This is a genomic window from Moritella sp. JT01 (genome assembly GCF_001574435.1).
In the GTDB taxonomy this organism is placed as follows: Bacteria; Pseudomonadota; Gammaproteobacteria; order Enterobacterales; family Moritellaceae; genus Moritella.
Map to the genome: position 1 here is coordinate 1 of NZ_LOCN01000022.1, position 57,671 is coordinate 57,671.

Annotated in this window: 47 protein-coding genes, 4 tRNA genes and 1 riboswitch (1 of these 52 running past the window's edge); of the genes, 17 read left to right on the plus strand and 34 right to left on the minus strand. The window is 41.0% G+C overall.

The window, feature by feature from the left end; translation table 11 throughout:
- Window positions 1–199: hypothetical protein (locus AKG98_RS22735; protein ID WP_228140338.1), on the plus strand; the 199-nt coding region annotated here is incomplete at its 5' end.
- Between the two features lie 217 nt (window positions 200–416).
- Here AKG98_RS22735 and AKG98_RS16310 read toward each other — a convergent pair.
- The 4 genes from AKG98_RS16310 to prlC all read right to left on the minus strand — a co-directional run bounded on the left by AKG98_RS16310 (window position 417) and on the right by prlC (window position 7,387).
- Window positions 417–1,127: a transcriptional regulator gene (locus tag AKG98_RS16310; protein WP_067048273.1), complete on the minus strand. Its 711-nt coding sequence runs from the start codon at window positions 1,125–1,127 to the stop codon at window positions 417–419.
- 144 nt (window positions 1,128–1,271) lie between these two features.
- Window positions 1,272–2,036 carry a class I SAM-dependent methyltransferase gene (locus tag AKG98_RS16315; RefSeq protein ID WP_067048274.1) on the minus strand — a complete coding sequence of 255 codons (765 nt, stop codon included), beginning with the start codon at window positions 2,034–2,036 and terminating at the stop codon, window positions 1,272–1,274.
- A gap of 112 nt (window positions 2,037–2,148) precedes the next feature.
- Window positions 2,149–5,133, minus strand: a complete 2,985-nt coding sequence (locus AKG98_RS16320; RefSeq protein ID WP_067048275.1) for a bifunctional diguanylate cyclase/phosphodiesterase — start codon at window positions 5,131–5,133, stop codon at window positions 2,149–2,151.
- Between the two features lie 214 nt (window positions 5,134–5,347).
- Window positions 5,348–7,387 (minus strand): oligopeptidase A, encoded by a 2,040-nt coding sequence (gene prlC, locus AKG98_RS16325; RefSeq protein WP_067048276.1) that lies wholly within the window; start codon window positions 7,385–7,387, stop codon window positions 5,348–5,350.
- A 259-nt stretch (window positions 7,388–7,646) separates the two neighbouring features.
- Here prlC and gorA point away from each other — a divergent pair, with 259 nt between their 5' ends.
- From gorA to AKG98_RS16370, 9 genes are all read left to right on the plus strand, one after another.
- Window positions 7,647–9,002, plus strand: coding sequence for a glutathione-disulfide reductase (gene gorA, locus AKG98_RS16330; RefSeq protein WP_067048278.1), 1,356 nt, complete (start codon window positions 7,647–7,649; stop codon window positions 9,000–9,002).
- Window positions 9,003–9,242: 240 nt separating this feature from the next.
- Window positions 9,243–11,267 carry a methyl-accepting chemotaxis protein gene (locus tag AKG98_RS16335; RefSeq protein WP_067048281.1) on the plus strand — a complete coding sequence of 675 codons (2,025 nt, stop codon included), beginning with the start codon at window positions 9,243–9,245 and terminating at the stop codon, window positions 11,265–11,267.
- A gap of 175 nt (window positions 11,268–11,442) precedes the next feature.
- Window positions 11,443–12,348, plus strand: coding sequence for a DMT family transporter (locus AKG98_RS16340; protein WP_067048283.1), 906 nt, complete (start codon window positions 11,443–11,445; stop codon window positions 12,346–12,348).
- Between the two features lie 234 nt (window positions 12,349–12,582).
- The gene (locus AKG98_RS16345; protein WP_067048285.1) at window positions 12,583–14,373 is read left to right on the plus strand and encodes an aminopeptidase P family protein; all 1,791 of its coding nucleotides are present in this window, start codon (window positions 12,583–12,585) and stop codon (window positions 14,371–14,373) included.
- Between the two features lie 59 nt (window positions 14,374–14,432).
- Window positions 14,433–15,314 (plus strand): Dyp-type peroxidase, encoded by an 882-nt coding sequence (locus AKG98_RS16350; RefSeq protein WP_067048287.1) that lies wholly within the window; start codon window positions 14,433–14,435, stop codon window positions 15,312–15,314.
- A gap of 26 nt (window positions 15,315–15,340) precedes the next feature.
- Complete coding sequence (locus AKG98_RS16355; protein ID WP_067048289.1) at window positions 15,341–15,883, plus strand: dihydrofolate reductase family protein; 543 nt, start codon at window positions 15,341–15,343, stop codon at window positions 15,881–15,883.
- A 236-nt stretch (window positions 15,884–16,119) separates the two neighbouring features.
- On the plus strand, window positions 16,120–16,575 hold the full coding sequence (locus AKG98_RS16360) for a hypothetical protein (RefSeq protein ID WP_067048291.1): 456 nt from the start codon (window positions 16,120–16,122) through the stop codon (window positions 16,573–16,575).
- Window positions 16,576–16,589: 14 nt separating this feature from the next.
- The gene (locus tag AKG98_RS16365) at window positions 16,590–17,099 is read left to right on the plus strand and encodes a copper chaperone PCu(A)C (protein WP_067048293.1); all 510 of its coding nucleotides are present in this window, start codon (window positions 16,590–16,592) and stop codon (window positions 17,097–17,099) included.
- A 20-nt stretch (window positions 17,100–17,119) separates the two neighbouring features.
- A complete protein-coding gene (locus tag AKG98_RS16370) occupies window positions 17,120–17,770 on the plus strand; it encodes an SCO family protein (RefSeq protein WP_067048295.1) in 651 nt (216 codons plus the stop codon).
- A 40-nt stretch (window positions 17,771–17,810) separates the two neighbouring features.
- On the opposite strand, the gene AKG98_RS16375 is transcribed toward AKG98_RS16370, so the two are convergent.
- Complete coding sequence (locus AKG98_RS16375) at window positions 17,811–18,269, minus strand: Lrp/AsnC family transcriptional regulator (RefSeq protein ID WP_067048297.1); 459 nt, start codon at window positions 18,267–18,269, stop codon at window positions 17,811–17,813.
- Window positions 18,270–18,388: 119 nt separating this feature from the next.
- Here AKG98_RS16375 and AKG98_RS16380 point away from each other — a divergent pair, with 119 nt between their 5' ends.
- The gene (locus AKG98_RS16380; protein WP_067048299.1) at window positions 18,389–19,315 is read left to right on the plus strand and encodes a DMT family transporter; all 927 of its coding nucleotides are present in this window, start codon (window positions 18,389–18,391) and stop codon (window positions 19,313–19,315) included.
- A 60-nt stretch (window positions 19,316–19,375) separates the two neighbouring features.
- Here the strand turns inward: AKG98_RS16380 and thiH are convergent, their stop codons facing one another.
- The 20 genes from thiH to murB all read right to left on the minus strand — a co-directional run bounded on the left by thiH (window position 19,376) and on the right by murB (window position 41,341).
- On the minus strand, window positions 19,376–20,497 hold the full coding sequence (gene thiH, locus AKG98_RS16385) for a 2-iminoacetate synthase ThiH (protein ID WP_067048301.1): 1,122 nt from the start codon (window positions 20,495–20,497) through the stop codon (window positions 19,376–19,378).
- 23 nt (window positions 20,498–20,520) lie between these two features.
- Window positions 20,521–21,330, minus strand: coding sequence for a thiazole synthase (locus AKG98_RS16390; RefSeq protein WP_067048302.1), 810 nt, complete (start codon window positions 21,328–21,330; stop codon window positions 20,521–20,523).
- Window positions 21,331–21,528 (minus strand): sulfur carrier protein ThiS, encoded by a 198-nt coding sequence (gene thiS / locus AKG98_RS16395; protein ID WP_067048304.1) that lies wholly within the window; start codon window positions 21,526–21,528, stop codon window positions 21,331–21,333.
- A 102-nt stretch (window positions 21,529–21,630) separates the two neighbouring features.
- Window positions 21,631–22,401, minus strand: coding sequence for a HesA/MoeB/ThiF family protein (locus tag AKG98_RS16400; protein WP_067048307.1), 771 nt, complete (start codon window positions 22,399–22,401; stop codon window positions 21,631–21,633).
- A 15-nt stretch (window positions 22,402–22,416) separates the two neighbouring features.
- Window positions 22,417–23,892 (minus strand): thiamine phosphate synthase, encoded by a 1,476-nt coding sequence (gene thiE / locus AKG98_RS16405; protein ID WP_067048309.1) that lies wholly within the window; start codon window positions 23,890–23,892, stop codon window positions 22,417–22,419.
- A gap of 7 nt (window positions 23,893–23,899) precedes the next feature.
- Complete coding sequence (gene thiC, locus AKG98_RS16410) at window positions 23,900–25,918, minus strand: phosphomethylpyrimidine synthase ThiC (protein WP_198155556.1); 2,019 nt, start codon at window positions 25,916–25,918, stop codon at window positions 23,900–23,902.
- A 128-nt stretch (window positions 25,919–26,046) separates the two neighbouring features.
- Window positions 26,047–26,148, minus strand: a riboswitch (TPP riboswitch).
- A gap of 148 nt (window positions 26,149–26,296) precedes the next feature.
- Window positions 26,297–30,580: a DNA-directed RNA polymerase subunit beta' gene (gene rpoC / locus AKG98_RS16415; protein WP_067048313.1), complete on the minus strand. Its 4,284-nt coding sequence runs from the start codon at window positions 30,578–30,580 to the stop codon at window positions 26,297–26,299.
- Window positions 30,581–30,680: 100 nt separating this feature from the next.
- A complete protein-coding gene (gene rpoB, locus AKG98_RS16420; protein ID WP_067048315.1) occupies window positions 30,681–34,718 on the minus strand; it encodes a DNA-directed RNA polymerase subunit beta in 4,038 nt (1,345 codons plus the stop codon).
- Between the two features lie 233 nt (window positions 34,719–34,951).
- Window positions 34,952–35,317, minus strand: coding sequence for a 50S ribosomal protein L7/L12 (gene rplL / locus AKG98_RS16425; protein ID WP_067048316.1), 366 nt, complete (start codon window positions 35,315–35,317; stop codon window positions 34,952–34,954).
- 47 nt (window positions 35,318–35,364) lie between these two features.
- A complete protein-coding gene (rplJ, locus tag AKG98_RS16430) occupies window positions 35,365–35,868 on the minus strand; it encodes a 50S ribosomal protein L10 (protein ID WP_067048317.1) in 504 nt (167 codons plus the stop codon).
- Between the two features lie 374 nt (window positions 35,869–36,242).
- The gene (rplA, locus tag AKG98_RS16435; RefSeq protein ID WP_067048319.1) at window positions 36,243–36,941 is read right to left on the minus strand and encodes a 50S ribosomal protein L1; all 699 of its coding nucleotides are present in this window, start codon (window positions 36,939–36,941) and stop codon (window positions 36,243–36,245) included.
- Between the two features lie 8 nt (window positions 36,942–36,949).
- On the minus strand, window positions 36,950–37,378 hold the full coding sequence (gene rplK / locus AKG98_RS16440; protein ID WP_067048320.1) for a 50S ribosomal protein L11: 429 nt from the start codon (window positions 37,376–37,378) through the stop codon (window positions 36,950–36,952).
- A 185-nt stretch (window positions 37,379–37,563) separates the two neighbouring features.
- Window positions 37,564–38,106 carry a transcription termination/antitermination protein NusG gene (gene nusG / locus AKG98_RS16445; protein WP_067048322.1) on the minus strand — a complete coding sequence of 181 codons (543 nt, stop codon included), beginning with the start codon at window positions 38,104–38,106 and terminating at the stop codon, window positions 37,564–37,566.
- Window positions 38,107–38,110: 4 nt separating this feature from the next.
- Entirely contained in the window at window positions 38,111–38,488 is a 378-nt protein-coding gene (gene secE / locus AKG98_RS16450) for a preprotein translocase subunit SecE (RefSeq protein ID WP_019442535.1), read from the minus strand.
- A 328-nt stretch (window positions 38,489–38,816) separates the two neighbouring features.
- A tRNA-Thr gene (locus AKG98_RS16455) sits at window positions 38,817–38,892 on the minus strand.
- Window positions 38,893–38,897: 5 nt separating this feature from the next.
- Window positions 38,898–38,972 (minus strand) — tRNA-Gly (locus tag AKG98_RS16460).
- 19 nt (window positions 38,973–38,991) lie between these two features.
- Window positions 38,992–39,076, minus strand: a tRNA-Tyr gene (locus AKG98_RS16465).
- A 28-nt stretch (window positions 39,077–39,104) separates the two neighbouring features.
- Window positions 39,105–39,180, minus strand: a tRNA-Thr gene (locus tag AKG98_RS16470).
- Between the two features lie 150 nt (window positions 39,181–39,330).
- A complete protein-coding gene (gene birA, locus AKG98_RS16475) occupies window positions 39,331–40,290 on the minus strand; it encodes a bifunctional biotin--[acetyl-CoA-carboxylase] ligase/biotin operon repressor BirA (protein WP_228140339.1) in 960 nt (319 codons plus the stop codon).
- 1 nt (window position 40,291) lies between these two features.
- A complete protein-coding gene (gene murB, locus AKG98_RS16480) occupies window positions 40,292–41,341 on the minus strand; it encodes a UDP-N-acetylmuramate dehydrogenase (RefSeq protein ID WP_198155557.1) in 1,050 nt (349 codons plus the stop codon).
- A gap of 65 nt (window positions 41,342–41,406) precedes the next feature.
- Between murB and AKG98_RS16485 the strand changes: the two genes are divergently transcribed.
- A complete protein-coding gene (locus AKG98_RS16485) occupies window positions 41,407–41,835 on the plus strand; it encodes a GNAT family N-acetyltransferase (protein ID WP_067048325.1) in 429 nt (142 codons plus the stop codon).
- A 66-nt stretch (window positions 41,836–41,901) separates the two neighbouring features.
- Window positions 41,902–42,960: a 3-deoxy-7-phosphoheptulonate synthase gene (locus AKG98_RS16490; protein WP_067048326.1), complete on the plus strand. Its 1,059-nt coding sequence runs from the start codon at window positions 41,902–41,904 to the stop codon at window positions 42,958–42,960.
- 95 nt (window positions 42,961–43,055) lie between these two features.
- Here AKG98_RS16490 and glpX read toward each other — a convergent pair whose 3' ends face one another.
- From glpX to AKG98_RS16505, 3 genes are all read right to left on the minus strand, one after another.
- Entirely contained in the window at window positions 43,056–44,072 is a 1,017-nt protein-coding gene (gene glpX, locus AKG98_RS16495) for a class II fructose-bisphosphatase (RefSeq protein WP_067048327.1), read from the minus strand.
- Window positions 44,073–44,179: 107 nt separating this feature from the next.
- Window positions 44,180–46,090 (minus strand): hybrid-cluster NAD(P)-dependent oxidoreductase, encoded by a 1,911-nt coding sequence (locus AKG98_RS16500; protein WP_067048328.1) that lies wholly within the window; start codon window positions 46,088–46,090, stop codon window positions 44,180–44,182.
- Window positions 46,091–46,149: 59 nt separating this feature from the next.
- The gene (locus tag AKG98_RS16505) at window positions 46,150–46,794 is read right to left on the minus strand and encodes a lysoplasmalogenase (protein WP_067048330.1); all 645 of its coding nucleotides are present in this window, start codon (window positions 46,792–46,794) and stop codon (window positions 46,150–46,152) included.
- Window positions 46,795–46,988: 194 nt separating this feature from the next.
- Between AKG98_RS16505 and AKG98_RS22515 the strand changes: the two genes are divergently transcribed.
- Entirely contained in the window at window positions 46,989–47,135 is a 147-nt protein-coding gene (locus AKG98_RS22515; protein WP_198155558.1) for a hypothetical protein, read from the plus strand.
- Window positions 47,136–47,172: 37 nt separating this feature from the next.
- Here the strand turns inward: AKG98_RS22515 and AKG98_RS16510 are convergent, their stop codons facing one another.
- On the minus strand, window positions 47,173–48,795 hold the full coding sequence (locus AKG98_RS16510) for a hybrid sensor histidine kinase/response regulator (RefSeq protein ID WP_067048331.1): 1,623 nt from the start codon (window positions 48,793–48,795) through the stop codon (window positions 47,173–47,175).
- 269 nt (window positions 48,796–49,064) lie between these two features.
- Between AKG98_RS16510 and AKG98_RS16515 the strand changes: the two genes are divergently transcribed.
- From AKG98_RS16515 to AKG98_RS16525, 3 genes are all read left to right on the plus strand, one after another.
- Window positions 49,065–50,447, plus strand: a complete 1,383-nt coding sequence (locus AKG98_RS16515; protein ID WP_067048333.1) for a DEAD/DEAH box helicase — start codon at window positions 49,065–49,067, stop codon at window positions 50,445–50,447.
- A gap of 157 nt (window positions 50,448–50,604) precedes the next feature.
- The gene (locus AKG98_RS16520) at window positions 50,605–51,306 is read left to right on the plus strand and encodes a spondin domain-containing protein (protein ID WP_157534153.1); all 702 of its coding nucleotides are present in this window, start codon (window positions 50,605–50,607) and stop codon (window positions 51,304–51,306) included.
- A gap of 110 nt (window positions 51,307–51,416) precedes the next feature.
- Window positions 51,417–52,328, plus strand: a complete 912-nt coding sequence (locus AKG98_RS16525) for a DUF808 domain-containing protein (protein ID WP_067048337.1) — start codon at window positions 51,417–51,419, stop codon at window positions 52,326–52,328.
- A gap of 97 nt (window positions 52,329–52,425) precedes the next feature.
- On the opposite strand, the gene AKG98_RS16530 is transcribed toward AKG98_RS16525, so the two are convergent.
- The 5 genes from AKG98_RS16530 to msrQ form a co-directional block, all read right to left on the minus strand.
- Entirely contained in the window at window positions 52,426–52,962 is a 537-nt protein-coding gene (locus tag AKG98_RS16530) for a YaeQ family protein (RefSeq protein WP_067048339.1), read from the minus strand.
- Window positions 52,963–53,133: 171 nt separating this feature from the next.
- Window positions 53,134–55,647: a trimethylamine-N-oxide reductase TorA gene (gene torA / locus AKG98_RS16535; protein WP_067048342.1), complete on the minus strand. Its 2,514-nt coding sequence runs from the start codon at window positions 55,645–55,647 to the stop codon at window positions 53,134–53,136.
- Between the two features lie 13 nt (window positions 55,648–55,660).
- Window positions 55,661–56,854 carry a pentaheme c-type cytochrome TorC gene (torC, locus tag AKG98_RS16540; RefSeq protein WP_067048344.1) on the minus strand — a complete coding sequence of 398 codons (1,194 nt, stop codon included), beginning with the start codon at window positions 56,852–56,854 and terminating at the stop codon, window positions 55,661–55,663.
- A gap of 66 nt (window positions 56,855–56,920) precedes the next feature.
- Complete coding sequence (locus AKG98_RS16545; RefSeq protein ID WP_067048346.1) at window positions 56,921–57,094, minus strand: periplasmic nitrate reductase, NapE protein; 174 nt, start codon at window positions 57,092–57,094, stop codon at window positions 56,921–56,923.
- A gap of 157 nt (window positions 57,095–57,251) precedes the next feature.
- Window positions 57,252–57,671, minus strand: the 3' portion of a protein-coding gene (gene msrQ, locus AKG98_RS16550) for a protein-methionine-sulfoxide reductase heme-binding subunit MsrQ (protein WP_067048348.1). 159 nt of this gene lie beyond the right edge of the window; the window shows 420 of its 579 coding nt (coding positions 160–579); its start codon lies beyond the right edge, outside the window; the stop codon is at window positions 57,252–57,254.

The following is a 57,671-nucleotide window of genomic DNA, read 5'->3' on the forward strand; positions in this document are numbered from 1 at the left end:
CTCTGCAAGTGCTCACACAGATTGCTTGAATAAATTGTTAAAGAGCATTGACCTTGACGCCTTGCGTCGTAGTCAGGCTGCGTATTCTACGCAAACCAGATTTGAAGTCAAGCACATATTCATGCTTTATTCAGGACGTTTAGAAAGTAACCGAAGTTATTTTAAACACCTTACCGAACGGCTGTTGCCGTGTCAGTGAGGTCGCATTATAGAGATCTAGACTCACTTGGCAAGTTTTATATACCGTAATTAACTAGATAGATTGGACTGTACGATAATCATGCATATGACGTGCATTAAGTGTGGGGTAACTGAGTTAGTTCGAAAGGAAAAGTGATTATTCATACAATAATCACCTTCTTAGTTACTTACACATTCATATATCTAGATATAAGCAGCTTAAATAATTAACTTATTTACAGCTCGGCTTCATCGGACTTGATTTGACGTATATATAAGTACACGGTATGTTTTGAAATATTCAATTTTTCCGCAACCATATTAATTGCATCTTTAATATCAAAAATACCTTGTTGGTGAAGTGAGATTACAATGTGCTTATTTTTAGCATTATTGGCAATATCAGTTCGATTGTTAATATCAGCAATAGTTTCTTCTACAGAACGATCAACCAATTCTTCAACTGTCGTTGCGAAGTTTTCAGAAGACAACTCAGTTTCTCTTGTCTCAGGCGTAGGTAATAACTCCTGAACAAAATCAATAAACGACGCACCAATATTAATGTTGATACAAATTAAGCCAATTGTTCTTTCTGAACGGTTTTTGATTGCGATCGTCATCGAACGCATCATTTGACCATCTTTTGTCTGTGTAAAATAAGCTTTAGAACATTGCTTATTTTGTGCTGATATATCTTGTAGCATTTTTAATGCTAAATCAGTGATCGGAGAACCTTCAACACGACCTGTATTAAAACCATTCTCAATTTTAATCACAGAACGGTCTACGCTTTCTAATGAATGTAAGATCACTTCACATTGCTTACCAAATAAAGTAGCAATACCTTCAATAACACCATCATAAGATCTTAAAATACGGTGATCTTCATCCGTAAATGTATTTGAACTTGTCAATTCATTCTCAATATTATCTAGTTCAAGTAGCACAACTATCCCTCGCCTATAGCTAAGCCCATTTGGGAGGCAACGTTAGCATAGTTAAACATTAAAAACCTTGAACCGGATTCCAGATATTATATTAAAATAAAATATCTAACCGATATTAATAACTACACAAATACATTAAGGTAATTACTTCATCGCTTGTTTAACATAAACATCAAAGCGATTTTTCTTAGTTTCAATTGCCATGCTCGGTTCAACGTTTGCTATATATTCCGCATAATCAGGACGTTTAACAACAACACGCTTCGTCGCTACGCGCATAGCAGGTTCAAACAGACCATCCGCATCTAAATCGGCTCCAACTAAAGATTGAAAAACGCGCATCTCTTTTTTCACCAGTGCCGATTTCTTCTTATGTGGATACATAGGGTCAAGATAAACCACATCAGGAGTAATGCCCAAACCTTCTAATTTCGATAGGCTTGATGCAAAGACCAATTTTAGCCTTGTTCCAATCCAGCCACCGATCTCTGCATCTTCAACGGCTCTTTTTAAACCATCTTCCAGTAATGCCGCAACAATTGGCGAGCGTTCTAACATAGTGACATGACAACCTAATGATGCCAGCACAAATGCATCTCGCCCTAACCCTGCCGTGCCATCAACGACAGATGGTGTTACTCCCGACTTTAAGCCCACGGCTTTTGCAATTGCTTGCCCTTTACCACCACCAAATTTACGACGGTGATTAACAGCTCCACCAGCAAAATCAACATATACAGAACCTAGCTTCGGCTCATCAAGTTTAAATAATTCAAGTCCCTTATCCGAATATACTAATTGGAATTGAGCATCAGCCACAGGCTCAAGAGAAAAATCCCACTGTTTGGCAAGTCCTGCTATATGTTCAGAAAAGAGTGAATCTGTTGTGATTATTTGTATGCTGTTCATGTATACCTGATAAGGTTAGGTGTAATTATTCAAGTTAGATTGCCTATATTAGCAAAAAATACGAATACAACCTAAATTCAGTTGATGATTAGAGGAAGATAGAAAGTGTGAATTAAAAAACACTTTCATTTTTAGAGAGAAATTCTAATAGCTCATGCAGTGGTATCGGACGGCATAATAAGAAACCCTGTGAGTAATCACATTTTTTCTCTTGTAGGTAATTCAATTGCGCTTTTGTTTCAACGCCCTCAGTAACGACTTTCATCCCCAGATTATGGACAATAGTAATAATACCATCGAGTAGTAAATTATCTTGCTGGTTCTCAGGAATATTAATAATGAAACTACGGTCAATTTTAACGATATCAGCAGGCAAGCTGCGTAAATAGTTTAGTGATGAATAACCCGTACCGAAATCATCAATCGCAATTTTAACACCAGCACTTTTTAAAGCATTAATACGTTGCATATACTGACCGTCCATATCCATCAGTAAACTTTCCGTTATCTCCATGGTCACCGAACTATAAGGTAAGTTATGTGAAGAAATTACTTTGAGCCATTCTGATACTTGCATGTCTACAGTCTTAAATTCGAGACTAGAACGGTTCACACTCATTTCAATATAAGGATAACCGGCTTCATGCAAAATTTTCAGGTCACAGCACGCCTGATCTAATACATATTCCCCTAAACCTTGAATGAGACCGCCTTCTTCAGCCAGAGGGATAAACTCCGCTGGTGAGATAAAGCCTCTATCTTGATGATTCCAACGAACTAAAGCTTCTACCTTATCAATTTTACCCGTGACATTATCAACTATAGGTTGATAGTACACATCAAGACTGCCACGTTTTATGGCATCCGCTAACTCAACAACCGTTTGATGCTTAAGTATCGCGGCATCACTTAACTCTTGCGTAAACGTAACGCATTGATTACGACCTTTACGCTTTGCTTCAAATATCGCTTGTTCTGCACTTTGCATTAACGCTTCGACCGATACCCCATCTTCAGGGTACATGGTAATACCGACCGATGCTGTCACATAACGCTGCTGATTTGAGAGTTGATAAGCTTGCGCAAAAACACCTTGTAACTGTTTAGCATATACTTCGGCTTGACGTTTATTCACCACTTCAGGAATGATAAATGCAAATTCATCACCATCAATTCGGGCAAGAAAATCATTTTCTCTACTTCGGTATTTTAATCGCTCTGCAGTCTCTTGCAGTAGGCGATCACCGGCCATAAAATCTTCTGAATTATTGACCGATTTAAAGTCATCAATATCAATATAGAGGATCGCAAATTTTTGCCCATGTTTAGCTGATCTATCGATAACTTGACGAATTTCAGCACTAAAATACTGACGATTAGGCAAACCAGTTAGCGTATCAAAATTAGACTGGCTGATAATCTGTTGATCTGTTTTCTTCTCTTCTGTCACATCAGTAAAAACAGCAAAGAAATATTTAAGTCTACCACCTTCTTTAATACTCGAAAGCGTCACTTGTTGCGCAAATATCTCACCCGCTCGATTACGGCTCCAGATAACACCTTTCCACTCATTATTATTTAACAATGCTTCAGAGATGCCATTATAGAAAGCTTCATCATGAACGCCAGAACGCAATAGATCATGTGTATGCCCTATCGCATCTTCGGCGCTATAGCCTGTGATTACTTCAAAAGCAGGGTTAACATCAATAATCTTTCCATTGGAACCACACAACATAATGCCTTCAGCACTATGTTTATACATACTTTCAATAATGGATAGGCGTTGTCTGTTATCTTGCTCTTCGGTGAGATCTTGAATAGTATTAATAAAATATTGAATGTTATTAACGTCATCCTTAACTGCCGTGACGGTTAACTTTGTCCATAAGATACTACCGTTACGATGGCGATAACGTGTATTAAGCGTAAAATTATTACGTTTGTTGGCATATATTTCTTGATAATATTCTTCAAACTGCTCTATATCTTCATCAAAATATAAATTCAGGCTACTGGTATTCAGTACACCCTTTTCACGTAAACGATGAAAATCTTCCAATTCATAACCAAACATCTTACATGCTTGCTTATTCACCCATTTAATTTCACGCTTCGCATTTAGTTTGATTAACCCTACTGGCGTTGTCGCTAAAACAGTTTCAAGAATACGCTCTTGCGCAGATGCCCTTTTTTTCGTTAACTCCTCAGCGGTGATATCTTTACTAATGCAATCTAGGCGATACACCAGGCCTGACTCATTAACAATAGGATAAATATCACTTTGAATACGTTTTGAATTGCCCTGTAGTGTCCTAATATTGAAAATACTGCGTATAGATGTCGTTGAATTAGACTCTATAGCATTTTGAAAGTCACGAAATACAGAAGCTTTATCTGATTTATGTACTAATGCTAACAAAGCCTCTAGTTTATCAATTTGTTCTACATTATCGGTTTCAATAATACTGGCGGCAGAATCAGAACATACTAATCTATCCTGTTCCAAAAAGTAGCTCCAACTACTTAAGCGACCTTTGGCTATGTTATCTTCTAGCCACAATGTATAAGCACTTAACTCTGCAGGTGGGTCAAAAGTCGTTATAGCGGAAGGCAATGTAACACGTTCTTTAAGCTGAAGTTCTTTTTCTAAAAAGCTAGACACTAAGCGGATTAAATTTAACTCAAGCTTATGTTTAGAAAGTTGGCGAGGAAAAAATACGGATAACACACCAATAGGTTGGCCAGATACATCATTTAAACGGATACCTAAATATGCTTGTGCTTGCCATTTTTGCAGTAATTTTTGGTCAGGGAATCGTAATGCTAAATCTTGCTCATATTCAGCATAACCACGTTGATAAGCAGCAAAACATGGCATCGATTTAAAATCAATCTCAGCATTGGGAACGAATACCCCCTGCTGTAAACAAGACAACATAGAGAGATCGAAAGACTCGGGGCAAACAGTCGCAACATAAAGAGTATCAACACGCAGTAATGTGGCTAAATTAGTGAGAAACAAATCCAGATGGTTTGTCGCACATAATGGTGTCGCATCAATGTTTATGTCACTAAGCGTGAGTGTATCAATCATACATCCTTGTCCAGAAATTCAGTTAGTTTAACTACAGTAGATTGATATCCCTTCAATTATCACCACAGATTATTTACAACTATGGTAATACCATAGCACTAAAAATAAAGTGGTAAATATCACGCCAAGATAATACACAATTTACCACTATTTTAAAATCAAAACTAAACGATAACCGCTACAACTCAGCAGTTATCGCCAGTTATCCATTGTATTAATTAATTCCTGAATGATTTAATAACGCATATGTACTCGGTTTACGCCCACGGAACTGCACAAATAATGACATTGGCGTATCACTACCCCCACGTTCAAGCACACAATTCATAAAGTCACGACCCGTTTCGGCATTAAAAATACCTTCTTCTTCAAAACGTGAAAAGGCGTCAGCGGATAATACCTCAGCCCATTTATAGCTGTAATAACCCGCCGCGTAACCACCAGCAAAAATATGCGAAAAACCATTTTGGAAACGATTAAATTCTGGCGCCGGTAATACAGATACTTTTTCTCTTACCGAGTTTAATACCGATTGAATATTTGAACCTTGCGCAGGGTTATATTCCATGTGCATGCGAAAGTCGAATAAACCAAACTCAATTTGACGTAACATGCCCATCGCAGAATTAAAATTCTTAGCGGCTAATAGCTTATCTAACATAGCTTGTGGTAGAGGCTCATCTGTTTCATGATGACCCGAGATAAACGCAAGCGCCTCTTCTTGCCAACACCAGTTTTCCATAAACTGACTTGGTAGTTCTACCGCGTCCCAAGGTACACCATTAATACCTGATACAGCCGCCGGGATTACTTTTGTTAGCATGTGATGCAAACCATGACCAAACTCATGGAATAAAGTAGTCACTTCGTTATGGGTAAATAGCGCAGGTTTATCACCAATCGGTTTATTAAAGTTACACGTTAAGTAAGCAACTGGCTTTTGCAGTTCACCATCTGCTTTGATACGGTGCGTTAAGCAATCGTTCATCCAAGCCCCGCCGCGTTTATGTTCACGTGCATACAGATCAAGATAGAAACTACCGCGCAACTCGCCCTCGTCATCAAAGATCTCAAAGAAACGCACATCTTTATGCCAAGACTCTACGCCAAGCTCTTCGATAATATTTAGGCCAAATAAACGCTTAACCACTTCGAACATGCCTTTGACAACGCGATCTTCAGGGAAGTATGGACGTAGCTCTTCATCAGAAATGGTGTATTTAGCTTGTTTTAATTTTTCAGCATAAAATGTTAGATCCCAGGCTTCTAGCGCTTGTGCCATAAAGTTATCTTTGGCGAATGCTTGAATTTCTGCTAATTCAACTTCTGCTTGTGAAACTGATTTATCGGCAAGGTCAGTTAAAAATTCTATCACTTGGGCTGGTGTTTCTGCCATTTTGGTGGCGAGTGACTTTTCTGCAAAATGTGCAAAACCAAGTAATTCAGCAAGTTCATGACGCAGTGCAATAATTTCATTCATTATCGCCGAGTTATCCCACTTTCCTGCATTTGGACCTACATCTGATGCTCGAGTACAGAATGCTTCGTACACTTCACGACGTAACTCTCTATTCTCAGAATACATCATCACGGGTAAATAACTTGGGAAGTCTAAAGTAAATAGATAACCTGTTAATGATTTACTTTCTGCTGCTGCTTTGGCTGCTGCTTTCGCTGATTCAGGCAAGCCAATAAGTAATGCTTCGTCAGTAATCTCTTTCTGCCAACCTAAAGTAGCATCCATAACATTGTTACTAAATGTTGATGTCAGTTGTGATAAACGTTTAGTGATCTCACCATAACGCTGTTTATCATCATCTTGTAAATCAATACCTGACAATCTAAAATCACGTAAGGCATTGGTGATCACTTTTTGCTGTGCTGTCGATAATGTTGCAAACTCACTACCGTCATGTAAACGCTGATACGCTAAAAACAAAGCTTGATTCTGACCAACCTTGGTCTGGTACTCTGACAGTAAAGGTAAACAAGCATCATGGGCTTCACGTAATTCATCACAGCTCACCACTGCATTTAAGTGGCCAATAGGCGACCAAACACGTCCTAACCGATCATCACTTTCTTCTAAAGGCGCAACCAAATTAGCCCAAGTGACAGTATCTTCATTCGCTAATACGTTAGCAATAACCGCTTCACAATCAGCAATTGCTTGCGTTACAGCAGGCACTATGTGCTCGGGTTTAATACTCGCGAACGGGGGTAAACCTGTCATAGTCAAAAGTGGGTTAGTCATAGAGTAATCCTATTTATAATGATATTAATTAGTTAATGCGGCTATAAAATGATAATTTCAAGTATAGTGAGTAAATATCGAGAAACGCTCAACGCGTAAAATTTAGCATCGATAGGTAAAAGTAATGACCGTGAATGGCTTTACCTACTAATAATATCTCTCAATTCAGTTTAAACTGTGTAATTAACTTTATAACAAAACAAGGTGATGAACTTAGTCATATAATAAGTTCATCTTCTCAATTAAGGACTATAAGAATATGTCACAACATTTTGATTATATTGCCATTGGTGGTGGTAGCGGCGGTATTGCATCTGCAAACAGAGCTGCAATGCACGGTAAAAAAGTGGCCATCATCGAAGCAAATGCGCTAGGTGGTACTTGTGTTAATGTTGGTTGCGTACCGAAAAAAGTGATGTGGCATGGCGCACAAATCGCCGAAGCTATGCACCTTTATGCAAAAGACTATGGCTTTGATGTTGAAAATAAGGGCCTTGATTGGGGTAAGTTAGTTGCGGCACGTGAAGCGTATATAGGCCGTATTCACACCTCTTATGACAATGTACTGGGTAATAATAAGGTTACCGTGATAAAAGGTTTTGCAACCTTCGTAGACAAAAACACAGTAAGCGTAAACGGTGAAACGTACACCGCCGATCATATCCTGATTGCAACGGGTGGCGCACCAACAATTCCGAATGTACCTGGCGCTGAGCACGGTATTGATTCAAATGGTTTCTTTGAGTTAACAGTACAACCAAAACGCGTTGCAGTTATCGGTGCCGGTTATATTGCGGTTGAACTAGCAGGTGTATTACACGGTCTTGGTAGCGAAACACATTTATTTGTCCGTAAAGAATCTCCACTGCGTAGCTTTGATCCAATTTTGATTGATACGCTGGTTGATGTAATGAATACCACAGGTCCAAAATTACATACCAATTCAGTACCAAAAGAAGTAGTGAAAGAAGCAGATGGCTCTATCACCTTACATCTTGAGAATGGCGAATCACAAAATGTTGATACCCTCATTTGGGCTATCGGTCGTCATCCTTCAACAGACAAGATCAACCTTGCAGCAACGGGCGTTGAAACCAATGACCGTGGCTACATCAAAGTAGATGAATACCAAAACACCAATGTTGATGGTATCTACTGTGTGGGTGATATTATGGAAGGTGGTGTTGAGCTAACACCTGTCGCAGTTAAAGCGGGTCGTCAATTATCTGAACGCCTATTCAACGGTAAAACAACGGCGAAAATGGATTACAACCTGATCCCTACTGTTGTATTTAGCCACCCTCCGATTGGTACTATCGGTCTAACAGAAGCAGAAGCTATTGCACAATACGGCGAAGAAAACGTAAAAGTATACCAATCTGGCTTTACTGCTATGTATACCGCAATCACTTCAAACCGTCAGCCTTGTAAAATGAAATTGGTTTGTGCGGGTGAAGAAGAAACCGTTGTAGGTCTACACGGCATTGGCTTTGCTGCTGACGAAATGATCCAAGGTTTTGGTGTCGCGATGAAGATGGGCGCAACCAAAGCGGATTTCGATAGCGTTGTTGCTATCCATCCAACTGGCTCAGAAGAGTTCGTTACCATGCGCTAGATCTAGCGCATATTCTGGTGTGTATATAGTTGATATGCGCACCAACTTTTCCACTTTCATTTCAATAATATTCCCATCTCGCTATAGAGATCACGAAACGACGCCTTCCTTGTTAAATACGCACACAAAATACTTAACATTCAGTTAACAAGCCGATATATTATTCATACGTTAGCATTAGCCACTTAACCATACTTCGCAGGCTCACCACTTTCTCACCATATTGATAAGGATATTTTTATGGGCACATTATTGCAGCCAGTCACCTACCTGATTAGCCGATTATCATTTCAGAAAAAGTTTGGTTTAGTGATCTTACTTCTTGCCACACCGATTGTATTTTTCTCATTTAAAATCATCTCGCAAACACAAAAAGATATCGCATCTGCGGAATCTGAGCTGCAAGGCTATCAATTATTAAAAGCCCTACCAGAAGTCGCCAATAAGTTAATTGATTTTCGCCATCTGTTAAGCTTGGAAGTCGCAGAACTCGAACCTGGAGATGACAAAATACAACAAGCACAAGTGCTCGCAGAAAATACCTTCAATCAATATTACCGCTCTTATACGGCGGCAACAGGATTACAATTATCGGCGTTTGATAAGATCACGACCGATTGGCAACAACTCAAAGCAGACAGTGACTTCCTATTACCAGAAGAGATTTTCTACGCTATCGATTTAATGTTAGAAAACTTGCGTATCGGTACCCGTGAGATCAACAGCGAAAGTAAATTATTATTTGATTCACACCTCAGTAGCTATTACCTGATTAATTTAACCCAAAGTCAGTTGCCAAGACTTATCGACTTCTCTTATCAAGTGAGTGACAAAGCAGCTGAGACGGCAGCGTTTGCCGCGTTTACAGCCACCAGCTTCAATGATTTAAGCCGCCGAATTGATCAACTTAATATTATTTTTTCAGCAACCGATAATGATGTGCAAGCATTAGTGGCAATTAACCCCGATTATCACAACATCTTAGCCACGCCATTTGAACAGATCAAAACCACCATGGCGACACTCGAAGATCTTCTCGACCGCCAGTTAATAAATACCGTATCAGCCGAGATCAAAATTGACCCAAATACGCTTTATCGTTTAGGTGAAGAGTTACGAGTAAAAACCAATGATTTGTATCAAGTCGCCTTTAATACGCTCGGTACTGAAATAACAGTCCGACTCAGTGAACAAAATAGCGAGCTAAATATTTTTTACGCGATATTGATCACCTTATTTGTGGTTTGCATGGTGATCTTATTAAGTATTTATATTTCTCTAACCGAAACCATACGTAGTATCAGTCAAGTAGCGCAGAATGTATCAAATGGCGACCTTTCGCAAAACGTGAAGATTGTCAGCAATGACGAACTGGCTATTATTGCCCAACACTTCAATAGCACCATTGATGGCATGCGCACGTTAGTCAAGCAACTCAATAGCAGTGCCGTTGATGTGCATAGTTCAGTCCAGGACATTAAAGATAAAACCAATTCAGCAGAAACCACCATCACCGCACAACAAACGGAAACTCACCAAATAGCGGCGGCAATAAAACTAATGGCGGCCACATCAACGGAGATGGCCATTAATGCCAATGATGCCACCAGTGCAACGCATGATGCTGAGCGTGCAGTATTAGAAGGTAAACAAGTTGTAGATCAAACAATCATCGCCATTAATGCCATTGCTTCAGAGGTACAAACATCGAGTGATACGATTCAGAAATTGGAAAATCATTGCGCCGATATTGGCGGTGTAGTGGAAGTGATCAAGAGTATTGCCGAACAAACCAACTTACTGGCATTAAATGCCGCGATTGAAGCGGCCCGAGCCGGAGAGCAAGGCCGAGGTTTTGCCGTGGTAGCAGATGAGGTGAGAACGCTAGCAAGCCGTACACAACAATCAACCAATGAGATCCAAGTGATGATTGAGCGCGTACAAGCTGGCGCTAAAGAATCAGTAAAAGTGATGGCAATAGGTCGAGAGCAAGCCAACATGGGGGTGATGCAAGCCAAAGAAGCCTCAAATACCTTTGAAGCTATTACTTTGTCAGTCGATAAGATCGTTTCACTCAATAACCAAATAGCCAGTGCGATTGAAGAACAAAGTCTCGCAGCAGAGGAAATTGAACGTAATGTCAGTAATGTATCAGCGGGAGCTGACTCGGCACGCGCGGTTGCCACAGGAGCCACCCAGTCAGCACACAACCTATTAACGGTTGCCGATAAACTCACTGAAGTTGCCGAAGAATACGCATTTTAGACTCGGTGTTTTAGCGTTTTCACATTAAAAAAGTAGTGGCTTGAGCGTGTTTTATTGCTTTAAGCCACAATTTAACTATTTGAATATAAGTTATCCCGCATGAAACACTAGATCTGAATAAACTTGCCGATTACACTGCCAATACGCCTTAACCTACCCCCCGAAATTGGTGCAAATGAAAAATCAAAAAAAAGCCATGCTGTTCGGCTTAATAACAGTGTTACTCTGGTCCACAGTGGCCTCCGCATTTAAAATTACCCTTAGCCATTTTGCGCCAATTCAAATGGTTTTGATTGCCTCATTAACCAGTATCGTTTTACTACTGGGAATTACTTATCAACAAAAAAAATTACACCTAATCAAGCAATACTTTGTCAAACAACCGCTATTCTATTTAACACTAGGGGTGATTAATCCGTTTCTCTATTATTTAGTGTTATTTAAAGCCTATGACTTACTGCCCGCATCACAAGCCCAGGCATTAAATTACACGTGGGCAATCACCCTCACATTATTATCAGTGCCTTTTTTAGGCCAAAAGATCCGAAAAAAAGACTGGGTTGCGATCTTATTCAGCTATACCGGTGCATTAATAATTGCCACTAAGGGTGACCTGTTAGGGCTAAATTTCGAAAGCCCACTTGGGGTGGCATTGGCATTATTAAGCACCTTGATTTGGGCAAGTTATTGGATCATAAATGCGAAGAATAACAATGATCCAATTGTCAGTTTATTACTCGGTTTTTTATTAAGTTTACCCTTTACCTTAGTCGCAACCGCATTACTTTCCGACTTTAATTTTAATTCTGTAGAAGGAATTTTAGGGGCAATTTATATCGGTTTATTTGAAATGGGAATTTCATTTGTACTGTGGTTAATGGCCATTAAATTAGCCACCAATACCGCACAGGTAAGTAACCTTATCTTTATTTCGCCGTTTATATCGCTGTTTTTGTTAAGTGCCATTGTTGGGGAAGAAATTCATCCCTCAACCTTCGTCGGCTTAGTAACAATTATCATCGGACTCGTCCTCCAACAAATTAACTGGCGTAAAAAACGTCGTGCCGTAACAGCGAAATAATTGTGACGCTTGGTGGCTGATAAATAAAATCAACCACCAGCTGAGTTAAATTAAACCGTAATAATGACTTAATCACGGTTTAATTACTGAAAGTATCACAATCCCCATTACCTCCTCTTGCATATCTAAAGCCTAACAGGTTAATGTTTCAATATTCTCTCTTTCTATAACCAGAACATGACCCTATAAAACGCAGAGTAGTGCGTCAGGTAACATGACGAACCGGACAGCAAGATGCCTCAAACAATAGAACAGAAATTAGCAGCAATACGTACCCATATGAATGCAGCAAACTTAGACGCATTTATTGTTCCGCGCGCAGATGAGTACCTTGGCGAATACGTACCAGCACATAATGAACGCCTATTATGGTGCAGTGACTTTACCGGCTCAGCAGGCACGGTAATAATCTTAAAAGATCGCGCCGCCATTTTTACCGATGGTCGTTATACGATTCAAGTTAAGCAGCAAGTTAATGGCGATTGCTTTGAGTTTTATCATCTTATCGAAACACCACATGTTACTTGGTTAAGTGAACAATTACCCGCCAATGCAAATATCGGTTATGACGCCAAAGTACATAATTTAAATTGGCATAACGCCAGTAAAAAAATCTTAGCAGATAAACAAATAAACTTAGTGGCAGTCGATGAAAACCCTGTTGATTTGAGCTGGTCAGATAGACCCATACCAACAGAAAATTTAGGCCTGTTACTCGATGAGCAATACACAGGCCAATCAAGTTTAGAAAAACGCCAACAGATTGGTGCCGATATTGAGAAGCAAGGTGCTGATGCCGTTATTATCAGCGCGTTAGATTCTATTGCTTGGTTATTGAATATCCGTGGTAAAGACATTCATTGCTTCTGTGTGATCTTAGGCAGTGCGGTATTACGTAAAGATGGTTCAATGACATTCTTCACCAATCCATCGAAGATCCCCGCGGGTTTTCACGAACACGTTGGCGCTGGTGTTAAGATTGTTGATGAATCACAGGCAACTGCAACTTACCAAGCGCTCGGAGAACAGCAATTACATGTATTAGCAGATCCTGAAGCATCAAATGCATTCAGCCAGCTAACCGCACAGCAAGCTGGTGCGACTCTCATTGCAGGCAATGATCCAGTGGCATTACCAAAAGCCTGTAAAAACGCAGTTGAACTTGCAGGTATGCGTACCTCACATATTCGTGACGGCGCTTCAGAAGTACGCTTTCTTCATTGGCTAGAAACAGAAGTTGCCGCAGGGCGTTTGCATGATGAAGGTTACCTTTCTGACAAGCTGACAAGTTTCCGCGCATCGAATGAGAACTTCGTTGAATTAAGTTTTGATACTATTTCAGCAGCAGGTGGTAATGCCGCTATGTGTCACTACAATCATAATAATGGCGTGCCAGCACAACTCCCAATGGACAGTATTTACCTGTTCGATTCAGGCGCTCAATACCTTGATGGTACAACCGATATTACCCGTACTGTTGCCATTGGTACACCGAGTGCTGAGCATAAGAAAATGTTCACCTTGGTATTAAAAGGCCATATCGCACTGGCGAAAATGAAATTCCCAGCAGGCACTAACGGTGGACAACTGGATTCACTCGCGCGTCAATTCTTATGGCAACAAGGTTATGATTATGACCACGGTACTGGGCATGGTGTAGGTTGTTTCTTGAATGTACACGAAGGTCCACACCGTATTGGTAAAAATTCTAACGGCGTAGCATTAGAACCGGGTATGGTGGTATCCAATGAGCCGGGTTACTACAAACAAGATGAATACGGTATCCGTTGTGAAAACCTAATTTATGTTGTTGCTAAAGATAATGGCCATGATGGCAAGACATTCTACGAATTTGAAACATTAACACTGGTTCCTTTTGATTTGCATCTGATAGATCAACAACTACTCTCACAAGACGAAGTAAACTGGATCAATACTTATCACGCTCAAGTACGTGACGCATTATCACCATTGTTAACCGGTGCTGATTTACAGTGGCTATCTCAAGCTACACACGCTATTTAATTAATTATTATGTAACCAATCTAATCGATTAGATTGGTTATGCATTAAAAGGAGTTGGCATGACCCAACCACAGAACGCTATTTTTAACGAACACAGCCAAAGCTACCATCATTTAGAATACAAATTTAAAGACGATGTTTACTTAGCCAATATTCAAAGTGCACTGCGAACAGCACTATGCAAACAAACGAATGACATTAACATCGTGATTGCCTTTGGTCGTAGTGCCACGAATACGCTATTACCTGATTTACAACTCACTGCATTTGACGATTTTACCGAGATAGCGAGTCCACACGGAAAAAAAGCTATTGCCAGCCAAGGTGATGTGATGTTTTGGATCCACAGCGACAACGCCAGCCATACCTTAGAGCAAGCATTTCATATCCAATCGGCGCTAAGTAAAATTGCCGATACCCAACTGGATATTTCCGGTTTCCAATACCATAAGAATCGCGATTTAATTGGTTTCGTTGATGGTACCGCAAATCCAAAAAAAGATGCGCGCCAATTAGCCTCGCTGATCCCAGAGGGGCAATCAGGTGCAGGCGGTAGCTTTGTATTGTCACAAAAGTGGGTACATGACTTAAGTAGCTTCAATGCAATGCCAGTACCAGAACAAGAAGCGGTTGTCGGTCGTACTAAAGAAGACGATATCGAGTTATCCGGCGATGCTATGCCAGCTAATTCACACGTCAGCCGCACCGATGTATCGGGCATGAAGATATATCGTCGTAGCTCGCCTTATGGTAACGCATCCGAACACGGACTATACTTTTTAGCATTCGCATGTGAACAATTACGCTTTACGACTCAGCTACAACGTATGTATGGAATACCTGACGGAGTCACAGACAGATTAATTGATTATTCAGATGCTGTAACAGGATCATATTGGTTTGCCCCTTCTCAAACAGAACTAGACACATTAATGAATTAATTTGCATTCAACCGGGAGCGATGATTATGTCGAACGTTATTTTGTATATAGCTACTAGCCTTGATGGTTACATAGCCAAAATGGACCATGACATCTCATGGCTCTCACATGTAGAAGTAAAAGGTGAAGATTACGGCTACCAACAATTTTTCGATGGTGTCAGTGCCGTGATCATGGGGAACAGTTCTTTTCAGGTGATTAAAGACTTTGCCGATTGGCCTTATGCCGATAAGCAATGCTTTGTCGCCTCTCACTCACCCGATATTACCCCGAATGATAGCGTCACCTTTATTACCGACCCGGCAGCAACGATCAAACAATTAAAAGCCAGTTCTAAAGGTAATATTTGGTTACTTGGTGGCGCTAACTTAGCAGATTCTTTATTACGGCTAGATTTAGTTGATGAATTAATTTTATCTACCATTCCTATTTTACTCGGTAATGGCATACGTTTATTTAATGCACCTCTGCCAGAACTGGGAGTGACGCTATTATCCTCGAAATCCTATCCGTCAGGACTGGTACAAACACATTATAAGATAATAAAAAACAACAAAAATGAAGGATAGATACGAGTCCGCATTAATACAGGCTATGCCGCTAATATATATTAGCGGCATAGCCTTACCTCTAAGCAGTCATCGACCCACCTTTTAAATATCCTCAAAACAAGTGTTAACTTGCGTTTTACTCTATTCACGGTTTATCTGTATTAAAAATTAAAGTAATATTATGTTATTCATCGTTTTATTATAAAGCGAATGCCCTTTTTCGAATCTAATACTAAGTATAAGAGTCTTTCTCCATGTCTAAATGGTTAACAGCTGGTGTGAGTATTATCTCTATCGCCGCAGTCGGTTATTTCAACGTGTTCTATCAGCCACAACAGGATCTCAACCGCATTCAATTCCCACTACAACAAGACTGTCGTGTAAATCAGCAAGAATGTCAGGTGCAGTTAACGCCAGATCAAACTATCTCGCTGTCGATCACGCCATTCAATGCAAAACCAATGACGCCTTTATCCGTTAATTTAAATGGCACAAAAATTGATAATGCCAGTATAAGCATAAACGGTGTGAATATGACCATGCCCGGATTTCCGACGTCGCTAAAGGCCATAAAGAAAGATAAATACCAAGCAGAAACAGCACTCGCGATCTGTATATTGGGTGAAATGCTGTGGCAAGCAGACTTAACCGTCACGGTTGCTGGTCAGCCTTATTTAATCCCTTTTCAATTTACCACCACGACTCATTAATTCAGGATGAACAAATGCAAAAATCAATAATCACCACACTTATCGCGACTGCGATTCTTTCTGCAGCACCGACGTTTGCTGCGGAAAAAACTAACATGATGATCATGGATGCGTGGGTGCGTGCAGCGCCACCATCAGCAAAAGTACAAGCCGCTTTTTTCACGGTGATGAATCACAGTAATAAACCGATCGTGATCACAGATGTTGAAGCGCAAGGTTTTGGCCGTAGCGAACTGCATTTATCAGGTAAAAAAGATGGCATGATGACAATGCAAAAACAGCAGCAAGTAACTATTCCTGCAAATACTGTTTTTCAGTTTAAACCGGGTAGCTATCATGTGATGTTATTAGAACCAAGTAAGATCGCTGCACCGGGTGAATTGGTCAATGTATCGTTTACTTTATTAAACGGTGAAAAGATTAACGTAAAAATGCCTGTGAAACGTGATAACAGTAAGACAAAAATGGATCACAGTAAGATGGACCATAACAAAATGGACCACACGAACATGAAACATAATTAGTTTCGACAAGGGATCAACGAATGAAAAAATCTAAGGCTATAATCGCTGCGGGTATTATCGGCCTTAGTGCGTTCGGCGCTATAGTTGCCAATAATATGCAGCAATCAAGTTTGCCGACATTCACGACGGCTTACGCACAACCTAAGCAAATCACCTTGCCAGATTTCGTACTCGGCGATAATCAAGAATACACTAAGGCCTTATTTAAAGGTAAATGGTCATTGGTTTTCTTTGGTTATGCCAGCTGCCCAGACATTTGCCCTACAGAGCTGTACAACCTCAACCATGTAGCTAGTATCATGACTGACGCTGGTAAAGTCATGCCACAAGTGGTGTTTATCTCGGTCGACCCACAGCGAGATAGTAATGAAATGCTGACAACCTACGCGCATTTTTATAACGATGACTTTATGGGGATAACAGGCGCGACGAGTGAGATTGATAAATTAGTCGCTGGTTTTGGGGTTATTTATCAAAAAACGTTTTTAGCGAATAATGGTCAATATGTCTCAGTGCCTTATAGTAGTCCAATACCAGAAGATCAGCGTGAGAGTTATTTAATTAATCACTCTTCTCGACTGTATTTAGTTAATCCAGAAGGACAATATGTAGCGGCATTTGCACCGCCCCATAGCGCAAAAAAAATAGCTGCAGACCTGCTTAAATTATAATAATGTGGATCGCGCGATTAAGGGCTCTTTATTATAAATATTAATAAATCGGTAATTGCGTCGTATTTTTCAACCCTTCCATCGCAAAGGAAGAGGTGACATCTGTTAATCCATCGACGCAATTCACTAATCGTTTATAAAATACATCAAATGCAGCCATATCTTTCACCAACACCTTCATCATGTAATCGTATTCGCCAGCCATACGGTAAAACTCGGTCACTTCTGCAAAGCCATCGACACTCACGACAAACTTTTTAAACCAACTATCACTGTGATTTTGGGTTTTGATATTAACAAAGGCAGTGAGTGCGAGGCCGAGTTTTTGCTCATTTAATAATGCCACTCGACGTAAGATATAACCGCTATCCTCTAACCGTTTTAACCGCTTCCAGCAAGGCGATACCGTTAAACTCACCTTATCCGCGAGCTCAGCCACTGACAAAGATGCATCGCGCTGCAGTATGTCTAAAATCAATTTATCCTTCGAATCTAACATAATGGAGTAAATCCTTTCCTTTAAAGCCAATATTAGCAGCATATATGAAATCATATTTCCGCTTAAAAGCAATATAATTATCGTATTAAATATTCCTGCACTGATATAGAGATAGCCTTATGAATACAAAACTCGTCGCCACATTATTATTTGCATCTGTATGTTTGATCTGGGGTACAACCTGGATGGCTATGGAAATTGCAGTTCATTCAATTCCACCGATCACTGCAACTGGATTACGTTTTGCATTGGCTGCACCGCTATTAATTTTAGCTGCTCGCAAGCTCAATATTCCGCTGATGTTCCCAAAAGGTAAAAATCTTGAATTTGCGTTAATCAGCGTGTTTTATTTTGCAGCACCATTTACCTTAATGATTTTTGGTGAGCAATATATTTCGTCAGGCTTAGCATCCATTATTTTTGCCACTATGCCGGTTGTAGTATTAGCGTTCGCCGTATTAGTACATCGCCAAAAAGTACACATTCACCAAGTAGCAGGTCTCGCCATTGCTCTGTTTAGCTTAATTACAATTATTAGTAATGAGATGGGTGTGAGTGCAAATGGCAGCCTAATCGGTGTTGGTGCATTAGTGCTAGCCGTATTAATGCACGCGACGATTTATACCAGTGTCCAAACGCGTTGTCAGGGTATTCACGTACTGACTTACAATGCACTACCGTGTCTGGTTGCTGCAGTACTATTATTGACTGTTGGTGCATTCACAGAACAACCTGACTTTAGCACATTCACATCAACATCTTGGTTATCGGTTATTTATCTTGGTGTTATTGCAGGTATTGGCGGCATCATGGCTTACTTCCAATTAAATAAAGTGGCTAGTCCGTTTCAAGCATCAATCTGTTTTCTGGTGTTCCCCGTTATCGCGCTTGGCCTAGACAGTGCAATCAATGGCAGAACAATTAGCCACGAATCATTAATCATGATGGTAATACTAACTGCAGGTGTTTTATTGTGTAAATTACCGATTGAATTAATCAGTAAACGTTTCACAAAAATCACCTCTAAAGTAGAGAAATCGTCATAATTCATGACCGATTTTATAATATAGGCTGCGTTCGCGTTATGCGATAGCAGCCTACTTGCATTATTTCAGTGCCGTTAACGACCTATCCCAATCTTTCCAAACCACTTCTAAGCCCATGGTTTTGACTAGTTCGGCCATTTCACTTGGTGAACGGTCATCATCAATTTCAAACTGCTCTAACGCTTTCTCTGTATCGTCAGAATAACCTCCGGGTTGGGTTTTCGAACCCGCACTGATAGTTGTTATGCCCAAGGGAATAACATTGTCACGAAAATGCTCGGACTCTCGAGTCGATAACGATAATTCCACATCCGGATTAAACAATCGATAAGCACAAATCAACTGTACTAATTGGCGATCATTCATAATCGACTTCGGCTGAAATGCACCTTCACATGGTCTTAAACGTGGGAACGAAATTGAATACTTGGTTTGCCAATAACGTTTTTGCAAATAATCTAAATGCGCAGCAACATGGAAACAGTCGGTACGCCATTCATCCAAGCCAATTAATGCACCTAGCCCCATTTTATGAATACCAGCTTTGCCTAACCTGTCTGGGGTTTCAATTCGATACTTAAAATCAGACTTCTTACCTTTGATATGGTGCTCGGCATACGTCCGGGGATGATAGGTTTCTTGATACACTAATACTGAATCTAACCCCAATTCTTTTAGTTCTTCATAATCGGCTTGTTCTAGCGGCTGCACTTCCAGAGATAAATGCGAGAACTGCGATTTCAATTCATTAAATACCTGACGAAAATACGGCATACCCACTTTACGTTCCGACTCACCTGCCACTAATAACAAATGATCAAAACCCATTTTTTTAATCGCTCGCGCTTCACTGTTTAACTGCTTCATATCCAGCGTGGTACGACGAATTTTGTTATGCATCGAAAAACCACAATAGGTACAAATATTAGAGCACATATTAGAAAGGTATAACGGTACATAGAATTGGATGGTATTACCAAAACGTTGTCGTGTTAACTGTACACTACGCTGTGCCATCTGCTCTAAATAAGGTTCTGCCGCAGGTGAAATTAAGGCTTGAAAGTCATCCAGATCGAGTCGAGACTTCGATAATGCCCGTTCAACATCCGCCGCCGTTTTGGCATAAATGGATAAGCGAATATCATCCCAATCTAATTTTTGTAATTGCTCGTAAAAGCTCATATTTAATCCTTAAGTTGGCGTTATTACAGATCTAAAAATGCCGTTAATGGACTAGAAGCAACTGCAGTCTGTGCTTGGGTACCTAACCCAGCTAAATAAGCTTGGCGACCGGCTTGCACAGCTAACGCAAATGCTTGACTCATTGCCACTGGATCTTTAGCCACCGCAATCGCAGTATTAACCAGTACCGCATCCGCGCCCATTTCCATGGCTAACGCCGCATGTGATGGCGCGCCAATACCGGCATCAACAATCACAGGGACTGTCGACTGCTCAATAATAATCTCTAAGAACTCTGCAGTACGAATACCTTTGTTTGAACCAATCGGCGCACCTAACGGCATAACTGCAGCAGTACCCACAGCTTCCAGACGTTTACACAATACCGGGTCGGCATGAATGTATGGCAACACATGGAAACCATCACGCGCTAACAGTTCTGTGGCCTTTAAGGTTTCAATTGGATCAGGTAATAAATATTTTGGGTCAGGATGAATTTCTAATTTAATCCAATTGGTTTGCAATGCTTCACGTGCTAATTGCGCAGCATATACCGCTTCTTTGGCATTACGCGCACCAGACGTATTTGGTAATAAGTTCATGCCTGCTGCAATCAAAGGCTTAAGAATATCATCATCTTGATTAGCTAAATCAATGCGTTTTAATGCCATAGTCACTAACTGGGATTGAGATGCAATCAAGGCAGCAGCCATTATTTTTTGATCGCTAAATTTCCCTGTTCCGGTAAACAATCGTGATGAAAAGGTTTTATCGGCAATAACCAGTTCATCGTTTGGTAATATGAATGCTGGGTTTAAAGTTGTTACTGACATTTAGCCTCCTGCAATAGCTTGAAATAAAGTCACTCGATCATTTTCTGACAATTGAAAATCATCCCATTTTTGACGTGTAATAATGGCTTGGTTCACCGCTACTGCAATGCCTTTTCCCGGCTGTTCTAATACCGTCAATAATGACGTAATAGTCGTCACCGCTAGGTTCTTTATTTCATCGTTAATGATTAATTTCATCTTCTCTTCCTGTCCCTCACATCCAAATATTCAGCAATGAGGTTATTTAATTAACTACTTAGTTTTACTATTTATATTCAGCACTTATATTTCATATTGGTATTAGCGACCTGCACACACAGAGCAGTCGGGATCTTTCATGACTGAGAGGTGCTGCCATTGCAAGGTTTTACCATCAAAACGCATTAACCGATTTAGTGAAGACAGCGGCATGCCGGTTAAATATTTAATCGCTTCCAATGCTTGCAAAGAACCAATAACCCCGACCAACGGCCCAAGCACACCCGAAGTACTGCAATTATTGACTTCCACTGTATCTTCAAAAGGATATAAACAGTGGTAACATGCCGAATCAGCTTGTTGGGCGTTAAACGAGATCAGTTGCCCTTCCATGCGAATACCCGCCCCGATTATTAACGGTAGTTTCTGGGTCACACAGATCTTGTTTATCGCTTGCCTGGTCGGCATGTTATCGCTGCAATCAATCACTAAATCAATTTGGGCAAGCATATCTGCCATTTGATTACTCGCACTATCGAGGGTTACTCGCTGTGCGATTGCCGTGACACTTATATGTGGATTAAGCTGTACTAACGAGGCTTTTGCCGCGCTAACTTTAGTTTGCTTTAACTGCTGTTGAGTGAAAATGATTTGCCGTTGCAGATTACTTAACTCAACATGATCATCATCCGCTAAGTATAAATGGCCAACACCAGCAGAAGCCAAATACAGAGCAACAGGCGCACCAAGGCCACCCACACCGACAATCAATACGTTGGCATTGCGCAATGCTAATTGTCCCTGTTCGCCGACGTCACCAAGCAGTAAGTGCGCGCTATAACGCATATATTCCTGATCACTTAATGCTGTCATAATAGTCCCGTCATATTAATCATTCACACATACTAAGGGTGATTGCGGTTCAACGATCGCCAATAACTCTGCAATGGCTTGCTTATAGTCGTCAGCGCGAGTGATCGCAGTGACAACGGCGACACTCCCCACACCTGTCGCTGCCACTTGCGGTGCTCGCTTTATGCTAATACCGCCAATTGCAACTAAAGGATAGTCTTGCATTAAATCAGCATAACGCTGTAAACGCTGTAATCCCTGCGGTTTTGATGGCATGTCCTTGGTCACAGTCGGATAGATATGACCAAGGGCGATATAACTCGGTTTTATTTGATGAGCACGTAATATTTCATAATAACCGTGTGTGCTTAAACCCAGTTTTAAACCGGCTGTTTTTATCGCCACAAAATCGGCAATCAGCATGTCTTCTTGACCTAAATGCACACCATAAGCACCATGCTCAATCGCTAATTGCCAGTAATCATTGATAAATAAGCGCGCTTGATATTGACGGCCTAATGCCACAGCAGCTTTAATATCATCAACCACTTCAGCTGGTGTTTTATCTTTAATACGTAATTGCAGGGTTTTAACCCCTTGTTGTAATACTTTCTCTAACCATTCGACCGTATCCACCACCGGATACAGTCCAAGGCGATTGGTATCACAAGGTGCAAAGTCATAAGCTAATTGCATTTGCAGTGCTAAGCCAAGCTGATCGCCTAATCCCGTATTCGGTAATACGACCTGTGGGAAATCACTGCGATCGGTAGGCCAAGCTTCATAAGTTTGGTTCAAGTAGGCTCTGGCTACCACTAATGCATCATCCACCGGATAATCTTGGGCGATCACGGCTGCCAATGCCGAAGAAAAAATACCACTGTTTTCATCTTTGCTTCGTGGCGTTAATGTCGCGCCTGGTGACGATAATAAAATTTCACGTTGCGCATCAATATAAACGTCGAGGACGATAGATTGCTGCTTATCATCATGATGACAATTAACAGTAATCGCTTTAGCACAAACACCTTTGACACCAAAATTCAGTAGTGTGTTGATCGCTTTTTTCGTCGCACTGAATAACACAGCAGCATCTGTTCCGCCTTGCTCTTGCGGTAAGATCAATACATCCACGATTGGTAATAAGCGTATTTTAATCACATTTATTAGCACTGTGTCTGCCGATTCAGCCTTTGCCATATCAGATAATGAAATTGATAACGGCTCATAGATAACACTGAGTTCTGGATGTCGTTGCTTATATGCTTGTAAAAAATCAGCTAAGATCTCTACATGCGAAGTTGTCGCTATCACACTTATTTTAATGGCAGATGCCACTGGTGCGGCAGTCAATACCGCTAGCTCAGCAGAAAAATCCGCATCGGATAATAGCCTCGTCGATACATGATAACCACGTCCACCCAACGCATTAATCGTATTAATATCGGTTTTAGTCGCAGCATTATCGCGAGCATCGAGGCTCGCGATAGTCCAAATAATGGCTTGAGTCATTACGTTATTATTCCATTTTCTCAGTTGTAGATTCAGGCATACGACCATTTACCGCATCATGTGTTGGTGGCAGGTATAATTCAGCACCGTGCTTTTTAAACTCTTCCGACATCATCTGCATTCCCGCTTGAGCATCAATGACAACCACTTCATCGAGCAATTGAATACTGATTTTTTCTTGCTCGGCAGTGTAATCGCGGACATCTTGTGAGATCTTCATTGAGCAAAATTTCGGTCCACACATAGAACAGAAATGCGCAACTTTACCGGATTCTTGGGGGATATTTTCATCGTGATAAGCACGTGCAGTATCAGGGTCTAATGCCAGATTAAATTGATCATTCCAGCGGAATTCAAAACGTGCTTTCGACATCGCGTTGTCACGGATTTGAGCACCCGGGAAACCTTTCGCTAAATCAGCCGCATGCGCAGAGATCTTATAGGTGATCATGCCTTGCTTAACGTCTTCTTTATTCGGTAAACCTAAATGTTCTTTGGGTGTCACATAACACAACATGGCACAACCGTACCAGCCTATTTGGGCGGCACCAATACCCGAAGTAAAATGGTCGTAACCAGGAGCAATATCAGTCGTCAATGGACCTAAGGTATAGAAAGGCGCTTCATGACAAATATCGAGTTGCTTTTCAACATTCACTTTAATCATGTGCATTGGGATATGGCCTGGGCCTTCGATAATAACTTGTACGTCTTGCTCCCACGCCACTTTCGTTAACTCACCTAAGGTTTCTAATTCAGCAAATTGGGCTTCATCATTGGCATCAGCCGCACAACCTGGACGCATGCCATCACCTAACGACAGAGATACGTCGTAGGCTTTACAAATCGCGCAGATCTCTTCGAAATGGTCATAAGCAAAGTTTTCTTTATGATGGGTCAAACACCATTTCGCCATGATCGAGCCACCACGTGACACGATCCCGGTAAGGCGCTTTGCCGTCATTGGTACATAACGCAACAATACACCCGCATGAATAGTGAAGTAATCAACGCCCTGTTCTGCTTGTTCGATCAAGGTATCGCGGAATACTTCCCAAGTAAGATCTTCGGCGATCCCATTTACCTTCTCTAAAGCTTGATAGATCGGCACAGTACCGATTGGCACAGGTGAATTACGCAGGATCCACTCACGCGTTTCATGAATATTACGGCCTGTGGATAAGTCCATTACCGTATCAGCACCCCAGCGTGTCGCCCATACTAGCTTTTCAACTTCTTCTTCAATCGATGATGTGACTGACGAATTACCAATATTGGCGTTTACTTTTACAAGAAAGTTACGACCGATGATCATCGGCTCAGATTCAGGGTGATTAATGTTGGCAGGAATGATCGCACGACCTCTCGCGACTTCATCACGGACAAATTCAGGTGTGATCGTTTCCGGTATACTTGCACCAAAATCATTACCCGCATGTTGTTTTAATAACAGCTCATTACGGATCAACTCACGTCCCATATTTTCACGGATCGCGATGTATTCCATTTCAGGGGTAATGATGCCTTTACGAGCATAATGCATCTGAGTAACATTTTGACCTTCAAGCGCCTTTATCGGCTTTGGTAAATGTTCAAAACGGATATGATCAATACCATCATCTGCGAGACGCTGCTGAGCAAAGTGCGAAGTAACGATTTCTAGTTCTTCAATATCGTTACGCTCTGCGATCCATTGCTGTCTTAATTTAGGTAACCCTTGATGTACGTTTATTTCAATCGCGGGATCGGTATAAGGGCCAGATGTATCATAAATGGGGATCGATTCATTTTGCTCATAAATCGGGTCATCTTTACTGCCCGCGACTAACGTTTCATCAAGATTAATTTTTCGCATCGCAACTTGAATATCGTCACGGCTACCTGAGAGATGAAATTTTTCTGAATTAGGAAACGGTTGGCAGCTGAGATTGTTAATAAACTCTTGTGCATTTTCGCGGTTTTCACGACGTGTTGGTTTTTTGGTATTATTGCTTTGATTTATATTGGTAGTAGACATAGCACTCATTCCTTTCTAATAAGATGATTGCTTGTCGTTGAGTATGGAGAGTAGTGATATAGATATATTGATCGTAGATGTAATAGTAAGCGGCCTGATATCCCTATGGCTAACTTACAATGACACGAATAATATTCGTATTAATCACTCTTGTTTCCTCACGCAGGTATTAGCCTGATCAGGTTCCACGGATCCCATTATTAAATGGTCTCAGCCCTAAAGCACTCCGACAAGATGTACCGAAGTATAGACTGGTATGGCGTTAAAAAACAAGCAAAAAAAAAGCGCCCTATAAAAGGGCGCCTTTACTATCTAATAACGGTGAGTAAGTGAATCAGTGGGCCTGTCATCACTTACACACGACTTTAATTGCATTCAGCAAATCAATTAAAGGTTATTTAGTAGGTTTGCTAAGTTCTGTTCAGCTTCATCAGTAGTGATTTCTTGCATTACTTCTTCTACTTTACCAGCACGTTTTTTAGCACGTTCTTGGTGATAAGAGAAGCCTGTACCTGCAGGAATCAGACGACCAACGATAACGTTCTCTTTCAGACCGCGAAGGTCATCAATCTTACCATGAACAGCAGCGTCGGTTAGAACACGTGTTGTTTCTTGGAACGATGCTGCCGAGATAAATGACTCAGTAGCAAGAGACGCTTTAGTAATACCCATAAGCATGTGTTGGAACACGGCTGGTTGCTTGCCTTCAGCTATAAGCTGACGGTTAGCAATTTTCAGACGTGAAACTTCAGCTTGCTCACCTGGTAGGAAGTGACTATCACCAGCAGAGATTACGTTAGCTTTACGTAGCATTTGACGAACGATAGTTTCAATGTGCTTATCGTTAATCTTTACGCCTTGTAAACGGTATACTTCTTGAACTTCGTTCGCGATATAGTTCGCAACATGGCTAATGCCACGTAGACGTAAGATATCGTGTGCTGATTCAGGACCATCGGCGATAACTTCACCTTTAGCAACCTTCTCACCTTCGAACACGTTCAAGTGACGCCATTTAGGGATCATCTCTTCGTAAGCTTCAGCACCATCAGTAGGTGTGATAACTAAACGACGTTTACCTTTAGTTTCTTTACCGAAACTAATAGTACCTGAGATTTCCGCTAAGATAGCTGCATCTTTTGGTTGACGTGCTTCGAACAGATCCGCTACGCGTGGTAGACCACCCGTAATATCACGTGTTTTCGAGCTTTCTTGAGGAATACGCGCTAACGCTTCACCAATAGTCACTAATGCGCCATCTTCTAAGTTAACGATTGCATTTGAAGGTAAGAAGTATTGTGCAACAACTTCTGTACCAGGAATGAATAAATCATTACCTGCTGCATCAACAAGTTTAACCATAGGACGTAAATCTTTACCAGCAGCAACACGTGCAGCAGGATCCAGAATTACCGTGCTAGATAGACCAGTTAGATCATCAGTTTGCTTAGTAACCGTAATACTCTCAATTAAGTCAACAAACTTAATTTGACCAGCCACCTCGGTGATGATTGGGTGAGTATGCGGGTCCCAGTTAGCAATGATGCTACCAGACTCAACAGCTGCGCCGTCTTTATATTCAATAACAGAACCGTAAGGTAATTTATGGCTTTCTTTAGTACGACCGTTTTCATCAATAATCGTAATTTCTGATGAACGTGACGTAATAACCAGTTTGCCTTCTACATTCTCAACGTATTTCTCGTTGTGGAATTTAATCGTACCCGTGTTTTTAACTTGGATATTATTTTCTGCAGAGGCTCTCGATGCCGCACCACCAATGTGGAATGTACGCATCGTTAACTGTGTACCAGGTTCACCAATTGATTGTGCTGCAACAACACCAACTGCTTCACCTTGGCCAACCATAACACCACGTGCTAGATCACGACCGTAACAAGCTGCACAAACACCGAAGTCATTGTCACAAGTAATTACAGAGCGAACTTTCATTTGATCAACTGAGTGCTCTTCTAAGAAGTCACAAAGTTTTTCGTCTAGTAATGTGTTACGTGGAAGAATTACTTCACCAGTACTTGGATTCACAACATCTTCAGCAACAACACGACCAAGAACACGATCGCGTAGTGGTTCAACAACATCACCACCTTCAATATGAGGAGTAATGATTAGACCATTTTCAGTACCACAATCAATCTCGTTAATCACAAGATCTTGTGCAACGTCAACAAGACGACGAGTTAGGTAACCCGAGTTTGCTGTTTTAAGTGCTGTATCGGCTAGACCTTTACGTGCACCATGCGTTGAGATGAAGTACTGAAGTACGTTTAGACCTTCACGGAAGTTAGCCGTAATAGGTGTTTCGATGATCGAACCATCTGGTTTCGCCATCAGACCACGCATACCAGCTAGCTGACGAATCTGTGCCGCACTACCACGTGCACCAGAATCGGCCATCATAAAGATGCTGTTGAAAGATTTCTGTGTCTCAACATCACCTAAAGAGTTAACTTTAGTTTCTGTAGACAAGTTATCCATCATTGCTTTTGAGATATGCTCATTCGCACGCGCCCAAATATCAATCACTTTATTGTAACGCTCACCCGCAGTAACAAGACCAGACTGGAATTGTTCTTGGATTTGAGTTACTTCAACTTCAGCCGCTTCAATTAGCGTTTTCTTCGCATCCGGAATAACCATGTCATCGATACCAACAGATGCACCAGAAAGCGCAGCATAATGGAAACCGGTGTACATTATTTGGTCAGCGAAAACAACAGTGTCTTTCGGACCTAATAGACGGTAACAGTCATTCAGTAGCTTACCGATCTGCTTTTTACCTAACGCTTCGTTAGATACTTTCAGGAACCAGTTAGCTGGATTCGCTGCAAGTTTAGCTTCTTCTTCAGCAGATAAAGTTTTAATCGGATCAATTAATTCATATGGTAGACCCTTAGGCGCTACTAAAGAAAGAATCGCACGACCAACTGTTGTGTTTTTCAGTTCAGTGCGAACTGTAACTTCACCAGTGTCTTCATCTTTAAGATGTTCAGTAATACGTACTTTAACACGTGCATGTAGTTCAACAAGGTGGCTGCGATAAAGCTTTTCAGCTTCTTCAGGGCTACCTAGTACCATGCCCTCACCCTTAGCGCCAACGCCAGAACGAGTCATGTAGTAAAGACCTAATACAACGTCTTGAGAAGGTACGATAACCGGTTCACCATTCGCAGGTGAAAGAATGTTATTCGTAGACATCATCAGTGTACGCGCTTCCAATTGAGCTTCAATTGTTAACGGTACGTGTACAGCCATCTGATCGCCATCGAAATCGGCGTTGTATGCAGAACATACTAATGGGTGTAACTGAATCGCTTTACCTTCAATTAGAACAGGTTCGAATGCTTGAATACCAAGTCTGTGCAGTGTTGGTGCACGGTTAAGCATGACTGGATGTTCGCGGATCACGCCGTCTAGGATATCCCAAACTTCAACGCCTTCGCGTTCAACCATTTTCTTAGCTGCTTTAATCGTCGTTGCAAAACCAAGTGATTCTAATTTACCGTAGATGAATGGCTTGAATAACTCAAGTGCCATTTTCTTAGGTAGACCACATTGGTGTAAGCGTAATGTTGGACCTACTGTAATTACAGAACGACCAGAGTAATCTACACGTTTACCTAGTAGATTCTGACGGAAACGACCTTGTTTACCTTTGATCATATCAGCCAAAGATTTAAGAGGACGTTTGTTAGAACCTGTAATAGCACGACCACGACGACCATTATCTAATAGTGCATCAACAGATTCTTGTAACATACGTTTTTCGTTACGTACGATGATATCTGGTGCAGCTAGATCTAATAGACGTTTTAGACGGTTGTTACGGTTGATCACACGACGGTAAAGGTCATTTAGATCAGAAGTCGCAAAACGACCACCATCTAGTGGTACTAATGGACGAAGATCTGGCGGTAATACCGGCAGTACGTTCATGATCATCCACTCTGGTTTATTACCAGATACAGAGAATGCTTCCATTAGTTTAAGACGTTTAGTGATCTTCTTACGTTTAGTTTCAGAGTTTGTAGTCTCTAATTCTTCACGCATTTCTTCGATGTCTTGGTTTAGGTTTAGATCTTGTAACAAAGATAGTACAGCTTCTGCACCCATCTTCGCATCAAATTCATCACCCCATTCTTCTAGGTTGTCAAGATACTGCTCTTCAGTCAGCATCATGCCACGCTCTAGCGAAGTCATACCTGGTTCGATAACAACATATGATTCGAAGTAAAGAATACGTTCGATATCACGCAGTGTCATGTCTAGTAATAGACCGATACGAGACGGTAATGATTTCAAGAACCAAATGTGTGCAACAGGAGACGCTAATTCGATGTGGCCCATACGGTCACGACGAACTTTAGTTTGCGTTACTTCTACGCCACATTTTTCACAGATAACACCACGGTGCTTCAGACGCTTATATTTTCCGCAAAGACATTCGTAATCTTTTACTGGGCCGAAAATACGCGCACAGAATAAACCGTCACGTTCTGGTTTGAAGGTACGATAGTTGATGGTTTCTGGCTTTTTAACTTCACCAAAAGACCAAGAACGGATCTGCTCAGGTGATGCTAGACCAATCTTGATACCATCGAACTCTTCGGTCTTACCTTGCTGTTTTAGAAACTTTAATAAGTCTTTCACGTTTTTCTCCACTGGGAGTGAAAACTACGCAGCCTCAACTCACAGAGTGAGTCGAGGCGCAATGCTAATTCAAAAGTTTGAATAATCTCTTAATAAGAGCTTATTTCTTACCTTTGTTTTCATCTAGTTCGATGTTGATACCCAATGAGCGGATCTCTTTCAACAATACGTTGAATGATTCAGGCATACCTGGGTCCATACGATGATCGCCGTCTACGATGTTTTTATACATCTTAGTACGACCGTTCACGTCATCAGACTTAACAGTTAGCATCTCTTGTAGAGTATATGCTGCACCGTATGCTTCCAGAGCCCATACTTCCATCTCACCGAAACGCTGACCACCGAACTGAGCTTTACCACCCAGCGGCTGCTGAGTAACTAGGCTGTAAGAACCGGTAGAACGTGCATGCATCTTGTCATCAACCAAGTGATTCAGTTTCAGCATATACATGTAACCAACGGTAACTGGACGTTCGAATACATCACCAGTACGGCCATCAAATAACTCTAATTGACCTGATTCTGGTAAATCAGCCAATCTAAGCATTTCTTTGATTTCAGCTTCAGCTGCACCATCAAACGCAGGCGTTGCCATTGGCAGACCTTTACGTAAGTTGTGCGCAAGAACACGAACCTGCTCGTCAGAGTAAGTTGATAAATCAACTTTCTGATGCGTATCACCGATGTCGTATGCTTTTTGCATAAATTCACGGATCTTAGCAAGATCTTGTTGTTCTTTGATCATGTTATCGATTTTAGTACCGATACCACGAGCAGCAAGGCCCAAGTGAACTTCAAGTACCTGACCGATGTTCATACGCGATGGTACACCCAGCGGGTTAAGTACGATATCAACTGGCTCACCAAACTTATCGTGTGGCATGTCTTCAATAGGAACGATTGTTGAGATCACACCTTTGTTACCATGACGACCAGCCATCTTATCACCCGGTTGGATACGACGTTTAACAGCTAGGTATACTTTAACAATCTTAAGTACACCCGGTGCTAGGTCATCACCTTGGGTAATTTTACGGCGTTTGATATCAAACTTAGAATCAAAGTCAGCGCGTAGCTCATCGTGTTGCTTAGCTAGGCCTTCTAATTGAGTCTGCTGTTCTTCATCAGTAAGCACGATTTCAAACCATTGTCCGCGAGAAACAGCATTAAGTTGCTCTTCTGTTTTGCCAGCAGCTAATAGTAAGTTCTTAACGCGACCGAATAAGCTTTCTTCGAAGATAGATAATTCTTCAGTTAAGTCTTTTTTCGCTTCACGCAGTTGCATCTGCTCGATGTCTTGTGCACGTTTATCTTTATCTACGCCATCACGGGTAAATACTTGCACGTCAATTACAGTACCGTAAACAGAGTTAGGTACACGTAATGAACTGTCTTTCACATCTGATGCTTTTTCACCGAAGATAGCTCGTAGAAGCTTTTCTTCAGGCGTTAATTGTGTTTCACCTTTAGGGGTTACTTTACCTACCAGGATATCACCCGGCTTAACTTCAGCACCAACGTAAACGATACCAGACTCATCTAGCTTAGATAATGCGCTTTCACCCACGTTAGGGATATCCGCAGTAATCTCTTCGCTACCAAGTTTCGTATCACGCGCAATCGATGATAATTCTTGAATGTGGATTGTCGTTAGACGATCTTCTTTTACAACACGTTCAGATACAAGAATTGAATCTTCGAAGTTGTAACCATTCCAAGGCATGAATGCGATACGCATGTTTTGGCCAAGTGCTAATTCACCTAGGTCTGTTGAAGGACCGTCAGCAAGCACGTCACCTTTAACCACAGCTTCACCAGTTAATACTGTTGGGCGTTGGTTAATACATGTGTTTTGGTTCGAACGTGTGTACTTAGTTAGCGTGTAGATATCAATACCCGCTTCACCTGGTACAAGTTCATCTTCGTTAACTTTAACGATGATACGACTTGCATCAGCATAGTCGATTGAACCGCCACGTAGCGCAACAACAGTTACACCAGAATCGATTGCTACCGCGCGTTCAATACCAGTACCTACTAATGGCTTATCAGCGTTTAGTGTTGGTACTGCTTGACGTTGCATATTCGCACCCATCAATGCACGGTTAGCATCATCGTGTTCTAGGAACGGAATTAGCGATGCCGCCACAGAAATAATTTGCTGTGGAGATACGTCCATATACTGAATTTGGTCCGCTGACATAAAGGTTGTTTCACCTTTGTGACGACATGGAATAAATTCATCTTGTAACATACCATTTGTATCGATAGTTGCGTTAGCCTGTGCTACTGCATACAGACCTTCTTCGATAGCAGAAAGGTATTGAACGTCATTAGTGACTTTGCCGTTGATTACTTTACGGAATGGTGTTTCTAAGAAACCATAATCGTTAGTACGGGCAAATACAGCTAGCGAGTTAATTAGACCAATGTTTGGTCCCTCTGGAGTCTCAATCGGACATAAACGACCGTAGTGAGTTGGATGTACGTCACGTACCTCAAAACCAGCACGTTCACGTGTTAGACCACCAGGCCCTAATGCAGAAATACGACGTTTGTGCGTCACTTCTGACAATGGGTTATTTTGATCCATGAACTGAGACAGTTGTGATGAACCAAAAAACTCTTTAATCGCAGCTGAAATCGGCTTAGCATTGATTAAATCTTGTGGCATTACTGCATCAAGATCACCAAGACTTAGGCGTTCACGAACAGCACGCTCTACACGAACTAAACCAACACGGAATTGGTTTTCTGCCATTTCGCCAACTGAACGAATACGACGGTTGCCAAGGTGATCGATATCATCAACTTCGCCTTTACCATTACGGATATTAATCAAAGTTTTCATTACTTCAACAATATCAGCTTTGTTCAGGATGCCTGAGCCAGTATCTTCTTCGCGGCCAATACGGCGGTTGAACTTCATACGACCTACAGTAGATAGGTCATAGCGTTCTTCTGCGAAGAATAGATTATTAAATAGACCTTCTGCCGCTTCACGCGTTGGTGGTTCACTAGGACGCATCATGCGGTAGATTTCAACTAACGCTTCAAGTTTGTTAGTAGTTGAGTCAACACGTAATGTGTCAGACATGTAACTACCTACATCAAGGTCGTTCGTATAAAGAACATCAATGATCTTGATACCAGCTTGAGACAATTCAGCCACAGATTCTAGTGTTAGTTCAGCATTCGCTGCAACAATCACTTCGCCTGTTTCTTCATTGATGTAATCTTTAGAGGCTACTTTACCAGCGATATACTCTAATGGTACTTCGATCTCTGTTACGCCGTCTTTTTCAAATTTCTTGATATGACGAGCAGTAACACGACGACCATTTTCAACGTATACTTCACCGTTAGCAACGATGTCAAATACCGCAGTTTCGCCACGTAGACGCTCTGGCTCTAGTTCCATCAATAACTTGCCATCTTTAACTTCAAAACGTGTAGTATCGAAGAAGATTGCTAAGATTTCTTCCGTCGTGAACTCAAGTGCACGAAGAATAATTGATGATGGTAATTTACGACGACGGTCAATACGAACGAATAAGCAATCTTTCGGATCGAATTCAAAGTCTAACCATGAACCACGGTAAGGAATAACGCGTGCGTTATATAGTACTTTACCTGATGAATGAGTTTTACCTTTGTCGTGATCGAAGAATACACCTGGACTACGGTGTAACTGAGATACGATAACACGCTCTGTACCATTGATAACAAAAGTACCAGTTTCAGTCATTAATGGGATTTCGCCCATGTAGACTTCTTGTTCTTTGATATCTTTAATAGTACCTGCTGGTGCATCACGATCGTATAATACAAGACGTAATTTAACACGCAGCGGTGCAGAATAAGTAATGCCTCGGGTTTGACATTCTTTAACTTCAAATACAGATTCACCTAAACGGTACGATACATATTGAAGTTCAGAAGTTCCAGAGTAACTTTTAATAGGGAACACGCTACGGAATGCTGCTTCCAGGCCGTATTCACCTGTGTGATCCATTTCTAAAAACTTTTTAAAAGAGCTCGTTTGGATAGCCAACATTTGCGGCTTAGCCACAACTGGTGCACTTTTACCAAAGTCTTTACGGATACGTTTTTTTTCGGTATTAGAGTAAACCATTTGGTTCCTCAGCTCGCTGATAAGTGACCCACTCTGCCCTGAATAAGGACAGCTCTAACAACATCATTATATGTTTTTTATCCTGTCTCGACCAAATGAATTGGGCTAAACAGTGCGCAGAATTTTGGTTGAAATGATGTGAAATTTCCAAACATCCTATAGCGCAAAAAGGCCGGCGATTAAAGAATCACCAGCCAATGCCTTATGAGGGCAATAATCTATTTAAGAATAGACTATTTGATCTCAACAGTACAACCAGCTTCTTCTAGAACTTTCTTAAGTTCTTCAGCTTCAGCTTTTTCTACAGCTTCTTTAACAGCTACAGGTGCAGATTCAACAACACCTTTAGCTTCTTTAAGACCTAGGCCTGTAGCAGCACGAACAGCTTTAATAGCTTTAACTTTGTTTTCGCCGAAAGAAGCAAGAATTACGTCGAATTCTGTTTGCTCTTCTTCAGCAGCAGCAGCAGCGCCGCCAGCAACAACTGCAGCTGCAGCTGATACGCCGAATTTTTCTTCCATTGCTTCGATTAATTCAACAACTTCCATAACAGAAAGTTCAGCAATTGCGTCGATGATTTGGTCTTTAGTGATAGACATGTGTCATTCCTAATATATTAAAATTTATTTTAGACAAAGCGGCTAAATTAAGCAGCTTCTTGCTCTTTTTGATCGCGTAAAGCAGCCAATGTACGTACAAGTTTGCCAGCTGATGCTTCTTTCATAGTCATCATTAACTGAGCAATTGCTTCGTCGTATGTTGGTAGTGTTGCTAGTTTATCAATGTTTTCCGCACCGATAAATTCGCCTTCAAATGCTAACGCTTTAACTGTGAAAGATTCTTCTTTTGCAGCGAAGTCTTTTAATAGACGAGCTGCAGCACCTGGGTGCTCATTAGAGAATGCGATCAGAGTTGGACCGGTAAATACTTCGTTCAGGCACTCAAATTGAGTACCTTCAACAGCACGCTTCATAAGAGTATTACGTACTACACGAATGTATACGTTATTCTCACGAGCTAGCTTGCGAAGACCAGTCATTGCACCTACAGTAACGCCACGTGAATCAGCAACTACTGCAGAAAGCGCAGCCTTGGCAGCTTCGTTGACTTCAGCAACAATTGCTTTTTTGTCGTCGAGACCTAATGCCATGGTCTATACTCCTGGATAAAACCGATATGAAATCGGTATTAAAAATTTCCGACCAATATCTTGCCTTAGCAGTCACATCAGTCGAACCATTACGGCTTGGATTCCAGAAAAAAATAAATTCTTCAGAGGTCCTGCACCATCTACGTAGGAAAGATCAAGTATTAACTAAAATAGCCGATCATTATTAAGTCATGCTTACAGAGTAAGTACAACTCCTACGGTCTTGGACGGAAGTAAGCAACACTAAGTATTAAACCCGATGTACTTACTTCAACCCACATTTTTTGCCGGTCGGTTAAGATTAATAAATTAGTATTAACCGACCAGCTAAATTTAAGGAACCAAATTATACTAAATAATTTCGTTCCTGTAAATTATTTAGTTTCTACAGTTGCAACATCAACAGTTAGACCAGCACCCATCGTAGTAGATAGGCTGATCTTCTTGATGAATTGACCTTTAGCAGAAGCAGGCTTTGACTTAGTCAATGCTTTAAGTAGTGACTCAAGGTTTTCTTTGATGTTACTAGCTTCAAAATCCACTTTACCGATAGTAGTGTGGATGATGCCAGCTTTGTCGTTACGGTAACGAACTTGACCAGACTTAGCATTTTTAACTGCAGTCGCTACGTCAGGAGTTACTGTACCAACTTTAGGGTTTGGCATTAAACCACGTGGACCTAGGATTTGACCTAGTTGACCAACAACACGCATAGCGTCTGGAGATGCGATAACAACATCAAAGTTAAGCTCACCGGCTTTAACTTGTGCAGCTAGATCTTCCATACCTACGATGTCAGCGCCAGCAGCTTTAGCCGCTTCAGCGTTAGCACCTTGTGTAAATACTGCAACACGTACGTCACGACCAGTACCGTGTGGTAGCACAGTAGCGCCACGCACGTTTTGATCAGATTTACGTGAATCAATACCTAGATTGATAGAAACGTCGATGCTTTCTTTGAATTTAGCAGATGCTAATTCTTTAAGAAGTTCAACAGCTTCAGTGATTTCATATTGCTTAGTTACTTCCACTTTTTCGCGGATAGTACGCATACGTTTAGAAAGTTTAGCCATGTTCAGTATTATCCTTCTACGTTCAAGCCCATTGAGCGAGCTGTACCAGCAATAGTGCGAACCATTGCATCTAGATCAGCGCCCGTAAGGTCTGGTTGTTTAGTGTTTGAAATCTCTTCCAGCTGAGCGCGAGTAACAGTACCCACTTTATCAGTGTTAGGACGACCAGAACCAGACTTGATGCCTGCTGCTTTCTTAAGTAAGAAAGATGCTGGAGAAGTCTTCGTTACGAACGTGAACGAACGATCAGAATAAACTGTGATAACAACAGGAGTCGGAGAACCCTTCTCTACAGAATCTGTTTTTGCGTTAAACGCTTTACAGAATTCCATGATGTTAACACCGTGTTGACCTAATGCAGGTCCAACCGGTGGACTAGGATTCGCCATACCAGCTGAAACTTGCAGCTTAATATATGCAGTAACTTTTTTAGCCATTTTAATTTACCTTAAATATGGGTGCGAACGCTGTATCCGACATGGATACTAGCTTCCCGAAAAACAAGGGCAGCGAATTATAGATATAATCGCTGCCCTTGCCAAGCATTTTGTTGAGATTTAATTCAATAAAATGCGAATTTTATTTTCTTTAACCTAACCTTTAACCTAATAGGTTAAAGGTATTAGCCTTTTTCTACTTGACCGAAATCTAATTCAACCGGAGTAGAACGACCGAAGATCAATACAGAAACTTTTAAGCGACTTTTTTCATAGTCAACTTCTTCTACAACACCGTTAAAGTCTGCGAATGGACCGTCTGATACACGAACCACTTCACCCACTTCAAATAGCGTTTTAGGACGCGGCTTATCAATCGCGTCCTGAAGACGGTTAAGAATGCGGTCAGCTTCTTTTTGGGTGATTGGAGCTGGACGCTCTTTAGTACCACCAATGAAACCAAGTACACGCGGTAAACTGCTTACCAAATGCCATGATTCATCGTTCATTACCATTTGAACTAAAACGTAGCCAGGAAAGAACTTACGTTCACTCTTGCGACGTTGACCGGCACGCATTTCAACAACTTCTTCCGTAGGAACAAGTATATCACCGAAATATTCTTCCATTTCGTGGATCTTAATATGTTCAAGTAATGTTTTTTGAACACGACCTTCAAAACCGGAAAAGGCTTGAACTACGTACCATCTCATTTTCTGTTCAGACATGAACTTATACCTTTACATCTGTGATAAATGCCACTACACGAACTAGAATACCATCTAATCCCCATAGCACTAACGCCATAATAGCGGTAACAACTAATACGATAAGTGTAGTTTGGATCGCCTCTTGGCGTGTAGGCCAAACTACTTTACGTACTTCTGTTCTTGATTCAGATGCAAATTCAAGCGCATTGCGCCCTTTACTTGTCTGCAATGCAATGCCACCAGCAATAACAGCGGCAATAATTACAGCAACTGCGCGGATTAACACTGATTCTTCACTAAAAATATTGTTACCAATAACTGTGCCAATTAGAATTATTGCAACTAGTACCCATTTTACGGTTTCTAGTGCTTTTCCTTGGTTTTCAGTATTTGAAGTCATACTACTAACCTGTACCTTAAGACAAAAAAAATCCGCTGTTACACGGTGATGACAGTGGCAGGAGGGAGATAATCGCACTCACAAACATAGGTTTGGAGACCGCCTTTCTACCAATTGGAGCTACCCCTACAAACGGAGCTCCTAATTATAGGGGCTTTCGTTTTTCATGCAAGTTATTCGTAAAAAATTATGAATAATATTTGAATTACAAATAGCTTAAATTCGTTATAATTAAATTTATCTTTGGATTTTTAAATCTTGATTATTTTTAAGGTATCGTTATTTGGTATGGAGAATATAGAGAAGAAGAAATAATTGACCTGAAAAATGGTGCTGATACCCAGAATCGAACTGGGGACCTCATCCTTACCAAGGATGCGCTCTACCGACTGAGCCATATCAGCAAATTTGGAGCGGGCGGCGGGAATCGAACCCGCATTATCAGCTTGGAAGGCTGGAGTAATAGCCATTATACGACGCCCGCATGCGTCTTGAATACAAAGTGGTGGAGGGAGAAGGATTCGAACCTTCGAAGGCTGAGCCGTCAGATTTACAGTCTGATCCCTTTGGCCACTCGGGAACCCCTCCACATATTGTACTTCAGTAACGAGTTAAATGGTGCCGACTGCCGGAGTCGAACTGGCGACCTACTGATTACAAGTCAGTTGCTCTACCTACTGAGCTAAGTCGGCGGCGTCACTTAACGAGGAGAGATATTAGAGTAACCCCCTACCTCTTGCAACCTTAATCGATAAAAACCAGTTTTTTTTTATTTACATGGTGAAATATTAGCCATTTCGACTAAGCTTCGACTTAAAACCATGAATAAGGTCCATTTTAGATTAAATATCTGCACGTCGTAACGATACTTCACCACCAATTTGCGGACTAATAATGCCATTAACATCTAATAACAATGCACCACTTTGATCAATACCTTTCGCAATACCGTATTTTTTCTTATTTCCGACACTCACGAGTACAGGGCAATCTTTAAATGCATCACAATTGTTCCACTCTTCAACAAAATATCCAAAACCAAACTGCTCGAAATCAGTTAATATTTTGATTAGGTGTGTTAAATAACGCGTGGCTAATTCATTCCGATCAAGTGAGTGCGATAATTGCTGACTTATATCAGTCCAAGCTTGATCAATTTCTAATCCTGCTTGTAATGGCATATTCACGTTTAAACCCAGACCAATAACTAAATGGCATTCACCACCCGCTGTCGCAATAATCTCAACCAGTACACCAGCAATCTTTTTACCATCCACGTACACATCATTCGGCCATTTCAATTGAGTATTAGCAATACCAAGGTCTGTTAATGTACGCGCGACAGCAATACCGATCACTAAACTGAGTCCAGATGCAGCTTGAATACCGGCATCTAAACTCCAGTAGGTACTGGTATAAAGATGTGAACCATAAGGAGACACCCATTTTTTACCACGGCGTCCTCGTCCAGCAGTCTGATATTCAGCAAAACAACTGTGACCTTTGTTTAATAACGCCGCTTTATCCAATAAATGTTGATTGGTCGAACCGAGAACTTGATGACTTTCAATGCTGACACCACTACCGTCTGCGATCAATTGAGCATCGAGCAATTGTAAAGGTGCAGAAAGCTTATAACCTTTACCTGTCACTTTAAATACATCCAGACCGATGCTTTCTAAAACTTTGATCTGTTTACTTACCGCCATGCGGCTAACGCCCAGTCTTTCACCCAGAGCTTCTCCAGAATGAAATTCACCATCTGCCAGTAAACGAATCAGTTGCTGCCTTGATACCGTCATATTAACCACGACACACCTCCGCTAGATTGGTTTCTCCATCACGACCCATAAAGCGAACCTCATGGTGTAATTCAATTGCAAATCGTGCCATCACCGTAGTTTGGATATGCTTTGCGAGTGCAATAATGTCACCAGCGGTTGCAGAACCCGTGTTAACAATAACCAGTGCTTGCTCCGTGTGTACTTGTGCTCCGCCTTGCCGGTAACCTTTTAGATGGCATTGATCAATTAACCAGCCTGCGGCTAATTTAATATCATCACCAGCAGGATAATGAGGGATGTTAGGATGCTTAGCCACAATAGCGTTAAATTGCGTTAAATTGATGATCGGGTTTTTAAAAAAACTACCCGCATTGCCGAGCTTATTTGGATCCGGTAATTTTTGTTGGCGCGTAAGGCAAACCTGCTTAAAAATTGCTAATGCCGAGGCGCCATCCCCTAAACTCGCTAATGGTCCATAGTTAATTTTGGCAATCCAAGGTTTGTGTAGTTTAATGCCGACAGCGGTGATCACCGCGCTGTCTTTAAGTTCACCTTTGAAAACACTGTCACGATAACCAAATTGACATTCTGCGGGTGCATAACGCTGTACTGTTAGGGTCTCGATATCCAGTACATCCACATAATCACAGACATCCTTAAATTCAACGCCATAAGCGCCAATGTTTTGTACTGGTGCGGCTCCGACAACACCCGGGATCAACGCCAGATTTTCTAAACCATCATAGCCTTGGGTCAATGTCCATTCCACAAATTCATGCCAATTTTCTCCAGCCGACACATGTAAACAAACCACATCATCTGCCGATTCATTCACTGCTATGCCCGTCAAGCAAATACGGATAACGAGTCCATCAAAGTCATCACAAAATAATAAATTACTACCGCCGCCAAGAATTAACCGTTGAGGCGCAGGGATCTGTAGTGCTAACTTAAGCTCACTTAACGTGGTAACGGTGACAAACTGTGTGGCATAGGCATCAACACCAAAGCTGGTATACGGTTTTAAATTGTGATTTTTTAGTATTTGCATGAAATAATTAACACTCATAAGGCATAATTCACTGCAGATAGTAACGTATCTACATGCAAAACCGAATAATAAAAGGCAACAACATGCAGTTTCAATGGTTAAAAAAAATAGAGAACCCGTTAGTTAAGCCTTTCTATAAGCAATATTTGCCCTATTCAAGACCCAATAAAGCCGAGCATATTGCTGTATTAAAAGAGGGTAATAACATTGTGGCTTGCGCGCGGCTGCGCCCTATTGGTGAGTTATCTTTATTAACGGGTATGTTGGTCGCTCCCGATCACCGGGGTCAACGACTTGGTCACCATATTTTACGGCACATGCGTCCTCAATTTCAGAATAATAAGACGTTCACTTTTGCTTTGCCTCATCTTGAACAGTTTTATGGTCAGCATGACTTCTATCCGACAACGCAAGCGCCGAACGATATTCAGCAACGTTTTTTAGCCTATCAAAAACAGGGTAAACAGCTGCTGTTATTAGGATTTAATGATTCGAATCAAGCTGACATCTGATTATCTTTATAATAAAGTGAAATTACGTTAAGCTGATCACAGCCCATATTTAGATTAATAGACATCATGACAATTAAAACAGACGAACTTAGAACTACCTATATCGACCAGGTGATCACTCCAAGTCAACTGGTTAAAGAGTTTCCATTATCTGATAACGCCGCAAAAAAGCTAATAAATAGCCGTCGTGAAATCGAAGCGATTATTGAAGGCAAAGACAAACGCCTACTGGTTATCATTGGCCCTTGTTCAATTCATGATACTAGCGCGGCGTTAGATTACGCTCGCCGTCTAAAACCATTACAAGAGCAGTATAAAAACAGCTTAGTAATTGCAATGCGTGTGTATTTTGAAAAACCACGTACTATTGTGGGCTGGAAAGGTTTGATCAGCGATCCTGACTTAAACGGTCAATACCAAGCGAACAAAGGCTTACGTCTAGCTCGTAAGCTACTCGTTGATATTACTGAAATCGGTTTACCAATCGGGACCGAATTTTTAGACATGGTTAACGGTCAATACATTGCAGACTTGATCAGTTGGGGTGCAATTGGCGCCCGTACTACAGAAAGCCAAGTACACCGAGAAATGGCGTCAGCCTTGTCTTGCCCTGTCGGTTTCAAGAACGGGACTGATGGCAATACCAAAATTGCCATTGATGCGGTACGTGCAGCGCAAGTATCACACATTTTCTACTCTCCCGATAAAGATGGCTTAATGACAGTATACCAAACGCATGGTAACCCGTTTGGTCATGTGATCTTACGTGGCGGTAAAACACCTAACTATGATAAATCACACATTGACGTGGCGACCAAAGCATTAAGTGATGTAGGTTTAACACCGTCTGTCGTGGTCGATTTTAGTCACGGTAATAGCCAAAAGCTCCACACCAATCAGCTACTTGTTGCTGAAGATGTGATGGCGCAAATGCGCACGGGTAGCATGCAAATTTCAGGTATTATGGCTGAAAGCTTTATCGAAGAAGGCAACCAAGCTGTCGTTGCTGGTGAGCCTTTGGTTTATGGTAAGAGTATTACCGATGCTTGTCTCCATTGGCAAGACACCGAAAAATTATTAGCGGACCTTGCACTGGCAGCAAGAGATCGTATCGCTATCGCATAAGCTCAGTGCTATATTGCAAAGACTAAAAAGCCGCGTTCATCACGCGGCTTTTTGTTATCTAATCAATCACGCTTCTATTCTTATAAAATGATGTGTTATAAAATGATGCTTTGTAGATCTGCACTTTTTCGGTTAAGCATATGCGTTGATTGAATACGACGAATGGTGCCCGACTTACCACTAATAACCAAAGTTTCTGTCGTGGCAATATTACCTTTACGCTGCACACCTTCAACCAGATCGCCTTTAGTGATACCTGTTGCGGCAAAAATCACATTATTGGTTTTCGCTAATCTATCCAATGGTAAGATCTCACCAACAACCAAACCAAGCGCCTGGCAACGTGATATTTCAATCTCACCTGCCGCGCGGTTTTCAGGAGTATCACCTTTCACATCATGACGAGCTAATAATCGCGCCTGCATGTTACCGTCCATCGCACGAATCGCCGCGGCTGAAATAACCCCTTCTGGCGCCCCGCCAATGCAATACATCATATCGACGTCACTATCAGGCATGCAGCACAAGATAGACGCTGCAACATCACCATCAGGTAATGCAAATACACGCACGCCCATTGCTTGCATGGCTTTGATTTTATCATCGTGACGTGGTTTGGCTAACGTCACCACCGTTAACTCAGTAATGTCTTTATCTAGCGCGTGAGCAACATTACGAATATTGTCTTCAAGGGATAAACGTAAGTCAATGGCGTCTTTAGCACCTGGACCAACGACTAATTTCTCCATATACATGTCCGGTGCTTTTAGAAATGCACCTTTTTCACCGACAGCCAATACTGCAACTGCATTGGATTGACCCATTGCAGTCATACGTGTACCTTCAATCGGATCAACAGCGATATCAACCGCGTCAGCTCCAGCTATTTTCGTACCGACTTTCTCGCCGATATACAACATAGGTGCTTCATCGATTTCGCCTTCACCAATAACAATTTCACCATCAATATCGATTGTATTTAACATCACGCGCATGGCTTCAACAGCAGCACCATCTGCAATGTTCTTATCACCGCGGCCTAACCATTTATAACCGGCAAGAGCAGCGGCTTCAACGACACGCGAAAATTCAATGGCAAGTGTACGATTCATATCTTAATTCCTATATATAAGTAGGTGCATTTTAAAGTGCCACCTACTTAATTACAATTTGAGAGTATTAATATTTAAAACTAAAAAAACCCAATACAACAACATCATTATGCGCTAATCACCACATCCGTTTGTGGAATGCAGCTACACGCCAATATTTTTTTCGCCTTTTTACCATCATCTGTTAATGCATGGTCGGCAAGTACGCGCACTTCACCCGACTCTAACGTTACGCGGCAAACACCACAATAACCTGCACGACAGTTATAGGGAATATTCACGCCATTTTTTTCGGCTTGTTCTAATAATGTGGTTTTGTTATCACCAACAAAACTAGTATCCCAACTATCCAATAAGATATTCACTGGTTTACCTGGGGTATCAGAATGTTTATGGTCTCCAAAACTCTCTTGAAATTGTTGATCAGCGGGTACATCCAATGTAGTGAGCGCTGTAGCCATAGTCATCATGAAGGCTTCGGGACCACAGACATAAGCTGAGCGGTCACTTATATCACGCACAACATCAGCCAGCATTTGCTGGTCAATACGTCCTCTTAACCCCGTCCAATCACTCTGTATACTTTCAGCCGTCAACGTTAAGACTAAACGCATATTGGAATGTTGACGAGTGAGTAATTGCAGTTCATCAAGGGCTATCAAGTCTACCGCTGTTTTTGCACAGTAGAAGAAGACGATATCTTTATCACATTCGGTATCCGCATAATAACGCGCCATTGAAAGCATAGGAGTAATACCACTACCCGCTGACAGTAATAATAATTTTTGTGTCGTTGCTGTAAAGGCATGGAATGGCCCACGTGGTGATGACGCACCTAACCGATCGCCAACCGCTAAATTGTCATTTAACCAATTTGACGCTTTACCATCAGGGACCCGTTTTACCGTAATCGCTAACAAGTCAGGGCGGCTTGGTGATGATGACAAGGTATAATTACGCATCACCAGATTCTGACCAATCTTTAAATTAAGGGTAATAAATTGACCGGGTTTATAGTTCAATAGCGTAGCTGGTTCAACACGAAAGCGAAATGTCTTAGTATCTGGTGTTTCATCAATAACCGCGACACAGCAAAGCTGGCGAGTTTCATTTTTATTCCACAAGGTTTTAGGTTCAGAATTATGGTTTATTGCAGTCTTTGGTGCTGACACAATTGGTGTTTGTTTAGGGCGGTTATCGACATAAAATTTAGGCGCGTGGTACTCCAATATTTCAACAGTATCACCAAGCTTAATTTCCTCATCGTTATGACTAATTAAATTTTGGCCAAAATCGATCTTACCATCATTACCTTTGCGGAATAAACTTAACGTCTTAAGCGGTTCTTTATCTTCAGAAAATCTTGTTTCTCCTGGACTTAATGTCGTAAATATACAACGCTCGCAGGGTTTCACTAATTCAAATTCAGCATTACCAATTTTGATCCGCTTCCAACTATCTTCCGCAAATGGTTCACAGCCCGTCACAATGAAGTTAGCTCTAAATTGGCTCATCTCGATTGGTCGCGGAGTGCTGCGATTTAATTCATCAAGAGAGGCTTGTGAAATTAATAAAATCGGATAGCCATCAGCAAAACTTAATTGTTTATCGAAATTAGAAACCTGACGTGACGAGCCTGTTCCAAAATAAAGTAACTGGCAGTCTATCTGTAAGAACTTACCAAGCCATTGGTTAATCTCTTCGCTGCAACGCTGACCTTGAATAGTCGTTCCCCAAACCGTTACATCTGTATAATCCTTCTGTAGCGCTTTAAACGTGAAAGCAATCGGCGGCATCAGTGGCGCTGAAAGCATGATTCCTTGCGCCACAACTTCAATTTTAATCCTTGTGATTTTAGGCTGAGTTCGCCCCGTAATAAACTGTCCTTGCATGTCACTAATAACAAATCTGCGATCATGTTCTAAGCCCATTTCACTCACATGGGAATGGGTTAAGTTAATTGCTTTTGCTGATTTTAATGGGTAAATAGCAAGTGCAGATAAATTTATTTTAGCCACGAATTAATTCCCTTACTGTAACGACGTTAACACTCTCAGTTAACTGTTCATATAACTGGTCATATAACTGAAAACGCAATAAAATACTGGGCAAGATAGTAGCTTACAATAATAACCGCATAAGCACTATGGAACTGTTTTTTAAATCGGTCGAATGCCAGCGTCGCATCTGAAAACAAAAATATTACCGCACCAATAAACGCATAAAAACTGGCTGTGTTATCCAAGCTAAAGTAACGCTCACCACTGATCCAAGCCATTACTACAATAATACTCATGTAAACCAACACAGGCACTTTCATTTCTGCTAGTGATGGCCACAATAGGGTTAAGTAGAGCATTGCTATAATGGCTAAAGGGAAGATAAGCGGCCAAGTATAAGTCAACTCCAGAGCCATCGAAAATGCAATAATGTAAGTAATATGCGCCAACAAGAAGCTCAGTAATCCCGGTATGAAGCGATCCTTGGGTAACATAAGGAAGACATCCCCCAAGGTTGAGAGCAATAAACCAAGTAAGATCAGCCAGACATAATCATTAAACCCCGGCGCAAGATACCAACACAAGGCAGCGATAGAAAGTGTGGTCGCAGGTTTAAACAGATAAAATAACCACTTTCGGTCTTGGTAGGCACCATATAAGTGCAATATCGCGCACACAGTGATAATAATAGTGCTGGTGATAATCGTCGTTGTAAATTCCATTTTGACAGTCCCATCGCATCGAATAAATACTCAATTCTGAGTCATATCCACCGTAATGAGCAAGTATTAAAGCGGTATAAATGTGCGTGAGTTAACATTTATAAACATAACAACCTGTAATTTAAGTCTAACACTAGACAGAAATCCACAAACTATACTAGTTTATTCATTCATAAACCTTAGGAGGCATGAATATGGAACAGCAACAAGCACTACAAAATCATCTGGTCGCAATTGAAATGTATATTTGTCATTTAGGTAAAACATTTGAAGAAGCTTGCAACGAACTGAACTTAGATATTACCGATCAGTTAGCACTAAAAAGCCTGATGGTTTCATAAGATAAATTCGTCAGCATTTAAAAGAGAAGTATTTACCCTACTCTTCTAAGCTGACTTTGCACTCTTTATTAATCGGCAGGACCACGTCTGTAACGGGTATTTCAAAACCAAGCACACGTACCGTTTCGTCAATTAAAGCCTGCTTGGATATCGGTTTATTAATATAACCGTCCATTTCTGTATGCTTACAGGTCACTAGATCAAATTTAAATGCATCCTCTATAAGCGCTATAATGGGAGTGTCACGATTATCACTCGTACCGGCCCTAATCATCTTGGTCGTTGCAATACCATCTGGACCAGGGATCTGCATATAAATAATATCGAAAATGTATTTTTGGATCAAATCAAGGCCTTCTAAACCTGTATTCGCAGTAAACACCTGCATTTGCAATTGCGTCAGAGCTTGCTGAAAAACAATTTGATTCATTTTATTATCTTCGATCAATAATACTTTTAACCCTGCTAATTTATCTAATGCTAAATCACTACTACCAATAATATGCTGTGTGCGTAATTGGTAAGCATGAGGCAACCTTAAATTAATCTTAAATTGTGCACCCTCACCTAATTTACTTTCGACTTGTAAACGACCTTGCATTAAGTTAATCAAACGGGAACAAATCGCTAAGCTTAAGCCTCCACTTGGTAAATCATTGGATTTATGATTATAAGGTAGCTGCTCGTTATCAAACAAATGCGCAAGTTTAGTCACTGGAATACCAATGCCAGTATCACTAATCGTAAAAACAATATCTGCTACAGCCACCTCTTCATTTGTATCATCGACCTTACTGCAATTGACTTTAAGTTCAACAAAGCCTCTATCGGTAAACTTCAACGCATTCGCAACCAAATTGACCAGCACTTGTTGTAACCGAACCGGATCACCGATATAAAACCGATGCAGATCGTCACTATAATTCAGGCTAAAGCGTACGCGTAAATTGTTATGCACAAACGGACGTAGCGAGGTGTAAACTTGATCGAGTATTTCTAACAAATCAAAACGAACTTTAGCGAGTTCTAAATTACCCGATTCGATTCTCGAGTAATCAGTAACATCATTCAGTACCATCTGCATATGATTAGCAGAGTGCTTCATTAACTTCAGATATTCTGCGGATTTAATATTTTGTGGCATTTCACAAAGTAACTCAGCAGTACCTAGAATACTATTCATTGGCGTTCGAATATCATTACTTAAACTCTCGACAAATTGCTGCTTAGATTGCGCTAACAGTATTTTATTTACTCGAGGTTCGGTCATTGTCTCTATCTGATCATTCAATAAGTTAACTAACCCATCCAATTCTATATAAGGAGAGCTAAATGGTTCATGATGATTATCTTTATCAGCAAGCGCGTCATGGCACTTTTGTTGTAGTTTCGCTAATGGCTTGGAGACTAATTTGTCTAACACCAATTTTGAGATAACAAGCGAGATTAATAATAGTGGCAATATTGTTAATAAAAGGTTTATTTTTAAGGTCGTAAATACATCTATAAGTAATGGGTTAGCTTGTTGAAGTGTCACTTCAATCGCAATAAAAATACCCGCAATAACCAACGCCAACATCACTAACAATAATGTTCTTATTTTACTATATAACGAATATTGTAAAATGACTTTACTTGAATCGACCTTGATATCACGCATTCCATACATCCTTCTATTACCTATATAATAAATTTAGCTAAAATTGTCAAAATTGCTGCAATAACTAATATTTTTTCATTAATGACAAATGCACAATGCGCTTTTAAAAAGGGATAATGATTTATTTCTGAAGGCATCTTCTGTTTATGCTGTATAATAGCCAGCAGTCACTAGAAAATAGGGTTGGAATTTGAGCTTTGCTCCTATATAGTTCTCGCCCCTAAATAATTTCTAGCCATTATTTTAATTCTATTTAAGAGGTAGCTTCTTTGCGCTTTCAAGATTTCGGTATCGATCCACGTTTAATCAGTTCAATCGAGCATTTAGGATTTGAACAAGCAACAGAGGTGCAGGAAGCAGCTATTCCACTTATTTTAGGTGGCTGTGACATCATGGCTACATCGCAAACGGGTAGTGGTAAAACCATTGCTTATGGTCTGCCAATATTACAACGTATGTTAAAACAGCGTCGTTTCGAGCACCGCGCTGTACGTGCTGTGATCTTAGCGCCAACGCGTGAGCTTGCGATCCAAGTACATGCAAACATGAAACACTTGGGTATGAGTCTGGATTATCAAATCCAACTGATTATTGGTCGTGAGTCTTTCCAGCACCAAGAAAAATTATTACGTAAAAATCCAGAAGTTTTAATTGCGACACCAGGTCGTTTGCTTGATCATATCCGTGAAAAATCAATTTCGCTTGAGCACTTAGAATTCTTAGTGCTCGATGAAGCTGATCGTATGTTAGACATGGGTTTCCGTGATGACGTATCTGCAATCTCAAAAAGTGCGCCAAACGTAAAACGTCAAACGATGTTGTTCTCTGCAACACTAGAGCACGTTGACGTTGCTAATATTTGTAATCAAGTATTACGCGCACCAGAACGTATCGAAATAAACCGTTCAAACGATCAACATGAGAAAATTGAACAGCGTTTATTCTTCTCTGATAATCTGACGCACAAAGAAGAACAACTAGTTCATCTGGCTAAGACTGAAGACTATCGTCAGCTGCTAATCTTCACAGCAACAAAATTAGATACTGAACGTCTCGCAAAACTATTAGTTGATAACGGTATCAATACCACTTCAATTCACGGTGACATGTTACAAAATCAACGTAAACGTACGTTAGAAGATTTCCGTCGTGGACGTGTTGAAGTATTAGTGGCAACAGACGTTGCCGCGCGTGGTCTTGATATTCGTACATTAAGCCATGTTATCAACTTCGATTTACCGATTAACCCTGAAGACTTTATCCACCGTACTGGTCGTACTGGTCGTGCTGGCGCAACAGGTATTGCAATCTCACTCGTAAGCCCGAAAGACTGGACTTCATTTGGCAAGATCCAAAGTTACTTAAAAGTTAAACTACCTTGCACTATGCTGGAAGGTTTTGAAGCTAAGTTTAAAGGCCTTAAACCAAAACCTGCGAAAAAACGTTTACCAGAAAGTAATAAAGGGCGTCCAACTAAACTCGCGCGTAAAGGTGATAAAAATGCACCGACACACAAGCAGAATACCGCTCCTAAGCAAGACAAGAAACAAGCGATGCGTGATTCAATGGCAAGCGCCGTGGATGGCGGTTTCGCTCCGATGAAGAGAAAGCCAAGAGCCGAAATCATCGACGATGGTCACGAAGAAGATTAACAATCTGACTGTATTAGCCCGCACAATCTGCGGGCTTTTTATTAGGCTGATTGTATCCATGAAGTATATGGATATAAAAGTAATGGTACTGTGATTGAAATGTGATAATTGCTCGCTAATATTTAAATTAACATTTAATTTGAATATCGAGGCCATTATGAAGTTTATCTACATACCACTACTTTTTTTAACCATACTGCTTGCAGGCTGTGATGACTCAAACTCCTCCAGTATAAATAACATCAACCCAACCGATGACGTCGTTTACGAGCTTACCTTTAACTCCAACTGGAGTGCAGCTAACTTTCCAACTAATTACCCCGCGACAGCACACTTCTCTGGCTTAATAGGCCTTACTCACAACAATCAAATTAATATTTTTAGACGCTCAGAGTTAGCCAGCCCTGGAATCATTGTTGTTGCCGAAACGGGAGAAAAAGGCACACTAATAAATGAAATCAACACGCACATAACCAATAACGATGCCGATAAAATCGTCGACGGAGCTGGAATCCCTGCAGATAGTAACTCGGTTTCATTAAGTTTCTCTGCTAACACCAATTATTCTTACTTCTCAATCGTATCTATGCTGGCACCTAGCCCAGACTGGTTTACCGGTATTGATAATTTGCAACTATATGAAAATAATAAATGGAAGGATAATTTAACCCTAAATCTACGCGTATATGATGCAGGCAGCGATAGTGCAGACACTTTTACTGCAGCTAATGCACCTCAAATAAACAAAGATGTTATTACACGCCTTACAACAGATTCAGCAGATACTAACTTTTTTGATGGTGTACATCGTGACAATGGTACATTTATTGGTACTATTACACTAAAGTTAAAACCTTAAATACGTGTTTATCAGTTAAGTTATCAAGCTATGTATCCAAGGTTGTTTTACCAAGCAGCTGCCAACGTTTATCGTTAGCAGCTGCGATTTATTAATGAGGACTTTGATATATGGCAGGATTAAGTTTAATCGCCCTACTCGATGATATTGCATCGGTATTGGATGATGTTGCACTGATGACCAAAGTCGCCGCAAAGAAGACGGCTGGCGTGTTAGGTGATGATCTCGCACTTAATGCACAACAAGTGTCAGGCGTGAGTGCTGACCGTGAACTCCCCGTTGTTTGGAAAGTGGCTAAAGGTTCTTTTAAGAACAAAGCGATCTTAGTACCTGCCGCCCTACTCATAAGCGCTATTGCACCTTGGTTAATTACCCCATTATTACTTATCGGTGGCTTGTTTTTATGCTTTGAAGGTGCCGAGAAACTCCATCATGCTAAATCCACATCCGATCATGAAGAGAACAGCGATGATGATGCATTAGCGGGACTATCCATTGAAGAATTTGAAGATAAGAAAGTCAAAGGCGCAATTAGAACAGACTTCATTTTGTCTGCCGAGATTATTGTCATTGCCTTGGGCACAGTACAAATACAACCCTTAACAACCCAGTTTACCGTGGTGAGTTTAATCGCCGTATTAATGACGGTCGGTGTTTATGGTCTTGTTGCCGCTATCGTCAAAATGGATGATGTCGGTTTATATCTCGTTAATAACAGTCAAGCAAAAAGTATCAAACACTACCTCGGTAATGGCCTACTGACTTTCGCGCCAAAACTGATGCGCTCATTAGTCGTAATCGGGACAATTGCAATGTTTCTTGTTGGCGGCAGTATTGTCATTCACAGTATTCCAGGAACTCACGATGTGATTCACACACTACTGACTATTTTACCTGATGCATTGGCACATAATGCGATTGTCGCGGGAGTCACGCCCGTGTTAATTAATGGCTTAGTGGGGTTGCTAGCAGGTTTTATTGTGTTGATGGTGGTGACGGGTATACAAAAACTAAGAAACTAACTGCATAAACAGCATGAGTAACGATAATGAGGACACCAACATACATCAGTGTCACCGTCGTTACTCATCAATCAAAATTCCGATTAAGCGCTAAGGCTTAACACCAAACTTCAGGTTTAATCACAATACTCGTCTCGCCAGATAACACTTGAATATCACCATCTTGGATCATCAATTGTAGCTCCATATTACGGCTATATAACTGCGCCATTTTCTCTGCAGTTTCATCATTAATAAACTGAATAGATAAGTTATCTGCGCTGTATTTTATCTTCTTAAACCATAATGCAGCACTGCGATCGCCGTACGTATAAATCGTCGCTTTCTGTGCTTGATTACTGGCTTTCTTTAGACGTTTGTCCGATGGCTGACCTAAATCAATCCACTGCTCAATCACACCAATATCAGACTTAAACCAAATATCCGGTTCTTCATCTTCGCCTAAGCCTTTAGTAAAGCTTAAACGCGCTTCAGCATCAACATTTAGCATCCAAGCAAGTAGACGTAACATCAGACGATTATCGGTCTCAGACGGATGCTGAGCCAGCGTCAGGGGAATATCATTAAGATAAACATGATTATCAAGATCAACGATTGATATTTTTGCTTTTAAAATGGTTGCTGTTAAAGCCATGGAAGTCACTAATAAAGGGGATATGACAGGCATGATACACCAGTCTTTAGAGCAAGAAAGCTTAAGGCAAAAAAAAAGCCTAATAATCGCAAATTGCTTTCACAACCTGCCAACTATTAGGCTTTATCGGACCGGTTTAACGATCTATTTAATTAGTGTTTTACAACATCATTAAACGATTTCGATTGGACCACCGAATCCATTAACGGCCGGTGCTTTACCTTTGAATTTCTCAAACTCTACCTGACATGTATTTGCCGAGGTTGCTTGCGCAAGTTCAGAGGTACCCACATCCATCGTTAAGTTGTTTGGATCGCCATAAGTACAAAGTGAGCCGATACTTTCGTCTTCAGGGCTATACCAAGCACCCTCTTCAATACGAATAACATTCACCGGGTAGTTATCATCAATTACTGCACCTGCTAGTAGCTGACCACGGTCGTTAAATACACGCACGATGTCACCGTCTTTAATGCCACGTTTCTTCGCGTCTGCGGAGTTCATGTAAACTGGTTCACGACCTTGAACTGTGTACGTTGCGCGGAATTTTTCTGATTCACACATTTGTGAATGCAGGCGTTTATTCGGGTGACAAGACTGCATCCATACAGGGAATTCAGCTGATTTCGGACCACCGTGTGAACGTTCTGTTTTCTCGAACCACATAGGGTGGCCTTTACAGTGCTCATAACCAAAACGCGCAATCTTACGACTGTAAATTTCAATGAAACCAGATGGTGTACCCAGTGCATTAACTTCAGGATCTTCACGGAAGTCGGCATGACGCGTCCAGTTTTCACCGTCACCAAAGTGGAAGTAACCTTCTTTCCAAAATTCATGGAAGTCAGGCATATCCCATTTTCCAACATTCGCATCTTTTGATTTGTTATACAGCGTTTCTAACCACTGAACTTCACTCTTACCTTGAGTATACTCTTTGCTCTTGCCCCAACGTTTCGTTAATTCAGTAAAGATCTCAAAGTCAGTTTTAGATTGGAATAGCGGGTCAACTAGCTTCTTCATACCCAGTAAACCTTTCGCACGGTATGAACCATAGATATCTAAATCGTTACGTTCGTACTGCGTACAAGCTGGTAACACGATATCAGAAAAACGACACGTTGCTGTCCAGTTATAATCAATCGCGATCACAGTTTCCAGTTTCTGGAATGCCGCTTTCATGTTGTTGCGATCTTGATGACGATGCCAAGGGTTACAACCCGTGAATACCATCATTTTGATATCAGGGAAGGTGATTTTTGAACCATTGGCATCAATCACTTTACCTGGATTTTTCAGCGCATCAACAAAGCGTGCTACAGGGATCGTAGAACTCGCGCCTTTGAAGTCTTTGCTTTCGTGACGTGGTTTTTGGCCTGAATCTGGGTTACGAGGGAATGAACCCGCACCAACTGCACCAGAAGTAGGTACACCAATAGAGCTATAGTGATGACCATAGCTGATGCCACCGCCAGGTAGGCCGATTTGACCAATCATGGCAGCTAATACCGCGCCCATCCAATATGGTTGTTCACCATGTTCCTGACGTTGAATTGACCAGCCAAATAAGAATTGAGTACGACCGTTAGTAATTAAACGAGCGAAGTCACGGATGTCATCAGGCGATACACCACAAATTTCGCTCGCCCATTCAGGCGTTTTCTCAACTTTATCTTCTGTTTCACCCTGCACGTATTTCAAGAATTCTTCAAAACCAAGTGCATAAGTATCTAAGAATTTCTTATCATGTAGATCTTCTTTTACCATAGTGTGTGCTACAGCAAGCATAAACGGTACATCGGTATGTGGATTGATGTATCTGTGTTCATTACCTAAGAAGTTTTGCGTTTTGTTCTTAACCGGATCAACACTGATCACGCGGATTTTCTTTTCAGCAACTTTATCTTTTAGCGCTTCCAGATATTCAAAACTATCATGGGTTTCACAGTTCCAACCTACTTGTAGGTTTTTCACTGGATCCGTTGCCCATAAGATAATGGTTTTACTATTATCTAGAATTAACTGCCATGATGTACCCGGTGCATATACTTCTGTCGAACCAAGTACGTAAGGCAAAATTGTTTGACCGGCGCCCGTTGAGTAATCGCCAACATCTTTTACTGACGCACCGTGCATTGCGATTGCACGCGCCATGTGGCTACCACAGCTATGTAGTTGACCTGTTGCACGCCAACCGTTAGCACCTGTATGTAGACCTGATGGACCATACGTATTCTGAACACGTTCTAATTCTTCGTAGAACATGTCTAACGCTTGATCCCAAGTAACACGGATGAAGCGATTATCACCACGTTGTGTTGTATCACTCTTCTCACGGTTCAGATACCAATCTAAACGAACCATAGGGTAACGAACACGTGATGGACTATAAATAATCCCTTCAATGCCTTGCAGCATGTCCGTTGGATATTTATCTAACTCAAAGGCTTTAACTTCTGTAACCTTGCCGCCGTGGATTTTAGCGCGGAATGCCCCCCAGTGCGAACCAGTTAACCTCCATTCAGCACGCTCAGCCATCGTTGCTGCGTTTGCTGTTTTTGGTACTAATAAACTAGGACCAATCACCGCCACTGCTGATGTTGCCATCACACCTTTTAGAAAAGAGCGACGACTGACAGATACATTTTCATTTTTAGACTTTTTGTCTTTATTAAACATAGTCATACTTCTCTTTGAATTAGTGAGCATCTTTGCTGTAATCTGATGAATGGTTTTGTAGATACTTCAAGATAACATCATGTGTATCACCATCTAAGTTCACAAAACCTTGCATGCCAGCAAACATACCAACCCACGTATTTGCATCGAAATGAGCTTCTGCTGGTTGGGTATGACAAACACTACATGTGGTTTGGTAAGCCTCTTTCGCGTAATCCCAAATGTTTTGTAGGTTCTCTTCATACCCTTTCTTATCAACCCATAATGTGAACGTTACTTGTTCCCAAGGTAGACCCGTTAAATCATCTTCTCTCTTATCACCACGTACGAATAACGATTCATCTTGTGATGCTTCTTTTGACAATGTTGCTTGTACAATATTTTTAGCAAAATCAAAGTACAGTACGCGACCGTAACCTTTGGCTTTATGCCAAGTCACTAATTCAATTTCCAGACGTTGACCAGACTCAGCGATAACTTTAAACTTAGTCGCAGGTGTTAATACACCCAGGTACTCAGGTTCTTTATCATCTATATAAAGTGGTGTTTGCACCAGAGAATAGTACTCTTTACCAATTTCAAATGAGTGACCTTCCAGGTTTCTCGCCATTTTACCCAGTTCACTGATTGCAGATGTATCCATTTCAGGTAGGTGGTGGGCAATACCTTTATGACAATCTAAACAAGATTGATCACGTTCTGCCGCTTTACGCATTTGTACTTGCGCACGTTCAGACATTTTGGTGAAATCCATGCTCTTATAATCATGACAGTTTTTACATTCTAAAGAACCGTTGGCTTTAAATCGAGCCCATTCGTTTTGCGCTAAGTGTAAACGCTTAGATTCGAATTTTTCTTTCGTATTCACCGTACCCAATAACCAACCAAATACGTCTTTACTCGCACGCGCTTTGGCTGCGATTTTGTTTTGCCAGCGATGGGGAACATGGCAATCAGGGCAAGTAGCACGGACACCACTACGGTTTGACCAGTGAACCGTAGTTTGAATTTCTTGATAGTTATTTTCTCTCATACTGTGACAAGAAATACAAAATGCTTCTGTATTTGTCGCTTCTAGCGCGGTATTGAAACCACCCCAGAAAATAACGCCCGCAATAAAAGCAGCACAAGTCACAACACCTAAAGAGATATGTTTACTTGGTTTATTAAACACACGCCAAGAGCGAGCGATTATAGAGAATAATTTTTTCATTACTGTAATACCTGGATAATTAGTAATTGATTAATTTGATTAATTTGATTAATTTGATTAATTTGATTAATGCGTAGGTAGGCCAAAAAGGATATGACTCATCCAAATGACAAACCCATAACCAAATACACTAACGGTTGCGAGGATTGGAAATAAGAACACCGTTAAGAAGACAAATAACTTCCATTCGGCCTTCTTCTCGACTTTCTTGACCTCTACATTGCTTGCTTGTTGTTTCATCTCAAATTCCTGCAGCTAGATGATATATAAAATTAGAGTTTAGGACAGTGTAAAGCAAGGTCAAGAAAGATTAATTGCAGCAGATCAAGGAAAGGTTATTTTATAAAACAAATAAGTATTTTTTTAGTGTCAAATTGTAACTAAACACAGCGGTGCGCTATTTTCGTCTACTAGATAGCAGGAGTATCACTAAAAAAGCATATATAATGGGTTCAATCCAGCCGGACTTCACCGACAGATAATAATGAACGGGGGTTAAAACTGCAGATAAATATATGAAATTGTGTAACTTTTGCCAATTCCTCCGCATTTTACGACGTATCCACATTGGCGAAGTTAACGCTAACAGCAGTAAAATTATAAACGCGATCATGCCTAGCCAGATATACGGGCGTTTTACCAATTCTTGGAAAAATAAACCTAGATCCCAGCCTAAATCTAGCCAAGCAAAAGCAACTAAATGTAGCGTTGCATAAAAGAAACAGTATAAACCGACCAGGCGACGGGTTGAGATCAACAACCCTTCTTTGTAGCGCTTTGCCAAAGGTGAAATAACCAAGGTGGCGAGTAATAAATT

Excerpts from the sequence above, each read along its gene's own strand:
- AKG98_RS16315 (WP_067048274.1), bottom strand. The coding sequence starts at position 2,036 with ATGAACAGCATACAAATAATCACAACAGATTCACTCTTTTCTGAACAT.
- AKG98_RS16320 (WP_067048275.1), bottom strand. The coding sequence starts at position 5,133 with ATGATTGATACACTCACGCTTAGTGACATAAACATTGATGCGACACCA.
- prlC (WP_067048276.1), bottom strand. The coding sequence starts at position 7,387 with ATGACTAACCCACTTTTGACTATGACAGGTTTACCCCCGTTCGCGAGT.
- gorA (WP_067048278.1), top strand. The coding sequence starts at position 7,647 with ATGTCACAACATTTTGATTATATTGCCATTGGTGGTGGTAGCGGCGGT.
- AKG98_RS16335 (WP_067048281.1), top strand. The coding sequence starts at position 9,243 with ATGGGCACATTATTGCAGCCAGTCACCTACCTGATTAGCCGATTATCA.
- AKG98_RS16340 (WP_067048283.1), top strand. The coding sequence starts at position 11,443 with ATGAAAAATCAAAAAAAAGCCATGCTGTTCGGCTTAATAACAGTGTTA.
- AKG98_RS16345 (WP_067048285.1), top strand. The coding sequence starts at position 12,583 with ATGCCTCAAACAATAGAACAGAAATTAGCAGCAATACGTACCCATATG.
- AKG98_RS16350 (WP_067048287.1), top strand. The coding sequence starts at position 14,433 with ATGACCCAACCACAGAACGCTATTTTTAACGAACACAGCCAAAGCTAC.
- AKG98_RS16355 (WP_067048289.1), top strand. The coding sequence starts at position 15,341 with ATGTCGAACGTTATTTTGTATATAGCTACTAGCCTTGATGGTTACATA.
- AKG98_RS16360 (WP_067048291.1), top strand. The coding sequence starts at position 16,120 with ATGTCTAAATGGTTAACAGCTGGTGTGAGTATTATCTCTATCGCCGCA.
- AKG98_RS16365 (WP_067048293.1), top strand. The coding sequence starts at position 16,590 with ATGCAAAAATCAATAATCACCACACTTATCGCGACTGCGATTCTTTCT.
- AKG98_RS16370 (WP_067048295.1), top strand. The coding sequence starts at position 17,120 with ATGAAAAAATCTAAGGCTATAATCGCTGCGGGTATTATCGGCCTTAGT.
- AKG98_RS16375 (WP_067048297.1), bottom strand. The coding sequence starts at position 18,269 with ATGTTAGATTCGAAGGATAAATTGATTTTAGACATACTGCAGCGCGAT.
- AKG98_RS16380 (WP_067048299.1), top strand. The coding sequence starts at position 18,389 with ATGAATACAAAACTCGTCGCCACATTATTATTTGCATCTGTATGTTTG.
- thiH (WP_067048301.1), bottom strand. The coding sequence starts at position 20,497 with ATGAGCTTTTACGAGCAATTACAAAAATTAGATTGGGATGATATTCGC.
- AKG98_RS16390 (WP_067048302.1), bottom strand. The coding sequence starts at position 21,330 with ATGTCAGTAACAACTTTAAACCCAGCATTCATATTACCAAACGATGAA.
- thiS (WP_067048304.1), bottom strand. The coding sequence starts at position 21,528 with ATGAAATTAATCATTAACGATGAAATAAAGAACCTAGCGGTGACGACT.
- AKG98_RS16400 (WP_067048307.1), bottom strand. The coding sequence starts at position 22,401 with ATGACAGCATTAAGTGATCAGGAATATATGCGTTATAGCGCGCACTTA.
- thiE (WP_067048309.1), bottom strand. The coding sequence starts at position 23,892 with ATGACTCAAGCCATTATTTGGACTATCGCGAGCCTCGATGCTCGCGAT.
- thiC (WP_198155556.1), bottom strand. The coding sequence starts at position 25,918 with ATGAGTGCTATGTCTACTACCAATATAAATCAAAGCAATAATACCAAA.
- rpoB (WP_067048315.1), bottom strand. The coding sequence starts at position 34,718 with ATGGTTTACTCTAATACCGAAAAAAAACGTATCCGTAAAGACTTTGGT.
- rplL (WP_067048316.1), bottom strand. The coding sequence starts at position 35,317 with ATGTCTATCACTAAAGACCAAATCATCGACGCAATTGCTGAACTTTCT.
- rplJ (WP_067048317.1), bottom strand. The coding sequence starts at position 35,868 with ATGGCATTAGGTCTCGACGACAAAAAAGCAATTGTTGCTGAAGTCAAC.
- rplA (WP_067048319.1), bottom strand. The coding sequence starts at position 36,941 with ATGGCTAAACTTTCTAAACGTATGCGTACTATCCGCGAAAAAGTGGAA.
- rplK (WP_067048320.1), bottom strand. The coding sequence starts at position 37,378 with ATGGCTAAAAAAGTTACTGCATATATTAAGCTGCAAGTTTCAGCTGGT.
- nusG (WP_067048322.1), bottom strand. The coding sequence starts at position 38,106 with ATGTCTGAACAGAAAATGAGATGGTACGTAGTTCAAGCCTTTTCCGGT.
- secE (WP_019442535.1), bottom strand. The coding sequence starts at position 38,488 with ATGACTTCAAATACTGAAAACCAAGGAAAAGCACTAGAAACCGTAAAA.
- birA (WP_228140339.1), bottom strand. The coding sequence starts at position 40,290 with ATGACGGTATCAAGGCAGCAACTGATTCGTTTACTGGCAGATGGTGAA.
- murB (WP_198155557.1), bottom strand. The coding sequence starts at position 41,341 with ATGAGTGTTAATTATTTCATGCAAATACTAAAAAATCACAATTTAAAA.
- AKG98_RS16485 (WP_067048325.1), top strand. The coding sequence starts at position 41,407 with ATGCAGTTTCAATGGTTAAAAAAAATAGAGAACCCGTTAGTTAAGCCT.
- AKG98_RS16490 (WP_067048326.1), top strand. The coding sequence starts at position 41,902 with ATGACAATTAAAACAGACGAACTTAGAACTACCTATATCGACCAGGTG.
- glpX (WP_067048327.1), bottom strand. The coding sequence starts at position 44,072 with ATGAATCGTACACTTGCCATTGAATTTTCGCGTGTCGTTGAAGCCGCT.
- AKG98_RS16505 (WP_067048330.1), bottom strand. The coding sequence starts at position 46,794 with ATGGAATTTACAACGACGATTATCACCAGCACTATTATTATCACTGTG.
- AKG98_RS22515 (WP_198155558.1), top strand. The coding sequence starts at position 46,989 with ATGGAACAGCAACAAGCACTACAAAATCATCTGGTCGCAATTGAAATG.
- AKG98_RS16510 (WP_067048331.1), bottom strand. The coding sequence starts at position 48,795 with ATGCGTGATATCAAGGTCGATTCAAGTAAAGTCATTTTACAATATTCG.
- AKG98_RS16520 (WP_157534153.1), top strand. The coding sequence starts at position 50,605 with ATGAAGTTTATCTACATACCACTACTTTTTTTAACCATACTGCTTGCA.
- AKG98_RS16525 (WP_067048337.1), top strand. The coding sequence starts at position 51,417 with ATGGCAGGATTAAGTTTAATCGCCCTACTCGATGATATTGCATCGGTA.
- AKG98_RS16530 (WP_067048339.1), bottom strand. The coding sequence starts at position 52,962 with ATGGCTTTAACAGCAACCATTTTAAAAGCAAAAATATCAATCGTTGAT.
- torA (WP_067048342.1), bottom strand. The coding sequence starts at position 55,647 with ATGACTATGTTTAATAAAGACAAAAAGTCTAAAAATGAAAATGTATCT.
- torC (WP_067048344.1), bottom strand. The coding sequence starts at position 56,854 with ATGAAAAAATTATTCTCTATAATCGCTCGCTCTTGGCGTGTGTTTAAT.
- AKG98_RS16545 (WP_067048346.1), bottom strand. The coding sequence starts at position 57,094 with ATGAAACAACAAGCAAGCAATGTAGAGGTCAAGAAAGTCGAGAAGAAG.